The sequence below is a fragment of the Ruegeria sp. AF8 genome, from assembly GCF_056541825.1.
In genome coordinates, this window is sequence record NZ_JBQFYW010000012.1 from 1 (window position 1) to 54,886 (window position 54,886).

Here is a 54,886-nt window from a genome sequence, read left to right on the forward strand (position 1 = left end):
GCATCATGGCCGAACCGATGATGCCAAATGCATGCTCAATGCCATGCATCTGCAGCGTTTTGACGAAGGCTTCTTCCGTGGTCATTTTCATATGTAAGCGCTCCCAAACAGGATGAAGAGTCTCTGAAACGGATGTCCCAGACGATTGCATTTGGGTTTAGGCGTAAGGAGGGGGCAGGCGTTAGGGCCAGACGAAACAGCAGCCTAAGTCCAGAACTTTGTTAGGCGCCGTTGATGGCCTTGGCGATCCGTTCGATACCGGGCTCGATTCGCTCGCGGGAGATCGAGGAATAGCCGAGACGATAGTAGTTTCTGGGGCGGACCGGACCGGAAAAGAACGGCTCACCCGGTTCGATGTGAACGCTTTGACCACGCAGGACATTGGCCAGTGCCGTTGTGTTGATATGCTCGGGGGCGTTCATCCATAGCGACGATCCTCCATAGGCGCCGCGTCCGGCGATGGCCAGCCCATGCTGTGCGATTGCGGCTTCGATGGTTTTGCGCCGCTCCAGCAATGCGATGGACATGCGGCGGATTTGGGCGTCATAGTGGCCGAGAGACAGAAAATAGGCGGCGGTGCGCTGAATGTGGCCCGGCGGATGCCGCAAGACCAGCGAGCGCAGCGCGCGGGCCTCGCGAATGAAGGGCTCCGAGCCGACCATGTATCCCAGCCGCAGTCCCGGGAACAGCGATTTGGAGAAGCTGCCGACGTAAATCACGCGCCCATCCTGGTCGAGTGATTTTAGCGCGGGTGAGGGGGCACCCAGAAAGGAGAGTTCGAATTCGTAATCGTCTTCGACGATCACGGCATCGATCTCTTGCGCACGTTGCAGCAATTCCCGCCGCCGTCCGATCGGCATGGTTGCCGTCGTGGGGCACTGGTGGCTGGGGGTCGTAAAGATAACGTCGGTATCGTCCGGAATGGCGTCCGGTGGCAAGCCATCCACGTCCACCCTGAGTGCGGCCATACGGCAACTCGATTTCGTCAAAAGTTCGCGTAAGGCATAGTAACATGGGTCCTCGATTGCTACCTTGCGGTTGACGTCCAGCAGGACGCGGGACGCAAGCCAGAGGGCATTCTGGGCGCCGAGCGTGATCAGGATTTCTTCGGGTCTGGCGGTGATTCCGCGGCGCGGCAGGGTGTGGCGGGCGATGAATTCGCACAGCAGCGGGTCGTCTTCATCGACATAGTCCGCCGTGAGAGACGCGAAATCCTTATGTCCCAGAGCACGCACGGCGCAGAGCCGCCAGTTGGCGTGGTCGAAAAGCGTGGGATCGGCCTGACCGTAGATAAATGGGTATCGAAATTCACGCCAGTCCCGGGGTTTGGGCAAAACGTCGCCGCCGGAAAAGCTGCGGGCGATGGCATGATCCCAGTTCACCGTTTCCTCGCCGCGCTGCACCGGTGAATAAGTGGGTGGAACCGGAGCGTTCTCCGAGACAAAATAACCCGAGCGCCCTTTGGACACGAGATAGTCGTTGGCCAGAAGCTCGGTATAGGCCAGGGTCACAGTAATGCGGCTGACGCCGAGATGGCCGGCCAGCTTGCGCGACGAGGGCAGCTTTTCGCCAACATGAAACCGCCCGGACAGAATACCCTCGGCGATCATTTGCTGGATCTGAGCCTGCAACGTGCCCTGTGCGTCAGATTTCAGAAAGAATGTATCAACCGATATCCCCATGGGGTCACCTTAGGGTGGACTTAAAATGGGTGCAATCTGGACTTACGGGGAAGCACTGAATTTTTTCGCTTGTCGGGTTGGTTTGTTCATTATATCTATATAACTAGAAAAATAGTTTAATGAGGAAAACCAGAAATGTGGGAAACAGCCGCCGCCGGATTTTCGGCCATGGGGTCGGAGGCGCGATTGAAAGTTCTGAAAACACTGGTGCGGGCAGGTGAGCCGGGTCTGACCGTCGGTGAAATACAGGCGCGTACCGGTATCGCGCCATCGACACTGGCCCATCATCTCAGGTTTCTGGCGGCCGGCGGTGTGGTGGAGCAAGAAAAGCAGGGGCGAAGCACCATCAACAGAGCGCGGTTTGACGAACTCAGAAAGCTCGCGGATTTCATCCTGAGCGAGTGCTGTGCGGATTCTGAGCCAAGGGTGGCCAACGATGGCTGATCTGACACAAAACCCGGCCAGCTCCGCGAAAACTTTCCGTGGATACCTGAAGACCCCGTGGGCGGTGATCGTGCTGCTCCTGGCCTGTGTGGCGCTTCTCGACCCGGGCAATCTCGGGACAGTCGCGTCTTTTGCCGCCAAGGCTTTGGCACATACCGGCCAGTACATTCTTTTTGCGGTATTGCTGCTGGCCTATCTCAAGGCGACAGGGGCCGAAGCGATGGTGGCGCGCGCCTTTGAGGGGCGGGAAAGCCGGATGATCGTGCTGGCCGCCCTGTTCGGAGGGTTGGCCCCGTTCTGTTCTTGCGAGGTGATCCCGTTCATCGCGGGGTTGCTGGCACTGGGCGCGCCATTGTCGGCGGTGATGGCCTTTTGGTTGAGTTCGCCACTGATCGACCCGCCGACTCTGCTGATCACGGCCAGCGCTTTGGGGTGGCCCTTTGCCATCGGCAAGGCGGTCGCTGCTGTGGCTTTGGGGTTGTTCGGCGGGTTCGCCATCAAGGCGTTGATGGCGCGCGGCGCGTTTTCGGCTCCGCTGCGGGTATACGAGCCCGCGGGGTGCTGTGGATGTGGGCCGAAGAAGGCGGACAAGCCGCTGTGGCGTTTCTGGCAGGAACCCGAGCGCCGGACCCGCTTCCGCGCCGAGTTCGTTCACAACGGGCTGTTCCTGTTGAAATGGCTGGCGCTGGCCTATGTGCTGGAAGCGTTGCTGGTCAGCTATGTTCCCGCAGACCTGATTGCCGGTCTGGTCGGCGGTGAGGGATTGGGGCCGATCATTGTTGCCGCTCTGGTCGGTATGCCCGCATATCTGAATTCGTACGTGGCGCCGCCGCTTCTGGCGGGGCTGATGGAACAGGGGATGAGCGCGGGGGCCGCAATGGCCTTTATGGTCGCGGGTGCGGTCAGTTCCATACCGGCGATGGCGGCGGTCTGGTCGCTGGTCAAACCCAGGGTCTTTGCCATGTATTTGGGCCTTGGCATCAGCGGTGCGATCGTCGCCGGTGCCGTGTTTCAACTGCTGTGACATAATAGCCATCCGGCGTCGCTGCCGGATGGCTATTGGATAGCACGAAATCCCGAAAGTCAGCTTTCGTCGCAGTACTTCGGTAGCTTCAGTCGATAGCGCGGGGTGCCGCTGTCGACATATGTGCGTTTTTCGATGCAGGCGGTCGTGCCGACCGTATTGGCGATTTCGCCCTCGGTTGACGTGATCGAGGCCGCCGATCCATCCGGCAGACGAACCGAAGCGATCACGCCATTGTCCAGATCGCCATTGATTGCCGTGGCCGAAAGCACCGGGACGGACAGGAACGCCTCGTGTTCATGGTCTTCATCGCCACCGAACACCAGCAGCCCGGCCAGAATGGCGACAAGGCCGGTCACGCCCAACAGAGCAAGCCCCTTGCTCTGCAGAAACGCGTATACCGAAACTGCGCGGTGCGGACCGATCAGTTTTGACAGGATGTCCAGCATGAATTTCCCGGAAAGGCAAAAGGCCCCAAACCATGGTCCGGGGCCCGTCGGTTATCAAAAGCGCGGATCGTCGCTGTCGTCTTCGTCCTCGTCGTCGCCGCCCTTGGGCAGGTTGAAGAAGCTGTCGGCGTCGATCATCGGTTCGTCGTCTTCCTTGCTGTCGCCATCGTCGGACAGCGAGAAGGTTTCCAGCCCTTCGATCGCGGTCGGGATCTTGGGGGCCGCATCCATTTCCAGCGACTGTTCGGTCGACACCAGCTTGCGGCGCTCGTCATCGCTCATCACGCCGCCCTCGGCGGCTTTCTTGGCTGCGGCTTTCTGCACGATAGTGTCCAGTTCCGACTGTTTGCACAGGCCCAGCGCAACCGGATCAATGGGCTGCATGTTGGTGATGTTCCAGTGGGTGCGCTCGCGGATCGACTGGATGGTCGGCTTGGTGGTGCCGACCAGCTTGGCGATCTGGCCGTCGCTGAGTTCGGGATGGAACTTGACCAGCCACAGGATCGAGTTCGGACGGTCCTGACGTTTCGACAGCGGGGTGTAACGCGGGCCACGGCGCTTTTCCTCGCCGGCGGCGGCCGGGTTGAACTTGAGCTTGAGCTTGTGCAGCGGGTTGTCCTGTGCCTTGTCGATCTCTTCCTGGGTCAACTGATTGTTGGCGATCGGGTCAAAACCCTTGACGCCGGTGGCCACGTCGCCATCGGCGATGCCCTGAATTTCCAACTCGTGCATACCCACGAAATCCGCGATCTGCTTGAAGCTGATCGTGGTATTGTCCACCAGCCACACGGCGGTCGCCTTGGCCATCAGAGGTTTTGCCATGAGCCTCACTCCTTTGAATACATCTGTCCCGTCGCCGGAATTCGGCGGCCTCGCGATGCGGGGCAGGTTTCCGTTGTCGGGGAACTCGGGCCGTATATAGTCTGGCAAGGGCAAGAAGGGAAGGGGTGAATGCGCTGGGTTCTGTTGTGGGCTTTCTCTGCCGTTTCCGTGTTGGCCGATGGTGAGCAGCCGGGCGCGTTCGACTATTATGTTCTGTCGCTCAGCTGGTCCCCCAACTGGTGCACGCGTGAAGGGGACGCGCGCGGGGCGGATCAATGCGAGGCCCGCCACGACCATGGCTGGATTCTGCATGGGCTCTGGCCGCAGTACCATCAGGGCTGGCCTGCCTTTTGCCGCACAGCCGAAGCGCCGCCCACCCGGCGGATGACGCGGGAAATGGAAGATATTCAGGGCAGTGCCGGACTGGCCTGGCACCAATGGAAAAAGCATGGCACCTGCTCGGGTTTGAGTGCCGACGGCTATTTCGATCTGTCGCGCAGGGCTTATGCGACTGTTATCCGGCCAGAGGTGTTTCGAAAGTTGGACAAACCGGTAAGGCTGCCGGCTTCGGTCGTCGAGGACGCCTTTCTGAAGGTTAATCCCGGCCTTGAGCCGGACATGCTTACCGTGACGTGCCGGGACGGATTTATCGAAGAGGTGCGGCTGTGCCTGTCAAAATCGCTGGAACCGGTCCCATGCGGCCGTGACACGATCCGGGATTGCCGGGAAAAGAGCGCGGTGTTCGAGCCGATTCGCTGAACCTTTTCAGCCCTGCTCCTTCTGGCACTCCCGCGCGTATTCCAGCGCTTTCGAGGTGCCCTTCAGGTCGATGGCCATGACCCTTTCTCCGGCAGGGTTGTACACGGTCATGGTCTTGCGTTGGGCAATCGCCGCCACGAAATTCCGATCCTTGAAAAAGACCGTGGCGCCCGGAACCCGGTTCTGCCGGAAGCCTAGTGCGGTTGCGTCAAAGCTTTCGCCATCCAGATCGAACCGGATCGGATAGGTCTTGCCGGGTTCGATATCTCCCCACGCCTTGTTGAAGACCGTGAAATACCCGCGATTGTCCAGCGCGTCATAGCCCAGCCGAACCACGGAAAGATCCTGATAGACCGTCTGGATCAGACAGCCATTGCCCAATGCCGGGTCCATCATGATGTTCCATCCTTCGGCAAACCCCTTGTCAACCAGCTCCTGTGCCGGGGCAGAGGTAGCGGTCAGGGCGGCAAGGGCGAGGGCGAACAAGCGGGTCATGGAAACGGCTCCGGCAATGGATTTTGTCCAGCCTTACCGTATGAGATTTTGATCTTGAAGTGTTTTCTGGCTTGGCTGGTCGTGGATACTGCCCGGGCGCAGGCAACGTTCGCGTTGATCAGCCGACCGCCTCTGCGAGGTTCTGCTGTGCGTAGTGGTGCATGTTCAAAAAGGCGGCTCCGGTCTTTCGCGCGCGGTAGCCGTGGGGCAAATCGGCGGCAAAGCGCAACCCCTGTCCTGCTTGCAATGGAATCCATTCACCATCACGCAGTACATCCAGCGCGCCCTCAAGTACAAAGACCTCTTCGGTCACGCCTGCCGCATGCGCGGGCGACCGGTGGCATTGGTCAGGGCACAAGGCGACGTGAAACGTTTCCGCACCCAGTACGGGATCAAAGGGAAACACGATCTTCACCTTGATATCACCCGGAAAGGTCACCGTGCGAAAAACGCCGGCATCTGCCGGGTCGCGCAGAACGTCGGTGCCGATTAGGGCGCTTAGTGGCAATTGGAAACCTTTGGCGATCTTCCAAAGTGTAGCGATTGTCGGACTCGATTCGCCCCGCTCGATCTGGCCCAGCATAGCCTTGCTGACACCGGTCAGTTCGGCCACTTTCGACAGGCTCAATCCCATTGCCGACCGCACATCCCGAAGTTTGAGAGTGATTTCGTCCGATTCCATGCCCATATCCCGCAATATCGCTTGTACGTTATAACGCACATGAGGTAGCGTGCGCTATAACGTACAAGCACCCTATCGCAGGGGTGGGCAAAAGGGAAACAGCATCATGCCAACGTACCGATCCAGAACCTCGACCCACGGACGCAACATGGCCGGCGCGCGCGGATTGTGGCGTGCGACGGGGATGAAGGACGACGATTTCGGCAAACCGATCATCGCCATCGTCAATTCGTTCACGCAATTCGTGCCGGGTCACGTCCACCTGAAGGATCTGGGCCAGATGGTCGCGCGCGAGGTCGAGGCCGCGGGCGGCGTCGCCAAAGAGTTCAACACCATCGCCGTGGATGACGGCATCGCCATGGGCCATGACGGCATGCTCTATTCCTTGCCCTCGCGCGAGGTCATTGCGGATTCGGTCGAATACATGGTCAACGCCCATTGCGCCGATGCGATGGTCTGTATCTCGAATTGCGACAAGATTACGCCGGGTATGCTGATGGCGGCGATGCGCCTGAACATCCCCGCGATCTTCGTCTCGGGCGGGCCGATGGAGGCGGGCAAGATTGATATCGCCGATCTGGAAGCGAAAAAGATCGACCTCGTCGACGCCATGGTGGCCGCCGCCGATGACCGTTTCACCGACGAGCAGGTTCAGCATATCGAAGAGAACGCCTGCCCGACCTGCGGATCATGCTCGGGCATGTTCACCGCAAATTCGATGAACTGCCTGGCCGAGGCACTGGGACTGGCGCTGCCGGGCAACGGCTCGACCCTGGCCACGCACGCCGACCGTAAAGAGCTGTTTCTTGAGGCCGGTCGCCGGATTGTCGAGATTACCAAGCGCCATTATGAACTGAACGAAAAAGGCTTCCTGCCGCGCGAGATCGCCACATTCGAAGCGTTCGAAAACGCCATGAGTCTGGACATCGCCATGGGTGGTTCCACCAACACTGTGCTGCACCTGCTGGCCATCGCGCATGAGGGCGAAGTTCACTTCAACATGAGCGACATGGACCACCTCAGCCGCAAGGTCCCCTGTCTGTGCAAGGTCGCGCCGAACACCGAAAACGTGCATATGGAGGATGTCCACCGCGCAGGTGGCATCTTCTCGATTCTGGGTGAGCTCAGCCGGGCAGGGCTGCTGCATGACGAATGCGGCACGGTCCACTCTGCAACGATGGGCGAGGCGATTGCCAACTGGGACATCAAAGTGGCCAACAACCCCAAAGCACAGGAGCTGTTCAAGGCCGCGCCGGGTGGCGTGCGCACCACGCAGGCGTTCAGCCAGTCGAACCGCTACAAGGAACTGGATATTGACCGTAGAAACGGCGTGATCCGATCCAAGGAACACGCGTTCAGTCAGGATGGAGGTCTGGCGGTCCTGTACGGGAACATCGCGCGCGAAGGCTGTATCGTGAAAACGGCAGGGGTTGATGAGCACATTCTGACGTTCACAGGCACGGCCTATGTCTGCGAAAGCCAGGATCAGGCGGTGAATGATATTCTGACCGGCAAGGTCAAAGAAGGCGACGTTGTGGTAATCCGTTACGAAGGCCCGCGGGGTGGGCCGGGCATGCAGGAAATGCTCTACCCGACTTCGTATCTGAAGTCGAAAGGGCTGGGCAAAGCCTGCGCCCTGCTGACGGACGGTCGCTTCTCGGGTGGTACATCCGGGCTGTCGATCGGGCACGTCTCACCCGAAGCCGCCGAAGGAGGCGAGATCGGGCTGGTGAAAACTGGCGACAAAATCGAGATCGACATCCCCAACCGCACCATTCATCTGGCCGTGTCAGATGAGGAACTGGCCGAGCGGCGCGAAGATCAGGACGAAAAAGGTTGGCACCCGGCCGAACCACGCAAGCGTAAGGTTTCGACGGCGCTCAAGGCCTATGCCAAGCTGGCCACCAGCGCCGCCAAAGGCGCCGTGCGTCAGGTCTGAGATTGGACCCGATCAAAAACCAGCGGCCCGCCGGACAGGCGGGTCGTTTCGTTTTGTGAAACGTAAAGTCAAACGCGCGAGGCGATGAACTTGTGGGAGTCCACAAGAGATCTAGTGCCTGCCACATAGTTCCATATGCACGATCTCGACAGTTGCGCCGCCTATGTTGTGAGTGGAAAGGGCTCTGTACTGGGCCACGAATCCGTGTTTCTCATAAAACCGCACCGCGTTCAGGGTCGCCTCTACCTTGAGAGGTCCAGAAATATCCTCTGAAGCTTTTTCAACGCCAAGGGCCAACAAACGTGACCCCAAGCCCTGTCCAGCGACCTCGGGCAGGATAAACAAGCGGGTTACTTCGCCGGTTAAAGTATCAATGAATGCGACTATCGTTGCGTCCTCGCATTGTGCCACGAACATGCGACCGCGGGCTATGAGCGTTTCGTAGCACTCAGGGTCCCTTGATCCCATCCAACTTTCATCTGGTGTTCAGTGTGGAAATCGACCGCAAGCCCTGCGACGGAATTGCGTGTGATTTCAAACGCCGCGGCGCCATCACCCGGGTGCGCAGGCCTTATTGTCACGTTGAGCAATGCCAACGGCTGAACTCCAAAGAAAACAAGGGGTCGAAATCGGGTGAAATATGGGCTTGTCGCCGGACTCGCTCAACAGATTTTTGGTGGCCTCAGGCCCTCAATGGTCATTGCCCACTTTCACTTGTGTCAGGAAATCTGAAACCGGTGCGAGTTCGTCCAGCCGAGGAATGGCTTGCAACGCTGTCTCAGCCGGACACCAAGGGTAGGGAAGGCCTGACAACCAGCGCAGGACCGGTACAGCATGTTGGTGACCAAGCAGTTCCATCACCTCAATCGTAATCTTCAGGTCTCCGACCAGAAATTCAGGCTGCGTCAGGAATGCCCATTCGTACAGGCCGCATCCAACTCGAATTTCGCCGGTATCTTTTCGCGTCATTCCAACCAACCAATAGCAGTCATACTGCGGCGCTTCGGCCTTTGGCGCATTCGTTAGGCAAAATGTATAAACGTTTTCATTTTCACTAGAGAACCGGCGGACCAGCGTTTCAGAAATCTCGTCTAAACCTGAAGACACGGATGGAAAGGCAATTGCATTGGTCTTTACCTCCATTTCCAGTCGAGCCTTTTCGGAAAAGGCGGTCTGCATCAACCAAGGGCGGTTGGTGTCCTTTGCAAGGATGTAGGTTGAGATGACGTCTGCAATGTTGGGCATGGATCTCTCGGCTGCGTCTCGTTCACTATCCATTGTATGGCAATATTCACCGGTGAGCACTTCCGGTCAAAGACTTGTAGTCGGTTCTTGGTATTGCTGCTTCGCGCTCGACGCCAACCCTGGTCGCAATCTGCGTTTTGGAAACACTCATCCAGGTCGGATGACCATCCGACTGTGGGCCACAACCGTTGCCACCCGCTCAATCGCCCAGTTTCGCGTGTACCTCGTCCAGATCGATCTCGCTCACCGGCATCTTGCTGGCGGGGTTTTCGAAGTCGTATTTGAACAGCTCGAAATCGCGTTTGTAGATTTCATAGACCAGATGCATCGACAAATCGTCGAAATAATCCTCGATCGGATGCGCGCGCTTCGGCCCGTGGCCTTCGGATTCGTTGAAGCGCGGAATTTCCGCCAGGTTGACCGGGTGCCGGACTTCGATGGCATCCAGCACCTCCTGCATGCCGTCGTCGAATTTCTCGGTCCAGAAAATCCGGTTGTACCTCCCGCCATTGACAATGAAGGTCGAGATATGGCCGGACATGGCCGACCAGTGAATGTCCGGCTCCATCGGACGACGCCAGCGAATGGTATCGCGCGCGAACAGCAGGAAACGGCGAAAACTTTTGATCTGGTCGAATTCCTGTTTGCCGTCGTCGCCGCCAACCTCGATCCCGTAATTGTACATGAGTGACGGAACCAGATTGCCGCGATATCGTTTGCCGTTGCGCTGGATTCCGCAAATCTTGTCGAAGAATGAGCTTAGAATTCGCGTATACGGGTTGCGCACACAGGTGAAGGCATAAGAACTGTGCGATTTTACATTGCGGCTGATCGGTTCCTGGCTGTGATCCAGGGCCCATTTGTGCAGGCCGTTCTGGGCATCATGGATGTCGCCGTCAAAAAAATGGCCATGATCCGTATAGTGCATGATCTGGCCGATCGTCGAGCAGGCGCATTTGGGCACCACCCGATAGACCATGCTTTCGCTTTCCGTCATCCAGGTGCCGGGAAATCCCATCTGCCATGCCTCCAATACCTGCTTCGTTTTAAATCAATTGACAGGCGTTTAGCTCAAAAAAGCAAAAAAACCGAGTTTATTCAATTGCGCGTTCGCTCTATCAGGGTGTGTCAAGAGCAGCAACTCGTCCCATAGATCAAAGAAATGGCTAAAATCGCGTACATCCTTCTGTGCCACAAGGACCCTGAGGCGATCATCGCCCAGTCCGAGCAGCTGACGGCAACGGGCGACTATATCGCGATTCATTTCGATGCCAGGGCGGGGCGCGCGGATTTTGAGCGTATCCGCGCCGCGCTATCGCCCAACCCCAACGTGACTTTTGCGCGCAAACGGATCAGATGCGGATGGGGTGAATGGTCTTTGGTGCAGGCCTCGCTCTATGCCGTCGAGGCCGCCGTCGAGGCATTTCCGCATGCCAGCCATTTCTACATGCTGTCGGGCGATTGCATGGCGATCAAGACCGCAGAATATGCACACGATTTCCTTGATGCGAATGACAGGGATTTCATTGAAAGTTTCGATTTTTTCGAAAGCGACTGGATCAAGACAGGAATGAAGGAAGAGCGGCTGATCTATCGCCACTTCTTCAATGAGCGGGCGCAGACATGGTGGTTCTATACGTCGTATGAGCTTCAGAAATCGCTTGGGCTGTCGCGTGGCATTCCTTCTGACATTCAGGTCATGATCGGCAGCCAGTGGTGGTGCCTGCGTCGGCGCACCATCGAAAAGATCCTTGAATTCAAGCGGGCAAGGCGCGACGTGATGCGGTTCTTCAGAACCACATGGATACCTGACGAAACCTTCTTTCAGACACTCGTTCGCCATCTCATACCCGGAACTGAAATCGAATGCCGTACGCTGACGTTTCTGATGTTTTCTGACTATGGAATGCCGGTCACATTCTACAACGATCACTATGAACTGTTGCTGCGCCAGGATTTTCTCTTTGCTCGCAAGATCAGCGCCGGAGCCCATGAGTTGAAAGACCGTTTGGGGCAACTATACGCGGCGACCGGCGTCGCGTTTCAGATTTCGAACGAAGGGCGAAAGCTCTACGGCTATCTGGCAGGGCGCGGACGGATCGGACGGCGGTTCGGTCAAAGGTTCTGGGAGGTGGAGAGCACTCTGGGACGCGAACGCGAACTGATGATCCTGATCTGCAAGAAGTGGCATGTCGCCAAGCGTCTGTTGAGGCAAATTTCGGACCACACGGAAATTCCGGCCGTCGAGTATCTGTTCAACGAAGAAGACACGCCCCTGCCGGACCTCGGCGGTATCGAAACGGCCCTGTACAAACGCACCCGCCATTGCCGTGCGTTGGTGCGGATGTTGTTCGACCAGTTCGAAACCGACCGCCTTGTGATCTGCCTGGACCCTTCGAACCTGGACCTGATCGAGGATTTCTGTTCCGACCGCGCTGTGACCCGGCTGCTAGAGATCGAGTGCGATTACACGGACGAATATCTGACGGGACATGCGCATCGAGTCGGCCTCGCCGGAGAGCACACACCGCCCGGGCATCTGGAACGTCTGTTGCCCACGATCCGCAACGACATTGCGCATGAATCCGATTGCATTCGCGATGCAGGGTTCAGCCACTATGGCAGAATTGGCGAATTCCAATCGCAGGAAGAGAACGCGGAAAAGCTCGCTGAATTTCTGAGCGTGCCCAAAGCCCGCGCACGTGAAATTTTGTCGATCGACTACCTGTTTTCGGATTGAGCTCTGATGCCAGTGCCGGGGCGGGTCCGCTACTTCGACTTCCAGCTGTCCAGCCACCTGCGCAAACGGCTGCGGCGTTCGCCGATGGCATCGCCGGCGGCATAGAGGCTGTCTTCGACACTATCGATCATGGGGTCGATCCGCGCCTTGCGGAACCGGCGCCAGCGCACCCAGATCGCCCAGATCACAGCGACAAAGACGGTCAGGAAGATGATGTTGAACCACGGGATTATGCGGGCGTCCGGCCCGTCGGCCGGCCTGATGAAAATCGCATTGGGAAAGATCGACAGGAACTCGTTACGCCAGCCGTAATGTGTGACGACCACCCATTCCGGGTCATCCTTGGTCGAGATCGCATCATTTGCCTCGGTATACAGGTTGGCGGTATCGAACTTGAAATAGGGCGGCCAGCCCCAACCGGTATCCTCGTTGCGATAGACGATGGGCTTGCCGTTGGCGCGCACCGCCTGGATGAACTGCACGTCCCGGTTTGACAGGCTGGTCGACTGATCCTCGGGCTCGGACCAGAAGATGCGGGTCCAGTCTGTCAGGTCCTGCCGTTCCTCATAGGTGTTGACGATCCGCACCACGTCGTGCTGGGGCAGCGAGTATTGCAGGAACGCGCCCAGAGTGACCCAGAAGATCAGGATGATTGCCCATTTGACATAGACCATTATTCGGGTCCTCACATGTAATTCACGATATAGATCAGTGCCGCGACCGCCGCCCACGGTACGATATAGACACCAAGGATCAGTTTGCGCCGGAACGAATTGTCATAGGCCTTCAGCCCGCGTTCGACAAACGCCTCCCTGTTGCCGGTCTTGCCCTTTTCGTCCCACCACGCTTCCAGCTTGCCACGCCGGACGTTGCGGGAATAGATCGACAGGACGACATAGGCAATCGTCTGCAGTACCAGCAGAATGAAGATCAGCCGCAGCGCGCCCAGCATTTCAACTCCTCCTTACCGCGCTCCACGGGCCGACGCGGTGAATAGTGTCTTCGCTCACCCGGTCCTCGCCGCTCATATCGGGTTCATGGCCAAAGAGTGCGGCGCGCGCGCCCGCCTTGTCCACCTGATATTCCCGCGCCAGAAACTCGGCCACATAGGCGCGCTTGCCATCCGGCCAGGTGGCATAGGTGCGATAGAACAGCTCCTTGTGGCAGATGAACATCTGCCTCGGGTCGAGCGGGGCCAGTTCCGCCAGCAGCATGTTGACCAGATCGCGGTCACGCGTGTTCGCCGCGCGCAGCGAATAGAAATAGGCCGGATGATCCGAGGTGATGCGCGGCCACGGCCCGCCATCCGTTGCCCAGCGCAGCAATTGCGCCAGCCCGTGATAGGCATCCGGCAGCCGGTCGGCATGATTGCGCGCCAGCCGCCGCATGTCGGTGCGGTCCAGCCCGGTCAGATCGATCCCCGCGCCCGCGGCTGTGTCGATGGTGATGAAATCCATCTTCTGCTGCAGGATCGCGGCGGCATCGACACCCCGCGCCTTGACGATGGGTTCGACCAGATCGTTGAGGTCGAGAAACTTGGCGATACGATTCCGCTCCGTCAGCCCGAACACATGGCGCAACGGCAGGTCATCCGGCCGGTCGCCCGCGCAAACCGCCGCCGGATGGTCGGTGTCGGGAAACAGGTACAGCCCGCCGAAATGCGCCGTCCAGAAATTGTTCTGCTCGAACGCGGTGTGGCGCAGTTGCACCGGGTTGCGGGTGACATCGCCGGTCTGTTTCGCGGTCTCGATCATCTGCGCGATCAGAACATCGTCGAACCAGGCGTCCTCTTTGGTTTTGAACCGTTCGACCATGCCCGCCAGTTGCTGTGCCTTGCGCAGGGTGCCGCCTGCGGTGTCGGCCTCGATCTCGATTTTCTGCAGGTTCAACAGATCGCGGGCCGAGGTGAGTTTGATGACCGAGTTCACCAGCTCTCCAGCCACCGCATCGGTGGCGGTCAGGGCGAACAGCTGCGCCTCGTTCATCTCGATGAATTCGCGCAGGATATCGCGCGAGGTCGAGAATTTGACGTTCAGCAAGGGTGCGCGTTTCTGCTCGGTTGTCAGCAGGATGAACTGCCGGTTGACCCCGTTGGGGTTGAGGTAGAGCGGGTTGTTCAGTTCCTGTCCGATCTCCGGCGAATAACCCGAGATATCGACGTGGAAATCCGCCAACGCCGTGGTCTTGCCCGTCAGATGCTGCAGCGCGCGGTTATACCGCTCGACCAGAGCCGGGCTGGAGATGTGGACGAGGTTGCCGAACATCAGGCCTTTTTCGATGAGGCGGATCATGACCGTCGCCTTTCCGCACACCGGTAGCGATGCGCCCGGCCCGAGGGTGGGTGCGGAACGCGCCCGCCCTGGGGGGCGGGTCGGGCGCGTCGCGGCTGCGCCGCGAAAGTGTCCCACCTGTACCACAAACCTTGAAGTGTTCGTCTAACCATTACGTTGCAGTCTCTCCAACTTCTCAGCAACAGCCTCAACTTCCTGTAGTCGTTCATCGGACAAAGCTCTTGCCGGCAATTCCTCTCCGTGAACCAGCATGTTTCGCATCTTCCGATAACCAACCAATTCTGCGTAGACTTTCACGCCGTCAGGCTGACCTTCTAGCATTTCCCTCGCATGCTGCGGGAAATTCACTTGGCGAAGCGCATTTTCACCAACAACTGCCCGCTCAATCCTAATCCATGCCTGCAAGAATCTACCGAGCCGGTCAGCAGAATCAGAAATTGAAATGCCAAGCTGAACGCCAAAAAGTCCTTTGAGCAGCAGTTCGGCAATTTCGGCGTATGCTTCGACCTTTTCACGTTCGACCGTAAGTCCATTTCCTTGATGATAGAGCTCGTTCCGCAATCGGTGAAACCACTCAACCATGCCGAGATCGATACCTATTATTTTGTCAGAAGCAGTTTCTTCAATTCCATCCAATAGGCTTGGAAAGCTCAGGCAGTATTCGTCGCGTTTCTTACGAGAGATGTCGATCCCGGTGACGCGCCTAGGTAAGGTGATGTAGGTCTGCATCATTAACTCAACAGAGTTGTCAATGTTGATGAGAGCTAACCTCCTGTTGACATCCGTATCCTTCTTGAGAAGCTCAATACCATGCCTGTAAATCTCTGCCGGGCCCGTAGCCCAGTGCGGAATATCCGTCACCCCTTCCCCTCCAGATACCGCCGCTTGGCCTCTTCCATCCGGCCCATCTCACGCACCGCGTTCTCGATGGCGACCTCGTCGCTCTTGTCGGCATAGCGGAATTCGCTGTCGGCGTAGCGGTTGATCTCTTGCATCACCATTTCCACGGTGATCGGCTGGCGCAGGTCCCCGATCATCGCTTTCTTGGTGTCGTAGTCGCGGAACAGGAACAGGTCGGGGTTTTCCATCCACTCGTCGGGCAGTTCGAAATCCATCGCGCGGACCTTGACCGCGTCGGTGATGTTCTTGATGGCGCGGCCGGTGAAGCGTTCATCCGCCTGCTGGATCGCCTTGAGGTAGGTGCCCAGCTTGGCAATCGTGTCCATCTGGCCGATATCGCCGGAAACCCGATCATAGACCTGCAGCAAGGCGTCCTCATGCGGGCGGGAGTGGCTTTCGAAACTGGCGGCGACGGCCTTTTTGATCTCCTGCGCGGCATAGGCTTCGTGTTCGCCCAACGGGATGTCGTGGTTGCGGCCCATCAGCAGGTGCAGGATGTCGATGTAATCCTCGCGCGTTTGCGGCCCGTCCACCAGGAACCGCGCGCCCGCCCGCTGACGCAGGGCGTCGTCCACATTCTCGGGGTAGTTCGAGAACATGCCAAAGGTGCAGTTGCCGCGCACGACGGTATTGGCGCCAGCAAAACTCTCCATCAACACGGCGGTGATTTCCAGCTGCCCGGCTGACGACTGCCGGTCACCGCGTTTGCCTGCCAGCTGGTCGATATCGTCGATGGTGCCAAAGCCGATGACCGAGGGGTCGATGATCGTGTTGATAAACGCTTTGGCGTTCTGACCGGATTTGCCCTGATAGCTGTCGATATTGTCGGTGCTCAGGTTCTGATAGCGGAACGGATAGCCCGCGTTCTGGCAATAGTCGTTGATCAGCCCGGCCATCATCTGGATCAGGGTGGTCTTGCCGGTGCCCGGTTTGCCATCGCCCATGAAGGTGAAGATGAACCCGCCGAGTTCCGCGAACGGGTTCAGGCGGCGGTCGAAGTCATAGGCCATGACCATCTTGGCCAGCTTCATCGCCTGATATTTGGCAATATGGTTGCCGACCACCTCGTTCGGCTTCTTGAACGTCATGGTGAGCGTGGTGGATTTGGCCTTTGATGCCGGTTCGAAGCCCCGGATCGTCAGGTCGTCGGCCTCGATATGCCAGGCGGCGTTCTGGAACGGGGCCAGATGACCGGCAGACTGGGCGCGCAGGGCCGCCTTCTCCATCAGTTGCTCGGCATAGGCGCTGGTGGCGGCGATCAAATGCGCATCATCGGGCGCATGTTTGGTCAGTATCTGGTCCAGCTCCCACAGCGCACCGTGCAGAGCGAGTTGGCCGTTGTCGGTCAAAACCTCTTCAATCTCGCCGATATCGACGGTCGTTTCGCCCAGATGCGAGGACATCAGGTAGGCCAGAGCATTGCCGAACGTGTGCGAGGTGATCAAAGCCTCCGCCGTCAGCAGTTCCGAGAATTCGGTCTTGCGCGCGGCGGGCAGATCCCCTGCCAAATTCGCTCGTTTCAGATCAGCCAGTGGGGTCTGTGCCGCATAAGCCTCTGCCACGGCCAGAGCGATAGAGATCGCCCGCCGGATAGCCTGTTGCGTGGTGGCTTGCGGTGGCGAGACCAATGCATCGCCATCATCCGATGCCTCGATCCGTTCGACCAGATGCACCCCATCGGCGCGCACGGTGCGGCGTGTCACCAACCCCGGCGTCGTTGACCGAAATCGCCGCCCGGTCGAAACCCCCGGAGACCGTTCAACAGCGGCCTCAACGGGTTTGGCAATACGCGGCGCGTGCTCGAACCCGTTCAGCAAGGCGGTCGCAGCCGGATAGTGCTTGCGAATATCGTCTTCGCGCAATTCCATCTGATCTGACGTCAAACTCATCTCAAAAGCCGCCCTTGCTTCATCTTTTCAAAAACACTCTCGCCGAAGGCGAAAAACTCAGTATCTCAACACCTGCCCGGCCTTGCTGACGACGAACTTGCGCACATCGCCAAAGCCCGGCGGGTTGCGTTCGGCCAGCACCTGAAACGGGCGCTGGGGCAGGATGATCGAGCGCTGGGTGCGCGTTGCTCCGGTCTCGGCCCCCTGTCCGCCGAACGGGTCCAGCGCGAACACCTCGCGTTCGACTGTCGAGAACCACCCCGCGCGCTCTTCGATCACCTCTTCGCTCTCCAGCTCTTCGGTGGTCCAGGCCAGCGCCCAGTCCTGACCCTCGGGCGCCTGCGCGTCCTCAAGCACCTGCCGCAGGGGGCCGGACTGTTCGGTATAGGCCGAAGAATACATCGGCCCCACATGGATGCGGCGCAGGTGTTTGGGGTGCAGGTCGTTGAAATCCTGATCGAAGCCCTTGGCGATGGTCACCAGTTTCAGCCCGCCCAAGGACTGCGCCATCAGATGCGCCTGCACCTCGGGCCAGCGGCGCTGGTCCTTGGGTAGGGCGGTTTTGCCGCTGTCTTCAAGCTGCATCAGGTAGATGACCGGCAGGTTGATCTGGCTGTCATAGACCGCCCAGTGGATCATGAATTTCCGCCGCTCGCCCTCATTCCCGATCCAGTGACATTCCGGATCGTTGCGGACCCAGAACAGCTGACCGCGCAGCAATTCCTGATAGTAGAGCCTTTGGGACAGCGCGAATTGCAACTTGGTCGGGATGTCCCGGTCACCGATGATGGTGCGAACCATGTCGGTTTTCAGGTCGTCTTCCGAGGGCATATTCGCCAGATGCACCTGCGCCTGCTGCGCGTCATTGGCCATGGTCAGCAACTCGGCCGCCACCGGAAACCCGCTGTCGCGCTTGTCCATTGCGAGGCTGCCAAAGAACCGGCCCGTATCGCGCCCGACCAGCAGGTATTTCATGGAAAGCGCGCGGAAAGTGTAGAGCAGCCCCGAGAGGTAGCGCGACACGATCCGCACCTCTTGTTTCGAGATCGCGCCCTCAGCCTCCATCGTCGCGGCGACGCGCAGGAGGTGGACGGTGATCACCTCGAATTTGCGGAAATAGCGGCGCGAGGCGAAAGTGTCGGTCAGGCCGACATGGTCTTGGGTGGGGTCAGTCAACGGTTTCGTTCCACAATCGGTGAGCAGAATGAGCCAGGCTAGCGACTACAATGCAAATGGCAATCCATCCAAACGGCCCCCCTAGAACTGCGTACATCACTGAGAACACGAGCCAGAAACCGCCGAGAACGACCCACCAAAACCAGTTATCTGGAGCCACTAGAAAAGTAAGCAATTCCAGAAGTTCCAACCTCAACCCCCATACAAATTCTTATCATGCTTCTCGACGATCTCCGCGAAGCGGCGGGCAAAGCGTTCGTCCGCCTTGGCCTTCTTCTCCAGCACGTCGCGGGCAAAGACCATGTGGTCCTCATGCGCCTCTAGCATGTCGGCCATCTTCTGGTTGGTCGCGGTGCCGATAGCGGCCATGGCGGTTTGTGCCTCTTGGTCCGTCTGCACGCCGATCTCGTTGATGCGGTGGGCCACGTCCTGCTGCTGCGCGGTTTTCAGCGATTTGGTCAGGGCGTCATACAGCACCACGCGCTGTTGCGTGTCTGTCTGCAGCTTGTTGATCAGCACCATCTGCGTCGCCGCCTGGTTCTGCAGTGAATCGACCCAGGTCTTGCCCTTTTCGATATAGCGCTCCAGCGTTTGGCTTTTAGCCAGCTTGACCTGCTCTTCCTGAATCTTGGCGTTGTATTGCTTGTTCAGCTCGGCCAGTTCGGTTTCCAGCTGGGTGCGCGCGGTGGCGTCCTGTTCGACGCTGATCTTGTTTTCCAGTGTGATAATCGTCGGGTCCATGCCCTGAATCTCGGTGCGCAGCGCTTCCAGTTCGGCCACGGTCGCCTCACGGTCATCCAAGGTGCCAGTCAGGTTGTCCTCAACCTTCACGCGCTGTTCTTCCAGCACCGACAGCTGACCCTCAAGCAGCTTTACGATGACGTCGGATTTGGCGATCAGATCCTGCAGTTTGTCGTCAATATTGGCGGTTCGCATCCGCTCCTGCCGCATCGATTCGGATTTGCCTTTGGAAAAGATGCCGACAAACGTCTCCCACCCGGATTTCGAGCGCATCTCGTCGAAATCCTTGGAAAACGCATTGGTGACGTCGTCCAGCCCCATGATCAGCTCGGCGATATTGGCATTCATCACCTCGGTATGGGCGTGCACATCTTCTAGCGTGGCATTTTCGATGTCGATATCCGCCTCGGCGGTGCCGATCTTGGCACGCGCGGCCTCGATCCGGGATGTCAGCCCTTCGATCTGCGACTGCGACTCGCGCACCTTGGCTTGAGTCTCTTCAATCAACGCTTCGAATTGCTGGTTCGACATTTCGCCCTCTCATTTTTCTTTTTCAAGTAGTATAGATAGGGAATGTTAAGTGAATTTACATCCCCTCCTTTGCGATTTTCAGGCGAACTCTGGCAAACCTATGGGGAAAAGAAAAGGGATATAGAGATTTGCAACAAATAAGAGGCTTTGCGCCCTCTATTCAGACGCAAAGGGCCACCCGATGCGGGCGGCCCTTCTTCTCAAAAATTCGGTTGTCGAAGGTACGGCCCCTCTGGGCCATTCAGCCTCAGCCGACGACGTTGAACTCCGGCCCATAGGGATAGCCGGTGATATTTTCGTTGCCGTCTTCGGTGATGACCAGAATGTCATGTTCGCGATATCCGCCCGCACCTGGTTGTCCGTCGGCGATCGTCAGCATCGGCTCCATCGAGATCACCATGCCCGGTTCCAGCACCGTATCGATATCCTCACGCAGTTCCAGCCCCGCCTCGCGACCGTAGTAATGCGACAACACGCCGAAGGAATGGCCATAGCCAAAAGTACGGTATTGCAGCAGATCGCGTTCAGCAAAGAAATCGTTGATCTTATGCGTGATCTCGGCACAGTTTGCGCCGGGTTGCAGCAGGCTCATACCATATTCATGGGCGGCGACGTTGGCCTCCCAGATCTTCAGGCTGGCATCGTCCACTTCTTCCACGAACATGGTCCGTTCCAGGGCGGTGTAATAGCCCGAAATCATCGGGAAGGTGTTCAGCGACAGGATATCGCCGCGCTGCAGCACCCGGCCCGTCACCGGGTTGTGCGCGCCATCCGTGTTGATGCCGGACTGAAACCAGACCCAGGTGTCGCGATATTCGGCATCCGGGAAACGCTGGGCGATTTCCAGTTCCATCGCATCGCGGCCCGCCATCGCGACGTCGATCTCGCGCACGCCGGCCTTGACCGCGTCGCGAATGGCATAGCCGCCCACGTCCGCCACTTGTGCCCCATGCCGGATCATCACGATTTCGGCGGATGATTTCATCATCCGCTGCCGCATGGTGGTTTCAAGCATGTCCACCATCGCCGCGGGTTTCAGGAAGTTTTCCAGCTTGTCCCGTTGCAGCAGGCTCAGATGGTCGCTCTCATAGCCGACCACCTGGCCTTCGCCCGTTACCGAAAGGATTGCGCGCCAGTAGTTGTCGCGCTGCCAGTCGGTATAGGTGATGTTGTCGCCATAACACCGCCGCCAAGGCTGGCCCGCGTCGATACCGGCGCTGATCGTGACGGATTCGGTTTCAGTAACGACCAGGCCATATGGGCGGCCAAAGGCGCAATACAGAAAGCCCGAGTAGTAGGCGATGTTGTGCATCGAGGTGAAAACGGCGGCCGAAACTCCCAGGTCGGCCATACGGGCGCGCAGCCCCTTCAGACGCGCTTCATATTCGGCGTCTTCGAATTGCAGCTTGGCCTGTTGGCCGTTGTGATAGCGGTAGAATTCCGGACGTGCGGTCATAAGACCCTCCATGACAGAAGGTCCCGGCGTTCAGGACAGAAAAGTGAGCGCATGCATATCGGCATGAGGCGACGCCATCGCCCGGGGCCCGGGCGCAATCTGTACCATCATGGTGAGTCGATCAACAAAGACTTTTCAAAGTTAACATGTTAATTTAAAATTTGATCAAATCTGGATTGATTCATCAGGCCAAGTGGACGTAGACAAGAACCACGCCACCTGATTGTGTGCCCGAAACATCTTATTGCCGGAGGCTGACCCATGCTGGACGCAACAACCGATCTCAAATCGCTCCTGAACAAGCCGGAACTGCTGGCGACCAAGGCCTATATCGGCGGCCAGTGGGTCGATGGCGATCACGGAACATTTGCCGTTACGAACCCCGCGCGCGGCGATGTGGTGGCCGAGGTGGCTGATCTCAGCCGCGCCCAGGTTGCGGGCGCAATCGCGCAAGCTGAGGCAGCGCAGAAGGAGTGGGCGCAATATTCCGGCAAGGAACGTGCTGCTATTTTGCGCCGCTGGTACGAATTGATGATGGAAAATGTCGAAGACCTCGGCAAGATTCTGACCGCCGAACAGGGCAAACCGCTGGCCGAGGCCATCGGCGAGATTGGCTATGGCGCGTCTTTCATCGAGTTCTTTGGCGAAGAGGCCAAGCGAATCTATGGCGAGACCATTCCGGGGCACCAGCGCGACAAGCGGATTATGGTGCTCAAGCAGCCGATTGGTGTAGCCGCGTCGATCACCCCATGGAACTTTCCGAATGCCATGATTACCCGCAAGGCCGGTCCGGCGCTGGCCGCGGGGTGTGCCTTTGTCGCGCGTCCCGCAGCGGAAACGCCGCTTTCGGCTCTGGTTCTGGCGGTGTTGGCGGAGCAGGCAGGTATACCGGCTGGCGTGTTCAGCGTGGTTCCCTCGTCGCGCGCCAGCGATATCGGCAAGGAGTTCTGTGAAAATCCGGGCATCCGCAAGCTTACTTTTACCGGTTCGACCGAGGTGGGGCGCATCCTGTTGCGTCAGGCGTCGGAACAGGTGATGAAGTGCTCGATGGAACTGGGCGGAAACGCACCCTTCATCGTTTTCGACGATGCCGACCTTGACGCGGCCGTCGAAGGCGCAATGCTGTGCAAGTTCCGCAACAATGGCCAGACCTGCGTCTGCGCCAACCGGATTTATGTGCAGGCGGGTGTCTATGACGCCTTTGCCGCCAAGCTGAAGGTGGCGGTCGATGCCTTGAAGGTTGGTGATGGTCTGGCCGAAGGCATCACGACAGGCCCGCTGATCAATGTCGACGCGGTCGAAAAGGTGAAGGAACATATCACGGATGTCACCGCGCATGGCGGATCGATCCTGACAGGTGGTCTGCCGCATGATCTGGGTGGCACCTTTTTTCAACCCACCATCGTGACGGGCGTGACGCAGGATATGAAAGTCGCGCAGGAGGAAACTTTCGGCCCGCTGGCGCCGCTGTTCAAATTCGAGGATGTGGACGATGTGATCGCCATGGCCAATGACACGATTTTCGGGCTGGCCGCGTATTTCTATGCCAAGGACCTGAGCCGGGTCTACAAGGTGGCCGAGGCGCTGGAGTATGGGATCGTCGGGGTCAACACCGGTATCATCTCGACCGAAGTCGCACCCTTTGGGGGGATCAAGCAATCCGGGCTTGGCCGCGAGGGCAGCCATCACGGCATCGAGGACTACCTTGAAATGAAATATGTCTGCATGTCGGTGTGAACCGATCAACATTGACAACAAAGCCCGCCGGCCGGCGGGCTTTTTCATTTGGCCACATTTGTGATTGCCGCGCCCAGGGCTGTGTTTTGCAGCCGCAATTTTTGCGGTCAAACGACTTGCATGGGGGGCGCAAGACTCCTAAATCATCGCGTCATGGCCAAACCGAAAGCAGACCCGAACTATAAAACTATCGCCGAGAACCGGCGTGCGCGCTTTGACTACGCGATCGAGGACGATATCGAGTGCGGCATTGTTCTGGTGGGGTCAGAAGTCAAGGCATTGCGCGCGGGCGGATCAAACATCGCTGACAGTTACGCGGCGGTGGAGGAGGGCGAATTGTGGCTGGTCAACTCCTATATCCCGCCCTACGAGCAGGCCAAGGTTTTTAAGCACGAAGAGCGGCGGCGGCGCAAGTTGCTGGTGTCCCGCAAGCAGATGTCGGATTTATGGAACGCCACACAGCGCAAGGGCATGACTCTGGTTCCACTGGTGCTTTACTTCAACCACAAGGGGCGGGCGAAGATTAAAATCGGCATCGCCAAGGGCAAAAAGCTGCATGACAAACGCGAAACGCAGGCCAAGCGCGACTGGTCGCGGCAAAAGCAGCGGCTGATGAAGGATCACAGCTGATCGCTGTCCGGAATTGTCGATCAATCCACCATTCATGGCCGCCGAGGCATGCAGGCAACTCGACCCGGAACGGTCCAAAGCTTGCAAAATGTGTCCACAATGCGGCATAATCGCGTCAATTTAGTGGCAAAACAAAGTTGATACAGGCGACAGCAGACCCGGTTCGGGTCTGTACTGCCCGAGGTTCGGGCGCGTGTTTTGTGCCTCTTGGGGGGTGTCGGTTTGGCCTGTTTGCGTTTTGTAATAGCTTTTGCCTTGTTTGTGTTTGTTTCGCTCACAGCCAATCAGGCGATTGCCGCGATCGGCAAAGTGCTCGACGTCAAACAAGGGGCCAGAGTGACCTCGGGCGGGGCGACGCGCGCGTTGCGGGCCGGGATGGATATTGAGAACGGGGACATCATCACAACCGATGGCAGCGGGATCGTCCAAATCGTATTCACAGACGAGACCAAGATCGCCGTCGGCCCCAATACGCGCATGGCGCTGGATGTTTCGATGATGCGCGGCAACCAGACCGCCCGGGATTTTGCGGTCAAGGCGTTGGGGGGAAGCTTTCGCTTCATATCGGGCAACAGCCGGAAGTCGGTCTATTCGGTCACGACGCCGACCGCGACAATGGGCGTTCGCGGCACGATCTTCGATGTCTGGGTTCTGGGCGAGCAGCAGAGCACGATGGTGATCCTTGAGGGCACCGTTCGGATGTGCGGGCTGCGCAACCGGTGCGCGTTCGTTCGGGGGCAATGTTCGATGGTTGCCACGACGCCTGGTGGTGGCGTCGGGCGCCCGATCGACAACCAACAGGCGGTTCGCGCATTGAACGCAGGATTTCCGTTTATTCTGTCACAAACTCAACTAGATCCGGCCTTTCGGGCCGAAGTCGGCGGTTGCGGTAGTTTTGCGGTCGTGCCGGCAGGGGCAGGAACACGGCCAATTCGCGCCATACCCGTGCCGGACACGCCGATCACGGCTGATCCGCCGGGTATTGAGATCGTTACGCCTGTGACCGCTCAACCTCCATCCCCTCCGGTTCCCGAGCCGCCAATGCCGCCGCAACCCGAACCGACGACGCCGCCACAAGCCGAGCCGCCAAGGCCCCCGCAATCCGAACCGCCTGCGCCGCCGCAACCCGAGCCGCCAAGTCAGCTTGGCTTCCCGGGCCAAAGCGGGGTGGCCGGAGGTAACAGCCAGGGCCGGGGAAATGCGGTGAGCGAAGGTCAGCACGGCACCGGAACCGGGAAAGGACAGGGTGTCGTCAGCCGTGGTGGGCGCGGGCCTGGCTCCGGAAGTTCCGGTGGCAAGGGTCCGGGCCAGAGTGCAGGGCATGGGAGTGCGGCGTCGGCCTCGGGCGGCAGTAAGGGCGGAGGAGCCTCTTCGGCAAATGCCGGACATGACAAGGGTACTGGCAACAGCGGATCACCCGGCCAAAGCGCCGGGCGCGGCAATTCCGCCTCGGCTCCGGGAGCAGGCAACAGAGGCGCCTCTTCCGGTAAGGGCGTGGGTGTCGGGGGATCACCCGGAAAAAGCGCGGGCCGGGGCAAAGCCGGAAGCCGCGGCGGCGCGGGTGTGGGTTCCGGCCACGGACGCGGCGGAAACGGACATTCGGGCGAGAAAGGCGGAAAAGGCTGATGTCTCCCGATCCGAAAGCTGCGTGACATGGGCTGGCTGAGGGGAAACAAACAGCGCAGTTGGACATTTCGGGGTTTGGGGCTGCTGCTGATCATTCTGGGCTGCCTGTTGCGAGTGTCGGACCCTTATCCGTTGCAGGCCGCGCGAATGATCTATTTCGACTATCTGCAACGGTTGTCCCCTCGCGAGTTCAACCCCGATCTGCCGGTGCGCGTGGTCGATATCGACGAAGCCTCTCTGTCAGAACTCGGCCATTGGCCGTGGCCGCGCACAAAGCTGGCGGAACTTGTGCAAAAGCTTGGCGACTACGGGGCGGCGGCAATCGGGTTTGACATGCTGTTTGCCGAGTCAGACCGATATTCCCCCGCGCGGCTGTCCGAAGATCCGGTTTTTGCCGGCATGTTGCGCGATGATGTGGCGGCAGCTCACCTCGATAACGATATCCGTTTTGCGAACACCATTGCCAATTGGCCGGTGGTTTTGGGGGTGGCGGCCCGGCTGGAAAGCGACGGTGCCGATGTCGTACCCCGTACCGGCATCGTCGAGATTGGCGAACGCCCCACCTCGGGACTGGTTCGGGTACCAGGCTGGACTCCGCTTGCACCGCCGTTGGGAGAGGTCGCTTTGGGCATCGGCGGGGTCAATGTATCGCCCATCGGAGGGCTTGGCGTGGTTCGTACCGTGCCGCTCCTGTGGTCGGGACCGACCGGTGTGTTGCCCAGTCTGAATGTCGAAGTTTTGCGGGTCGCCACCGGTGCGGCCAACATATTTGCCGAGGGGGCGCAGGACGAAGCCGGTGTCATGCTGTCGCTGGATTTTGGCGGTTTTCAGGTGCCGACAACGGAAAACGGCGAAATTTGGGTGCGCTACAGGCACGATGATCCCCGGCTGTACGTTTCCGCCAGAGATGTGCTGAAAACCGGTTTCGACCCCGCATTGCTGAGCGAGATACAGGGGCGGATCGTGTTGGTGGGCACCTCGGCGGCGGGTCTGCTGGACATTCGGGAAACCGCGCTGGGAGAGTCGGTTCCCGGTGTGTCGATCCATGCCCAGATCATCGAGCAGGTTCTGCTTGGCGAGATACTGCGCCGTACCGATACAACCGCGGCGCTGGAACTGATTGCGTTTATTGCTTTGGGGCTGATCGTTACCAGTGTCATGTCCGGGGCCGGGGCCGTGTTGTCCTTTGTCGCGGGCGGGATTGCGGCCGCGTCGGTCGTCGCCATGAGCTGGGTCGCCTTTCATTCAAACTCTATCCTTCTGGATGTGACCTTTCCACTGATTGGCGGGATGGCGAATTTCGGGTTGCTGGCGGGGTATCAGTTTATCGTGACCGAGCGTGACAAGCGTACGATACGGCGGACATTCTCGCACTATGTCGCGCCGGAAATTCTGGATGAGATGGAAAGCAGGGGGCAGGGGTTGAAACTTGGCGGTGAGACGCAGGACATTACCGTCATGTTCTCGGATCTTCGCGGTTTCACGCTCCTGTCGGAAAAGCTGCCCGCATCCGATCTCGTCACGTTGCTGAATGCGTTGTTTTCCAGGCTTGGCGACCGAATTCTTGAGGAAAAAGGCACGATCGACAAATTCATCGGCGACGCCATCATGGCATTCTGGAATGCGCCCTTGCCGGTCGGCGACCATCCGGTGCGTGCCGCATGTGCCGCATTGGCAATGCGGCAGGCAATGGCCGAATTCAATGCCTCTGCAGGGATGAAGGGGCAGGAGGCGGTCGCGCTGGCGACCGGTTGTGCCACGGGCCGGGCCTGTGTTGGCAATATCGGATCGCGGGAAAGGTTCAACTACACGGTGATTGGCGACGTGGTGAACGTGGCCTCGCGGCTGGAGGTCGTCTGCCGCCATGTCAGCTATGATATCGTTGTTTCGAAGTCGGTATACGAGGCGGCGAAGGGCAAGCTTGCCATGTTGGACGCGGGCGCGGTTCAACTGAGGGGAAAGTCGGAGCCCGAGCCGATCTACATTGTTGTAGGTGAACAGCATGTCCTGAATTCGCCGGGCTTCGCAAATCTGGCCTCGGCCCATTCGAAACTGTTGGCAGTCATGCGTGAACAAGGACATGCCGGGGACATGGAGGCGGCTTTGACCCGATGCGCGGAACTGGCGGCCGGGATCGAGACCGGATTGGTGGCCTTCTACGCAGAGATACCGGAACGGGTTCAGGATTTCGTACCGAATGCAGCTGTTCGGGACATCGCTTTCAGGCATTTCGAGCGTTCGCGAATGGCCGGTGAATGAGCCCGCTACCGATATCGGGTTTTGGCTTCGGCCTGAATAGACACTCTGACGTGCGACCTGCCGACCTGTTCCAGAGGCGCGACACCGGCCGGTTGAATGGCGTATTCTGCCCCCGGGCACCGTCATCACGGGGCACTGGGCAGCCCCTGGTTAATTTAACCGCGTTCCGGTTGCTTGCGCCTGTCTTCTGGCGCAAGGTTTCGACCAATGACAGATGCGACAGCGGAGGAGACAAGGCCATGCACATGAGCGGCACCCGAGAGATACAGGCCACACCAGCGGTCGTCTATACGGCGCTTCTGGATTCCGAGGTTCTCAAGATATGTGTGTCGGGGGCGCAGGAAGTGGCAGGAAACCCGCAAGACGGGTATGAGGCGACGGTCGTTCAAAAAGTCGGACCGGTAAAGGCGACCTTCAAGGGGACCGTCACCATGTCCGATCTGGTCGAAAATGAACGCCTGACCATCACCGGCGAAGGCAAGGGCGGCGCCGCCGGATTCGCCAAGGGCGAGGCGGCGGTGACATTCGCCCCCGCCGAAGGTGGTGGAACCGTGCTGTCCTATGAAGTGGACGCGAAAGTTGGCGGAAAACTTGCCCAGCTAGGCAGCCGCCTGATCGATGGATTCGCCAAAAAGATGGCCGATCAGTTCTTCGAGAATCTTCAGGCCCATCTCGAAGGCCCAGTCGAGCCGGCGTCGGAAGACACCGAAGAGACTGCCAAAAAGAAAGGCTGGCTTGGCAGGCTGGCCAGTTCGTCCTGATTTTGCGAGATTGCGCATGCTTGTGTGCGCATATGGCCTGTTCTGCACCATCGGCTCGCGATAGGGTCGCCGTCAGAACAGGGAACAAGCATGCCGACCATTTTATCCATCAAGAATCTGCGCAAGTCTTACGCTGGCGGTTTCGAGGCGCTCAAGGGTGTCTCGCTTGATATCGAAGAGGGCGAGATTCTTGCTCTTCTCGGACCCAATGGAGCAGGCAAAACCACGCTGATCTCTACGGTCTGTGGCATCACCACGCCGACTTCGGGGACCGTGACGGTCGGGGGGTATGACATTCTGGGCGATTTCCGGGCCGCGCGCCGGATGATCGGCCTGGTCCCGCAGGAGATTGCGCTGGAACCGTTCGAAAAGGTCTGGAATACGGTCCGGTTCTCGCGCGGGTTGTTCGGGCATCGCATGGACAATGCCAAGATCGAAGAGATCCTGCGCAAGCTTTCCTTGTGGGACAAACGCAATAACGCCATCAAGGAATTGTCCGGGGGCATGAAACGGCGGGTGCTGATTGCCAAGGCGTTGGCGCATGAACCGCGCATTCTGTTTCTGGACGAACCCACGGCAGGCGTGGATGTGGAACTGCGCAAGGATATGTGGGACATTGTGGCCGAGTTGAAGGAAAGCGGCGTCACCATCATCCTGACCACGCACTATATAGAAGAGGCCGAGGCCATCGCCGATCGGGTGGGCGTCATCAACAAGGGCGAGTTGCTGCTGGTGCAGCAAAAGGACACCCTGATGGCCCAGATGGGAAAGAAGCAGATCGAGGTGATGCTGACCCAACCGATCACGGCGGTGCCCGAATGTCTTTCTCATCACAACCTGTCTCTGAGTGGGAATGGAGAGACACTGGTTTATACCTATGATGTCCATGCCGAACGGACCGGGATCACCACGCTTTTGAACGATGTTGCACAGGCGGGCCTGGTTTTGCGTGACGTACAGACCCGGCAATCCAGTCTGGAAGAGATTTTTGTCAACCTGGTGTCGGAGGGGATGCAATGAACTGGGCCGCAATCGCAGCGATCTATCGTTTCGAGATGTCCCGCTTTTTTCGTACGCTGGCGCAAAGCTTCCTGTCGCCGGTGATTTCCACATCGCTCTACTTCGTGGTGTTCGGCACGGCGATCGGAAGCCGCATTCAGGAGGTCGAGGGCGTATCCTATGGCGCGTTCATCGTGCCTGGCCTGATCATGCTTTCCGTGGTCATGCTGTCGATTTCGAACGCGTCGTTCGGGATTTACTTTCCCAAATTCCTCGGCACGATTTACGAGCTTCTGTCCGCGCCGGTGAATTTTCTGGAAATCGTTATCGGCTATGTCGGTGCGGCGGCGACCAAGGCGTTGTTCGTCGGGCTGGTGATCCTTGCGACGTCGACCTTTTTTGTCGATATCCGGATCGAGCATCCCGTCGCCATGGCCGCGTTTCTGATCCTGTCATGCCTCAGCTTCGCGCTGCTGGGGTTCATCGTGGGCATCTGGGCCAGCAATTTCGAGCAGATGTCGCTGATCCCGCAACTTGTGGTGACACCGCTGATCTTTCTCGGCGGCACCTTCTATTCGATTTCCATGCTGCCACCGGTCTGGCAAACGATCACCCTGTTCAATCCGGTAGTCTATCTGATTTCGGGCTTCAGGTGGTCTTTCTATGGGCTCGCCGATGTTCCCATCGGATTCAGCCTGCTGGCTATTGTCGCCTTTACCGGCATTTGCCTCGGGATCATCTGGTGGATCTTCAGAACAGGCTGGCGCATACGCAGCTGACCCCGCGCGGCAGGCGTTGCATTTTTGCCCGTTGGCAGTGTGAATTTTGTTCCGGCCCCGATTCTGTCATGCCGGGCGTCTTGTTTACGGCTTGGCCGCACTCTACATCGGCATCCATGAACTTTCGCCTGCCGTTTCTGAAAAAACCACCCGTCGTGGCCGTGGTCCGTTTGTCCGGTGCCATCGGAATGGCCGGTCGTACATCGTTGAATGACGCTACGTTGGCGCCCGTCCTAGAAAAAGCGTTTCGCAAGGGCCGGCCCGCCGCCGTCGCGCTTGAAATCAATTCGCCGGGCGGATCGCCGGTGCAAAGCTCGCTGATCGGTGCCCGCATCCGGCGCCTGTCCGAAGAACTGAAAGTCCCGGTCTTCGCCTTCGTCGAGGATGTCGCGGCCTCGGGCGGATATTGGCTGGCCGCTGCGGCCGATGAGATATGGGCGGATGACAGCTCGGTTCTGGGTTCCATCGGCGTTATTTCCGCTGGCTTCGGCGCGCATGTCTTTCTTGCGCATCAGGGAATCGAGCGGCGTGTTCACACCGCTGGCAAGTCCAAATCCATGCTCGACCCGTTTGCGCCGGAGAAGGAAGAGGATGTCCAACGGCTCAAAGTTCTCCTCGAAGATATCCATGCGAACTTCATTTCGCATGTTCAAACCCGCCGCGGCGCCAAACTGCGCCAGGACGAGGACTTGTTTACCGGTGAGGTCTGGCTTGCCAGGCGGGCGGCCGAGCTGGGTTTGATCGACGGGATCAGCCATCTGAAACCCAAGATGCAGGAACGCTTTGGCGAAAAGGTAAAGTTCCGCCGCTATGGTGTCCGCCGTCCGATCTGGACGCGGTTCGGGACTCAGTTGGTACAGGACGCCGTTGCAGGCATAGAGGAGCGCGCGGCCTATGCGCGTTTCGGGCTGTGACGTGATTATCAAAGCCGTTACCCTTTTCCTCGTCGGCATGGCCGTTCTGGCGATGTTCGGAAAACTTCGGTTTCCGGGCCAGAAACGCCTGAATTCCGCCAGATGTAAGCGGTGTGGGCGTTTCCGGATCGGCAGGGGGCCTTGTGCCTGTGAAAAGGGGGGGCGGACATGACCGCATGGGTATTGTCCGCACTGGGGCTGCTGATCCTGCTGCTGGCCGGGGATGCGCTGGTGCGCGGGGCGGTCAATCTCAGCCTTCGCATCGGGGTGCCGGCGCTGATCGTCAGTCTGACGATCGTGGCGTTTGGAACCTCCGCTCCGGAGCTTCTGATCGCGATCAAGGCAGTGCAGGAAAACGCGCCCGGTATCGCGTTGGGCAATGTTGTCGGCTCGAACACGGCCAATATCCTGCTGGTTCTTGGCATTCCGGCGATGCTTGCTACCCTCCACACAAGCGAATGTAACACGCGGCGGAACTATGTGTTCATGCTGATCGCATCCGTTTTGTTCATCGCCCTGGCGTTTTGCGGCACTTTCACGCTGGCCAGCGGAGCGATCCTGCTGAGCGGCCTGACCCTGGTATTGTTCAATGCCTTTCGGCAGGCGCATGCACATCGCAACAGCTGCAATGGGGGCTGCGCCGACGCCGATGATCTGGACGCGCTGGAAGAGGCCGATCCGGACATGCCGTATTGGCGGATCGCTGTTTACCTTGTTCTCGGGCTGATCGGTTTGCCGATGGGGGCGCATCTGCTGGTGGAAAATGCGGCGATCATCGCCCGAACCTATGGCGTCAGCGAGACCGTCATCGGCTTGACACTGGTGGCCGTGGGCACCTCGCTGCCGGAACTGGCCACGACGGTTATGGCGGCGCTCAGGCGTCAGGCCGACGTGGCGCTGGGCAACGTGATCGGTTCGAACATGTTCAACCTGCTTGCTATCGTCGGCATCGCCACCCTGTTCGGAAACATCGAGGTGGACCCTGAGTTTCTGGAATTCGATCTGTGGGTCATGCTGGCGGCATCCCTGTTGCTGATACCCTTCGTCTTCCTGCAGCAGAATATCACCCGTTTGTGGGGGCTTGCCTTGACCGGGCTCTACGGGATTTATGTGATTGCCGTACTGACCTGACATTTCAGCATTTGGGAGACCTGCATGACCCGAGCTCTTGTGACCGGTGCCGGATTGCGCTTGGGCCGGGCCATGGCCCTGTATCTTGCGGATCGGGGGTTTGATGTCGCGGTTCACTTCGCGCGCTCGGAAGAAGATGCACAGGGCACCGCGCGGGCGATCTTGGCAAAAGGACGCAATGCCACAAGCTTGCAGGCCGACCTGTTGGACGAGACGCAAACAATGGAACTGCTGCCCCGCGCCGTCGAGGCGCTGGGCGGGCCGATTACCTGCCTCGTCAACAACGCATCCATCTTCGAATACGACAACATTCACACGGCCACCCGGCAAAGCTGGGACCGCCACATGGAGAGCAACCTGCGCGCGCCGTTCGTCCTGACCCAAGCGATGGCCGAGCAGGGGTTGACGGCCGAAACGGATCAATTCGGAGAGCCCGTGGCCTCCGGCCTCATCGTCAACATGGTGGATATGCGGGTGCGCAAGCTGACGCCCGAATTCATGACCTACACGATTGCCAAGATGGGGCTGTGGGCCCTGACCCGCACCGCCGCGCAGGCCCTGACCCCGGCCATTCGTGTAAACGCAATCGGGCCTGGGCCGACCTTGCAGGGGCACCGGCAAAGCGAAGCGCATTTTGCCGCCCAGCGTGCCAACACCCTACTGGAGCGGGGCGCGCATCCCGCTGATATCACCGCTGCGCTCGGGTATTTTCTGGATGCACCAGCGGTCACGGGCCAGTTGCTTTGCGTGGATGGCGGGCAGCATCTGGGATGGCGTACGCCAGATGTTCTGGGGCTGGAATAACGGGTTTCTGCTGCAAGTTTTGCACTGCTCGCAATTGCGTTACCAATGCGTTACAAAAATGTCTTGTTTTTCATATACTTGTCAGATTCTAAAAAGAATAACTATAAATTTCAATGAGTTATCTATTCGCCTAATTTTTGTGCAACTCAAGGAAAACTCTTTCAGATAAGGAGAATTCGTGGCGTCCCGAAAGTTATCGGCACAGTTATCCACAGAAATCGTGGATTTGTTTTCTCTTGAAATCGGCGCTTCAAGATTGCAGCCAAGGTCAGAGAATCATAGTTGAGTGCCATGACGCACGACAGAATCCAAAGCCCTGCCGCCGGACAAACCGGGTACACCTGCATTCAAGGGTATATTAAGACGCTTGACAGCTCGCCCGGCGTCTACCGGATGCTCGATGCCGACAGCCGGGTGCTGTATGTCGGCAAAGCGCGCAACCTGCGGGCGCGGGTATCGAACTATACCCGCCCCGGCCATTCCGGACGAATTGAACGGATGATCGCCGCGACCGCCTCGATGATGTTCCTGACCACAAGGACCGAGACCGAGGCGCTGCTGCTGGAACAGAACCTGATCAAGCAGCTCAAGCCGAAATACAATGTTCTGCTGCGGGACGACAAAAGCTTTCCGAACATTTTGGTCGCCAAAGATCACGCCTTTCCGCAAATCAAGAAACATCGCGGGGCGAAAAAAGAAAAGGGTACCTATTTCGGCCCTTTCGCCAGTGCGGGCGCGGTGAACCGCACGCTGAACCAGCTGCAAAAGGCGTTTTTGTTGCGCAACTGCTCGGATTCGATGTTCGACAGCCGCACGCGGCCTTGCCTGCTTTATCAGATCAAGCGCTGTTCCGGACCCTGCGTCGGGCTGATCTCGGAGGGCGATTACAGCGAAAGCGTCAAGGATGCGGAACGCTTCCTGTCGGGCCGTTCGACCAAGGTGCAGGAGGAACTGGCCGAACAGATGATGACAGCGTCCGAGGCCATGGAGTTCGAACGCGCCGCCAGTCTGCGCGACCGCATCCGGGCGTTGACACAGGTGCAGACTAGTCAGGGTATCAACCCGCGCAGTGTAACCGAGGCGGATGTGATCGGCCTCTATATGGACAGCGGACAAGCCTGTGTGCAGGTCTTCTTCATTCGGGCCAACCAGAACTGGGGCAACCGCGATTTCTATCCTCGTGTGGGGCCGGATGTGTCGGCAGCCGAGGTGATGGAGGCATTCCTGGGTCAGTTCTACGACAACAAGGAGCCGCCTCGGCAACTGATCCTGTCGGATGCCATCGAAAACGCCGATCTGATGCAGGAGGCATTGTCAGACAAGGCCGGCCGCAAGGTGGAAATCCTGGTGCCCCAGCGGGGCGAGAAACAGGAACTGGTCGCCGGTGCCCTGCGTAACGCGCGCGAGTCGCTTGCCCGGCGCATGTCGGAAAGCGCCACCCAGGCCAAACTGTTGCGTGGCGTGGCCGAGGCGTTCGATCTGGACGGCCCGCCGGACCGAATCGAGGTCTACGACAATTCGCACATTCAAGGTACCAACGCGGTGGGCGGAATGATCGTGGCCGGCCCCGAAGGCTTCATGAAGAACGCCTATCGCAAGTTCAACATTCGCGGTGATGATCTGACCCCGGGCGACGATTTCGGCATGATGAAAGAAGTCCTGACCCGCCGCTTCACCCGGCTGCAAAAGGAAGATCCGGATCGTGACAGGGGGCTGTGGCCGGATTTGCTGCTGATTGACGGCGGTGCGGGGCAGGTCAGCGCGGTGCATGAGATCATGTCCCAGCACGGGGTCGAGGATATCCCGATGGTTGGCGTTGCCAAAGGGGTCGACCGGGATCACGGCAAGGAAGAATTCCACCGCATCGGTCAGCGGCCTTTCGCGTTGAAACGTAACGACCCGGTGTTGTATTTCATCCAGCGCCTGCGGGACGAGGCGCACCGTTTCGCCATCGGCACCCACCGGGCCAAGCGAGCCAAGGCCGTAGGTGCGACCCCGCTGGACGAAATCCCCGGTGTGGGCGCGGCGCGCAAGCGAGCCCTGCTGACTCATTTCGGTAGCGCCAAGGCTGTCAGCCGTGCCAATCTGGCTGACCTGAAGGCAGTTGACGGTATCTCGGCTGGGTTGGCGCAAAAGGTCTATGATTTCTTTCACGACAAAGGTTGATCCGCATCCATGTGCAACATTCCTTCATTCGTGCAAAGAAAGGACATCACAGATCATACAGGAATTCGAATGCGTCTGCGATCGCCTCCTGCATTTCATGCAGGCTGAGGTCCGCAAGGTCAAACTCGACAACCACTTCAGTGCCATCGACATCAAGGCGCGTGACAACGACATTCTCGAACTCCCAGTACATCAGCGGAACCGGGTCGTCGCTGCTATCTCCTTATTCAAATGCCACCCTTAGGAGGTCGTCGTCGGCCGCCGTTCTGCAGAGCAGGCAGAAGCTGGGCAATCATCATCGTTGTTTGTGTGTCCGCGACGAAGTCGCCTACCGGCTCTGGATTTTCGTCACCAACTTGGTTGAACTCAAAATCAAAACAGTCGTGTCGGGCACGTGACTCCAACCTACTAAATCAATCCATTCCCTGGGTATTTTGTCCAATTTTCTCCCCACTTCCGAAAGGAACTCTGTGCCGAGCATTTGTGAAACCTAAAATCATAGCACAAATGGCCTACTTTTTGTTTGCTGATCCGCTTTTGAGGTTGTTTCATACATGATGGCAAAAAGAGTGCAGGGTGGATTTGGCAGCGTTCTGCATGATCCGAAAGCCGCTCACACAATCAAAGCCCGGGCGTTTTTTGACGAGAAATTTGCGATCAAGTGAATTTATCCTGTTTCGGTCGCTTTCCTGTCCCGAGGTGGCGATATAATGTCCGCTTCATGAAGTGGAACCTGCCCAATATTCTGACCATCCTGCGCCTGCTTGCCGCGCCGGGTCTTGCCGTCATGTTTCTGTATTTCACCCGCCCATATGCGGATTGGTTCGCTTTGCTTCTGTTCGTATCAGCGGCGGTCACGGACTGGTTCGACGGCTATCTGGCGCGGGCGTGGAAACAGGAAACCAAAATGGGCGCGATGCTGGACCCCATTGCCGACAAGGCGATGGTGGTGATCGCGCTGATGATCATCGTGGGCTATTCGACTGAACACTGGACGCCGTGGCTGGTCTTGCCCGCCACCGTGATCCTGTTTCGCGAAGTTTTCGTGTCGGGCCTGCGCGAATATCTGGGCGACACCGCCGGCACGCTCAAGGTGACCAAGTTGGCCAAGTGGAAAACCACGGCACAGATGATCGCGATTGCGGTTCTGTTCAGCCAGGGAATCTTCGAACACTATCTGGTGATGTCGTCATTCGGAATGGATCAGGAGCTGGTCTCGCAAATTTTGACGGGTCAGGTCGAGGATATTCAGGGCCTGCGCTGGAAATTTCACGGCATGGTCTGGGCCGGGCGTGTCGGACTTTGGCTGTTGTGGATTGCGGCGGGTCTGACATTGATCACCGGCTATGATTACCTACGTAAAGCTATGCCGCATCTGAAGGATACATAAGGGATGGACATTCTCTATTTCGCCTGGGTTCGCGAACGCATCGGTTTGCCGAAAGAAAAGGTCGAAACCGCCGCTGCGACCGTTTCTGAACTGGTTGAAGAGTTGCGGTCGCGCGAGGCGCGGTACGAGGCGGCCTTTGCTGATCTTTCCGCCCTGCGGGTCGCCCTTGATCAGGAACTTTCGGATTTCGACGCTTCTTTGTCAGGTGTAAGGGAGGTTGCTTTCTTCCCCCCGATGACCGGAGGCTGAACCACATGCGCATCGCCGTGCAGGAAGAACCATTTGATTTGGGGCGCGAAGCGAATGCATTCGCGGCCAGTGGAACTGCAAATGGCGCCATTGTGACCTTTACCGGTGTGGTGCGTGATCTGGCGCAAGGCGACCTGGATGTAATGGAGATCGAACACTACCCTGGCATGACCGAAAAAGCGCTGTTGAAGATTGCGCAACAGGCACAGGAACGCTGGTCCCTGGGCGATGTCCTGGTCATCCACCGCTATGGCCGCCTTGCGGCCGGCGACCGTATCATGATGGTTGCCACAGCGGCCCGCCATCGCAAGGATGCTTTCGAGGCCGCCGAGTATCTGATGGACTATCTGAAGTCCCGCGCACCCTTCTGGAAAAAGGAGATCTCGGCCGGAGCTGCCGGTTGGGTAGCGGCCAGGGACGAAGACGAGGACGCGCTGAACCGCTGGTCGCACGAACGCGACGGCTGAACTCAGAAAACGCGGATTCAGCGAACCCGCCGGAACCCTAAACGGAACGTCAGTGGCTCAGTTGCCCGCGCAGTTCCTCGGCCTCTTGCCGCGCCGCGCGCAACCCGTCCATCGCTGCCGACAGTTCTGCTTCTGCCTGGGTCAGTTGGTTGGTCAGTTCGGCCTCGCGCTGCTGCAGATAGGTAATCGCCTGATCGCGGGTTTCTTCGGCTTCGTGCAATTCCTGACTCATCCGGTCCAGATCGGCCACGTCGCTTTGACGCACCCGGGACAGCCGATGGACCAGCCAGTTGGTGAACCAGCCCATCGAAAAAGCCACGAACAGGATGATCGCGGTGGCGATGATGAATTCGATTCTGTTCATGTCACTGATCCTCTGTCTGCCCTTGCGGCGTGGCTTCCGGCTGTTCGCCGGCTGTATCTTCGGCAGGCTGTTCTTTTGCCTGTTCCGCGGCTTCAAGGGCGGTCTGGCGCTCCTCCACCGGTTCGGGGCGAATAAGGCGGAATTCGATCCGCCGGTTTTCCTCACGGCCCTCTTCGGTTCCATTGTCCCCGATGGGCTGGCTTTCGCCATAACCCACCGCGGCAAAGCTGGACGTTGGAACCCGGCGGGCGCGCAACTCGTTCAGGATGGACTGCGCCCGTGCCTGGCTGAGCTGTTGGTTCATCTCTTCTCGGCCCTGGCTGTCGGTATGGCCCTGGATTTCCATCCGGACCGGGCCGCATTCCCGCAATATATCGGCAATTCGGTTGACCGTTTCTCGCGAATCCGCCGCCACCGTGGCGGAGCCGGGTTCAAACGCGATTTTGCGGCCTTGCTGGATTTCTGCGATATCGGCCTCGCAGACATCGGGGTCTGGCGGGGCATCGCTGGGTTCAGGTCGGGACTCATGGGTAATTTCCAGCTTGAAATCCTTGGCCTCTCCCAGTTTGTCGGACAGTAGCCGGGCAATTTCGGCATTGGCGTCTTCGTCATAACTCATGCCCCTGACCGAAACCGTCTCCGGTGTTACCGAAAGCGCGCCATTGTGCAGGTGCGACAGGGCGTCGAGTCCGGCGAGTACCCGGATGGGCCAGTCGGCGGGCAGATCGGGCGCGATCCGGGTCGCCATGTGCACGGCGTCAGATCCGAATGCCGCCCGGGCATAGCTGTCGACCAAGTCACGCAGCAATTCGTCGCTCAGCCGTCCGCGCAGTTGCACCAGCCCTTCGGGGCTGCGTGTCGCGGTGAATTCCGGCGGTCCGGCAACCGCCTTGAGCTCTGGTTCCGGCAAGACCGCATGCAGTGCGAACACATCGGGCAGGTTGTTCTCCAGCTCTCCCACGACCCGGTCGAATTCCGCCTGATCCGTGCCCTGTTGCGCAAACAGGGTGATATCGGCATCCGCGATCGTGACGCTGCCGCGCCCAAGCTCGGCCAGCGCGCTGATGCTGAGTTCCGCTGCGCTGGCCCAGCGCGGAGAGGGCACGCCCAAACCGATGACGCAGTTCGCCTTTCCGCTCAATCCCGCGCGGTGCGCGGCGGCAATGATGCGATCCTTTGCAGCTTCGTCCTGTGCGGAACAGGCGTCAAAACGCCCGCCGGTCTCATCGATCAGATACCTGAGGGTGAACGGCGTGATGACCGGGCGCGGGGCGGAAATCGAAAGCCCGATGCGTAAGCTTGGCGGCGCCGCCCTTGTAAGCTCCTGTTCCAGACGCACCTTTTCCTCGGGGCTGTCCGCAGTCGCGGTAATCTTGACCAGTCCGGCACTTGCCGAAATCTTGGTGCGCGGAAGCCGGGACAGCGCCGAAATGGCATAGGCGATCGCATCGTCCCACCCCTTTGGCTTGGGATAGTCTGCCGATTCCATCAGATCCGATACGCGCGCCTGCCGATCCAGGGCCTGAAGCGAGGCAATGAGTTGATTTCGGTCCTGGGTTGCTGGGATCAGGCCGATGATTGATATCCCGCTGTCGTTGCGCAGGATCTCGGTGGAAAACCTTGGCGGCGCCAGATCGGCGGTCGGCGCGATTTCCAGCTGGTCGATGACACGCGACGGGTCGACGACGGCACCGGCAACGGTCAGGGCATTGAACCGGGCGGCTTCGTCGTCGGCGGTTCCGCTCAGAACGACCCGCAACCCGTCGGCCTGAACTTCGGCCCAGTCATGGCCTTCGAGGTCCAGCGCGCGCCGAATCGACGCCTCGGAATTTTGTTCGATAGCGGTCACGGCAAAACTGGCCCCTATCAGGCACAGCCCGGCCGCCACCACGAAGGTCAGTACGACAATGATGGAAAAGGGAACTCGCATTTGCAGATCGGGGGTCTCGTCATGCTTTTAGCCCGGAGTCTTACAGCCGCCCGGCCAAAGGTGCAATCACACCAGCAAGGCCACGCCGAAGAAGATCAGCGGAATAAGGCCGGTGTCGCGGTTGGCGCGGAACAGTTGCAGCAATTTGGCGTTGTTCTCGATGTCCAGGCCGCGCAACTGCCAGGCCATGTGCCAGCCCATCGCCCACGGCCCGGCAATCGCCACGACCAGCGCCATGATAGACGCGTCGGGCAGTGCCGCTTCGATCACCGCCAATCCCATCAGGCCGACTGTGGCAATCAGGAAATACTTGAGCCACCTTGCCGTATCGGCGCCAAACAGGCGCGCTGTGGACTTGACGCCAATCAACGCGTCATCCTCGGTGTCCTGATGTGCATAGATGGTGTCATAAAACAGGGTCCAGGCGATGCCGGCCGCGTAGAGCAGGATGGCGGGCCAGCCCACCGTGCCGCTATGGGCCGCCCAGGCTAGCAGCGCGCCCCAGTTGAAGGCCAGGCCAAGAAACACCTGTGGCCACCATGTAAAGCGTTTGGCAAAGGGATAGATGGTAACGGGCAACAACGACAGCACGCCCATTGCGATGGCCGCGATGTTGAACGTCAGAAGAATCATCAGGGCCAGCAGGCACTGAACAACCATCCACATCACGGCCTGTTTGACCGTGACCTGACCCGACGGTATGGGGCGTGACCTTGTGCGTTCCACTTTGCCGTCGAAATCCCGGTCGGTGATGTCGTTCCACGTGCATCCCGCCCCGCGCATCAGGAACGCGCCAAGGGCGCAGCCGATGGCGATCCACAGGTCCGACCATCTCGGGTCTCCGCCATCGAGGACGGCGAGGGCCAGGCCCCACCAGCAGGGGATCAGTAACAGCCATGTTCCGATGGGCCGATCCGCCCGCGACAGGCGCAGATAGGGGCGGGCAAAGGCCGGGGCGCGGGTGTCGACCCAGTTGTCGGTGACCGCGTCGGCGACCTGACCGTCTGGTGTTGAGGGATTGCCTTGCATATGTAGGGTCTCATGAGTGCGAAGATCAGGCTGTATGTAGAGCACCCGTTGGGTGTGGGGCAATCGGTTCCTTTGACGCGCGAGCAGGCACATTACCTGTTCGGCGTAATGCGGCTTGCCGCAGGTGCGCCCGTGGCCCTGTTCAACGGGCAGGATGGCGAGTGGCTGGCCGAGGTCGCCGAGGCCGGCAAGAAGGGCGGCGTGTTGCAATGCGTTCGGCAGACACGCCCGTTGCGGATGCCGCCGGATCTGTGGCTGCTGTTTGCGCCCATCAAAAAGGCCCGCACCGATTTCATTGTGGAAAAGGCCGCCGAGATGGGCGCGGCGCGGATTATCCCGGTTCAGACCGACTTTACCAATTCCGAGCGCATCCGGCAGGACCGGCTGCAGGCCCATGCGGTCGAGGCCGCCGAACAGTGTGGCGGCACTTTTGTGCCCGAAGTCAGCGACCTGCAAAAACTGGACCGGCTGCTGGATCAATGGCCGCAGATCCGCCAGTTGATGTTCTGCGATGAGGCTGAGGTCGGTTCGGCCCTGCGCCTGGCCGAAAGCGAGAAAGGACAGCCCTGGGCGATTCTCATCGGCCCCGAAGGCGGCTTTTCCGACCGCGAACGCGCCCGCCTGACCGGATTGCCGATTGCCCATGTGGTCAGCCTTGGTCCTCGCATCCTGCGCGCAGACACGGCGGCGGTGGCAGCGATGACGCTGTGGCAGCAGGCGCTGGGAGACTGGGCGTGACCGCGCCCCGCCTGCATGTACTGACGGCGCTTCAATCGGATCGGGCTGTGGTCTTGCGCCGGGGGCCAAGCGATCAGGTTGCGGCCATTCTCTGGGACCGGACACGGGACAGTTTCGAACCCGGCCAATGGCTGAACGGCCGCATCCACGAATACCGCTCGGACATCTCGCCGGACGGGCGGCATCTGGTCTATTTCGCCGGTCGCGGAGGCCGGTGCTGGACCGCCGTGTCGCGTACGCCGTGGTTGCGTGCGGTGTCGTTTTGGCCTCAGTCGCACAGCTGGCATGGCGGAGGGGCGTTTACGGAAACCGGCGCGCTGTGGCTGAACGGGGCGGAGGCCCCAGGCGACTTGCCGGACGGTCTTAGGCCCGCCGCGACAGATGCGTTTCCGCATTCCACCGACGGGTTCCACATGGGTGATCTGGTGGCCGAGCGGATGCGACAGCGCGGATGGGTGCATGCCGGTGGTGATCGGTATGAAAAGCTTTTGCACAAACCGCTGGCGAACGGTTGGACATTGCAGTGCGGGTTTAACATTGGACAGAAAAACCGGGCGCTGATTTCCAGTTGCTATGCGTTGGTTGGACCTGACGGCGGGCCGGTCATCGATTTGCCGGAATGGGAATGGGCCGATCTGTGGATGGGCCGAATTCAATGGGCTGCAAACGGCGCGCTGTACCAGGCGCGGCCGGTCGATGGTGGTGGCCTTGAAGAACGGGTTCAGAAACACGATTTCTCTGACATGACCTATGAAGCGATCGACGCGCCCTACAGCGGTGTCCAGGAGAGGCCAGAGGCATGAGTTTTATCCGACCCCAAGCCAAGGCCGCCTTGTGGCGGTGGCGCGAAATTCTGGTTGCCGTTGCGGTGTTGCTGGTCGGCCTGAGCTGGATCGGCGGACCGGGCGGGTTGTTGGGGTGGCTTGGCTGGGTGCTGATCGTCGTGTCTGCCGCTCTGGCGGTGATCGGCGTGCAACGGGGGCGGTTTCGTACCGGTGCGGGCGGGCCGGGCGTTGTTTCGGTCGACGAGGGCCAGATCACCTATCTGGGGCCGCTGACCGGCGGCGTCGTCGCCGCGCGCGAGATGGAGCGTCTGGCGCTCGATCCCACTGCCAGACCGGCGCATTGGGTGCTGGAACAGCCGGGGCAGCCCAGTTTGCATATCCCTGTCAATGCCGAAGGGGCCGAAGCGCTTTTCGACGTCTTCTCGTCCCTTCCTGGTCTGAGGACCGAACAGATGCTGTCGGAGCTTTCCGGCGGTGCCGTTCACCCGGTCGTGATCTGGGAGCGACACCCTTCACGGCCTCGGGGGCTGCGGCTGCATTGACACCGCAGCCATTTACCCTCAGGACTGCCGCCTACGAATTCTAGAGACCCAGCTTCGGAGCACGGCCCATGTCTATCCCTCAGTCCGGCGGCGGACCGATCGAACGCCATGAACAACTGGCCGAATATCTGGCGGACGGATGCAAGCCCAAAGAGGATTGGCGTATCGGAACCGAACATGAAAAGTTCGGGTTTTGCAAAGATACGTTCAAGCCGCTGCCTTATGAGGGCGAACGCTCGATTGTCGCCGTGCTTGAGGGGTTGCGCGACCTGCATGGCTGGGCGCCACTGGAGGAGGGCGGCAAGCTGATCGGGTTGCAAAAGGACGGCGCCAATGTTTCGCTGGAACCGGGCGGGCAACTGGAGCTGAGCGGTGCGCCGCTCGAGACGATTCACGAAACCTGCGACGAGGTGAACGCGCATCTGCGTGACGTCAAGGATATCGCCGACAAGATCGGAGTGGGCTTCATCGGTCTTGGCGCCGCCCCGATCTGGCGGCACGAGGATATGCCGCTGATGCCCAAGGGCCGTTACAAGCTGATGGACGGCTATATGCAAAAAGTCGGCACCATGGGCCGGACGATGATGCGGCGGACCTGCACGGTTCAGGTCAATCTCGATTTCGCTTCCGAGGCGGATATGGTTCAGAAACTGCGCGTGGCCATTGCGTTGCAGCCGGTGGCCAACGCGCTGTTTGCCAATTCGCCGTTTCTGGATGGTAAGCCCAACGGCGTGAAATCGACCCGCGGTCTGGTCTGGCGCCACCTTGATGACGACCGGACCGGCATGGTGCCTTTCGTATTCGAAGACGGGTTCGGGTTCGAACGGTGGGTCGAATACGCGCTCGATGTGCCCATGTATTTCGTCTATCGAGATGGCAAATATATCAACGCGCTGGGCCAGTCCTTCCGTGATTTCCTGAAAGGCGAGTTGCCTGCGCTGCCGGGCGAGACGCCGACATTGTCCGACTGGGCGGATCATCTCACCACCCTGTTCCCCGAGGCGCGGATCAAGAAATTCATCGAAATGCGCGGCGCCGATGGTGGGCCGTGGCGGCGTCTGTGCGCGCTGCCGGCGTTCTGGGTCGGTCTGACCTATGACCAGTCGTCGCTGGACGCGGCCTGGGATCTGGTCAGGGGCTGGGACGCCGAGACCCGCGAAGCGCTGCGGATCGGCGCAAGCAAAGACGGCCTGCAAGCGCAGGTGGGCAGCATCAATATGCACGATCTGGCCCGTGAAGTCGTGGCGATTTCCGAAGCTGGCCTCAAAGCCCGCGCCTGCCCCGGCGCCGGGGGATTGGTGCCGGATGAAACCCATTTTCTCAATGCGCTGAAAGACAGTATAGAAACCGGACAAGTTCCCGCTGACGAGTTGCTCGCTCATTACCACGGCGACTGGGACGGAGATCTGACACGTATTTACGGCTCGTTCAGCTATTGACGCACCGGGCGAAGCGCCCGGACCGGCCATTGGATCATTCCGCCGACACCGGTGTTCCACCCCTCCGACCGGCTCGTCAGGGGGCGCACCTATCTTGCGCCCCTGAAAAGGCAAGAAATTGCCCTGACGAAATCTGCCCTTGGTTGATAATCCCGGTTGGCGCCACAATTTGGCCTTCATCCCAAGCCACTCAATTGCTTGAAAGTTATTGGGTGACGTGATGATTGGATTTCCGACTGCATTGGAAAACTTCTTTTTCAAGTTTGCCGATTTCTCCGGGCGTGCGACACGGGCCGAGTTCTGGTGGATCATGCCGGTAATCTGGGCGGCTTTGCTTGGCTCGTTTTATCTGGATGTGACCGGCATATGGGATGATCTGCTCTCACGTCAAAGACCGTCACTCAACCCGCTGTCCTACACGTCTTTGCTGTTGTTTGTGCTGACGCTGGTGCCACGTTTTTCGGTTACGGTAAGGCGGCTTCATGACAGCGGTCGCAGCGCCCGCTGGGCGATGCTCCCCTATACGGCGTTGTTTCTCAGTACGATGGCGGCGTTTGGGATTGCCTCGGCGGCGCTGACGGAGTCCGGTGACAGCACAGCGAGTGTATTGGCACTTGCCGCAATCGTCGGCGTGGCGTCCATCGGATATTCCAACCTGTCGCCGGATACGATCTGGGAGGGGGTTTTCAGCACCGCGCAAGCCTTGAACGTCGTCGATTGGGGGCAACTTTGGGCGCAGAGCACCGCCGGTTTGCAGAAACCGGATTTGGCCGCCGGCGCCGCCAATTTGCAGCAGAGCATCGCAACCGAGCCGCAGACCGCGTTTGCCGCACTGGCGATTTCGTCAATCCTGATTCTCGGTCCGTTCGTGGCGATGGCGCTTTATCTGATCTTCCTGTTGTTGCCGTCATCACGGGGCGAAAACAGCTATGGCTTCGCCACCGGCCCCGGCGTGTCGAAGCTCAAGACCGCCGATGGGGACAATCCGCTGGCTGCGTATGCGGTGCTCTTTGAAAAATCCGATGAGGAGAAAAAGGCGATGGAGGTTGCGCGCAAGATTGAAATCCAGGAACTGTACCAGCGTCGCGTGCTTGGCCGCGAGCCTGAATGAGGCAACGGCCGCACCGCCGGGATCATGGGGTGCGGCCCTGGCGCGGTCAGAACCGGTAGGCCAGGCGAATCTGGATCGTGGTTGCGTCAACGTCGACGCCGGTCGAGTTGAAATCGTCGAACTCGTGATACAGCAACTCGCCGGCCAGACTGATATTCGGCACGATGATCTGTTCATAGCCGGCTCCGATGAACCAGCCGTCATCGCTTCCAAAGTTGTCAGTCCCCGCTTCGGCATAGCCTGCGACACCGTACAAAAGGCCGTCAGGGCTGACCTTGTAGCCCGCGCGCGCCTTCAGACGCCAGATATCCTCGACCGTGGCGGCGCCGGGCAAATTGACATCCGTCCAGTCGTAATCAAACCCGGCACCCGCAACCCAGGTGCCGAAATCGTGGTCATATCCAAGGATGATGCCGCCAATGACTCCGTCGCCGTCGACGCCGGAAGCACTGGTGTCAATGTCGGCATACCCGATCTGTGCCCCCGCATAAAATCCGCTCCAATCGCCGGAGGACTGCGCCATTGCGGGCCCTGTACTCAAAATTGCGAAAGCGGATACAAGTGCCAATATTCTTGTCATCTCATTGTCCTTTCGTTCAAATCCATTGCGTTGGGCGCACATAAGGCGATGCATGTGCAACCCGGTACATAACGATCCGCAAAACGGATCATCGGTTCCCACTTATTCCGAACGAGCAATGTGCAATGCGGGTCGTACCGACCCTTCAGGTCCATTGATGCTGAACTCTTGCGCAACCCATAGACTAGCGATCTCAATCATAGGGTGCAAACAGCAAAACGGCGGCGGAAAGATCCGCCGCCGAATATCCGGTGGGTTCGGCGAATTATTGCTGCTGCAATGCCGCCGGGTCTTTGTCGGCGATATCTTCCCAGTTGGCGCTGGCTTTTTCGACAAAGCCGGGGATATCGCCTTCCCAGCGTTCCTGAATGTCCTGCGACAGGTTCAGGTAAAGCTTGTTGTCGACGATTTTCCAGTAATTCGGGTCGCCGTCGAACTTGAAGCCCATCGCGGTACCGAAGGCGCAATAGCCGCCATAAGCGGGCAGGTACGCTTCCGGATTGGCCTCGAATGCGGCTTTGTTCTCTTCCGACGCAAAGCGGTACAGCGCCTCGTTGTGCAACGTGGTGATCTTGTAGCTACCCTTGGTCGCTTCGCCTTCGGTGAAATAGGCCACCGGGTCATAACCCTGCATTGCCAGACCGGTAGAGGATGCGTTGATTTCCACGCCCGCCGCCAGCGTCGAACTTGCCAGTGCGACGGACAGAGCTACACCGCTCAGGATTGTTTTGATCTTGTTCATGGTTCTACCTTTTCACAGCACCAACCGATCCGCCGAAATTGCGCCCAGCCAGCAGTTTTAGATAAATGATGCCGCGAAATCTGCGGCACAACTCCCGAGTTGGGGCATGCGCCGCTCACGTTCAAAACAATCAATTGTGTATGTGCGGCAGCGAAAGGTGACTGTGCGCAAACCGCGGACAAAGTTGCGTGGTCACCGCTTGGGGCGCAGACCCGTCACGAAATCCACAACCTTGGCGGGCGGCATTTCGCAGGGACGCAGCAAGGCGGTGCCATCTGACAACAGATACAGGTTCAGGCTGATATAATCGGTGCCTCCAAGCTCGTGTGCCACCAGCTTGTGGGATCGTTTTCCGGCCATTTCGGTCCGGCTCGCCACATAGCTGCGGTCCCGAAAATGCCCGTGAAAGGTACCTGACGGCAAGGCAAAGAAGGCGTGCAGAAAAGTTTCCGGTGCTTTCAAGAGCGCCCGATCTTCGGCTCGGTTCCGGCCTTGATACGGGCGATATTCGCGGAGTGACGCCAAAAGACCAGAAGAGTAAGAAGAACACCCAGCAAAAAGGCCGCGCCATGATCTAGGATCAGCACCCACACCGTTGACGAAGCCGCCGCCGCAAGGGCACCCATCGACGAAATCCGTGTTATGACCGCAGCCGCAAGCCAGGTCAGACAGCAGGCAATTCCCACGGGCCATGCGAGCGCAAGCCATATTCCCAGAAAGGTCGCCACCCCCTTGCCGCCTCTGAAGCCAAGCCAGACCGGGAAGCAATGCCCGACAAGCGCGCCCAGGGCGGCCAGTTGCACCGCGTCCTCGCCCGCAAGGGCCCGGGCAAGCAGAACCGCCACCGCACCTTTTCCGGCATCGAACAGCAACGTCAGGGCCGCCGCCGCCTTGTTGCCGGTGCGCAGAACATTGGTTGCGCCGATATTACCCGATCCGATCTGGCGCAGGTTTCCCAAACCCATGAGCCGGGCCACGATCATGCCGAACGGAATGGACCCCAAACCATATCCGATCAGGCCCCAGATCAGAATTTGGAGCATCGAGCTTTCGATGGGCGGCATCACATTCTCCGGAATATTTCTTTGCCTGCGATATACGTCGCTGTCACCCTACCTTGCAAACGCTGGCCGTCAAACGGCGTGTTCTGCGATTTCGACTTCAGGGTGAACCGGTCCAGCACGAAAGGCACATCAGGGTCGAACAGTACCAGATCGGCGGGTGCCCCCGCGGACAGCCGCCCGCAGTCCAGCCCCAACCGCTTTGCCGGATTCAGCGCCATGGCGCGGAACAGGGTCGGCAGGTTCAGCTGTTCGGAATGATAAAGGCGCAAGGCCGCGGGCAACAGGGTTTCCAGCGCCACCGCGCCCGAGGCGGCCTCTTCTAAGGGAAGGCGCTTGCTTTCCTCGTCCTGCGGTGTGTGCATCGAACTGATGATGTCTATCAGGCCGGTCCGCACCGCCTCGATCACCGCCTGCCTGTCGTCTTCCGAGCGCAGCGGCGGCTTGACCTTGAAGAAGGTGCGATAGTCGGCCACGTCCAGCTCGTTCAGGGTCAGATGATGGATCGAGGTTCCGGCGGTGATGTCCAGCCCGTTGCGCTTGGCCCGTTCCAGCGCGGGCAGGGCGCGGGCGGTGGTGATCTGGTCGGCATGATAGGCCGCCCCGGTCATCTCCAGCAGGGCAATGTCGCGGTCCAGTCCCATGCGTTCCGCCATCGGCGAGACCGAGGGCAGGCCATAAAGCGTGGCGAACTTGCCGCTGGTCGCGGCGGCGCCATTGCTCAGGCCCGGTTCCTGCGGATGGGCGATAACCAGGGCGCCACAGGAACGGGCATAGGTCAGGGCGCGTGAAAAGACCTTGGTATTGACGATCACATGGTCGCAATCGGTAAAGGCCACGGCACCCGCGTCGAGCAAAAACCCGATCTCGGTCATCTCACGGCCCTCGCGCCCCTTGGTCAGCGCCGCCATGGGCAGGACATTCACCGGCGTGTCAGCCTGCGCCCGGCGGGTGACGAATTCCAGCGTCTCCGGCGTGTCGATGGCGGGCGTCGTGTCCGGGCGTGTGACGATCGTGGTCACACCGCCCGCCGCCGCCGCCTGGCCGGCGGACCTGTAGCTTTCCTTGTGCCGCTCCCCCGGTTCGCAGACCTTGACGCCGATATCGACGATACCGGGGGCGAGGCATTTGCCGCCGCAGTCGATGCGCTCACCGTGCGGCTCATCCAGCCTGGGCGGGCTGCCTTCGCCATGCCCAGCGATGCGTCCTTCGGCGACGCGCAGCCAACCGATCGTGTCGGTTCCCGCCTCGGGGTCGATCAGCCGGGCATTGGTAAAGAGTATCTCGCTCATAGCATCGCCCTTTCGATGACGGCCTTGGTGGCTATTGGGTCTGATTGATATTTGATCAGATGCTTGTCGCCGTTTCGGGTGATGATCTGAACGAAGCTTCCCATGGTGCGCACGGTTTCGATCTGGTTGAGCGGCACCCTGCGCTGGCCGGGTCCGACGAGGGCACCGTCCCGGATTTCCCAGATGGCGGCCAGTTCCTCGGAGGCCAGATACCAGGCGCGCACGACGATTGCGGCAAGTCCGGCCGGCGCGCCGGTCCAGACATAGGGGTTTCCGATCAACCAAAGCACCGCCATCGCCACAGCCATTGCAAAGGCGGCCAGCCACGCATTGGTGCGGATATAGGCTTGTTTGTCGGCGGGAAAGCGGATCACATCACCAGCCACAGAACACCTCCGATAATGAGCGCCATGATCACGGCGAACAGCGCAAATCCGATCCGCCGGGCCTGGGAACGGGCCTGACGGGGTGCGACGCGGGGGGCCGAATATGGTCTGGCGCTTTCCGTTTCGATGCGAGGCCCGGTCCAGCTTGTCGTCTCTTCAGTGTAGAGACCCGCAAGTCTGACGCGAGGATCGGGCTGCAATGTCACGGCGCGCCCGCCGAACGCCTTGCTGCGCACGACCATGACCCAGCCCGTGATGGCATCGAGCATTTCCGGGTCAAGCTGATCCTGGGCGATGCCGCAACCTTCGGTCAGATAGCCGGAGAGGCCCAGATCCTCCAGATCCGAGACCGGAAACACCTCGACCTGCGTATGATCCATTTCGCCGATCCCCAGAACCTGCGCCGCAGCGCCCGGCTCACGCAGGAACTTTGCCTCTTCCGGGCGCATGTCCAGCGTGAACAGGCGCAGAACACCGCGTTCGCCGGGGATGACGGACAATCCGGTCATGCGGCCTCGTCCAGATTGCGGGCCAGCAGTTCCATTGCGGCCATGCGCACGGCGACGCCCATCTCCACCTGTTCCTGAATGACCGATCGGTTGATGTCGTCGGCCAGAGTGCCGTCGATCTCGACTCCCCGATTCATCGGGCCTGGATGCATCACGATGGCGTCCGGTTTCGCGAGCGAGAGTTTTTCGACATCAAGGCCGTAGCGGTGATAGTACTCTCTCTCTGATGGGATGAACCCGCCATCCATCCGCTCTTTCTGAAGCCGCAGCATCATCACGACGTCCACATCCTGAAGGCCTTCACGCATGTCGTCATACACTTCGGCCCCGAATTCGGCGAAATGGGCGGGAACCAGTGTCGGCGGGCCGATCAGGCGGATGCGGTTTTCCATCTTGCCCAGCAGGATCAGGTTCGACCGGGCCACGCGGGAATGGGCAATGTCGCCGCAGATCGCCACGTTCAGCCGGTGCAGCCGCCCCTTGGCGCGGCGGATGGTCAAAGCATCGAGCAGCGCCTGCGTCGGATGCTCGTGCCGTCCGTCGCCTGCGTTCAGAACAGCGCAGTTGACCTTCTGCGACAGCAGGTCCACCGCGCCGGAATGCGGATGGCGCACCACCAGCAGATCGGGATGCATGGCGTTCAGCGTCATTGCCGTGTCGATCAGCGTTTCGCCCTTTTTGATCGAGCTGGCCTGCATCGCCATGTTCATCACATCCGCGCCCAGCCGCTTTCCCGCCAGTTCGAAGCTGGCCTGCGTGCGGGTGGAGTTTTCAAAGAACATGTTGATCTGGGTGAGACCTGCAAGCACATCGGCGCGTTTGGCCGGTTGTCGGTTCAGCTCGACGTATTTCTCGGCCAGATCGAGGATGGCGGTGATGTCAGCGGGCGAAAGCTGTTCGATGCCAAGAAGGTGACGATGGGCGAAACGCATGGGCCGAACTCCGGTCTGACAGTCGGGCCGCTTATAGAAAGGACACGGCGGGCGGGCAACATGATCTAGGGTTCCTTCGTGTTTTCCTTTTGCGGCAGTTTCTCGCAGCCGCCGTCCGGGGTGCAGGCAAACCCCGGGTTACACCATTTCCCATAGCCGCAATCGACCGCAAGGACGGGCACGCAACCCTGGTGGGCCGAACACTTGAAACCGGGCCGGCATTGCGAACCGGTTTCGGCGCATAGAAACCAGCCCGGCCGTGAACAGCCGCCATTCGGAAGGCAGGTCGAACCGCCGGGGCAAACCCGGCCATCCTTGCAGGCGGATTTGGGCGCGACCTCAAGTTCCGGTTCGTCGTGGCGCACGCATTTTCCGCTCGCCGTGCAGATCATGCCCGGTCCGCAGGTCAGGCCCGACGTGCACTTGCCGGGTCCTTTGGGCGCGCAGCGTGTTCCGCCCGCGACACAGTCTTCGAACGGGCCACAGGACCGGCCGCCGCCGCAATAGGTGCCACCCAGGGGAATGCAGTGGCCGTCCCAGCTGCATCGCTGGGCCGGGCCACAGCAACTTGTTCGGCCGCATTGCAGCTTTCCCGGTGCGCATTGGTTGAGGGCGTCCGAAGATGCCGGAATGCCGCTTGAAAGAACAAAAGCGGCAACAAGTACAAGGAATCGCGGCCAGAACAGCATGATAGAGGAATAGTTTGGCCGAAGGCGGGGCGCTGACAAGGGCAATTTGCTTTCCCTCTCCGTTCAGGCGGTTAGATTGATGGGTATGGAATCGGCCCTGGATCATCACACCGCCCGCGCTCTGCTGGAATGGCAGATCGAATTGGGTGCGACCGAAGCCATCGGAGATCATCCAGTGGACCGGTACGCCTTGCCGGACAATGCGCCAAAGCCGAAAAAACCAGAGCCCGCTCCGGTTTCACCGGCAAAAGCTAAGAAAACCGACCCTTCCGAAGCAGCCGGAAGATCCGCGAAGGCGGCGAATTCCCTGCCCGAATTGCGTGCCGCGATGGATGGGTTCGATCTGTGCGAGCTCAAACGCGGTGCCCGGCAACTGGTGTTCGCCGACGGGACACCCGGTGCCCGCGTGATGATCATTGGCGAAGCGCCGGGGCGAGACGAGGATCGCGAAGGGCGACCCTTTGTCGGGCGCGCCGGGCAGTTGCTGGACCGGATGCTGGCAGCGATTGATCTGGATCGTTCTCAAAACGTCTATATCACCAATGTCCTGCCGTGGCGGCCGCCGCAGAACCGTGACCCCAGGCCGGAAGAGATTGGCATGATGAAGCCTTTCCTTGAACGACACGTTGCCCTTGCCAAGCCCGAGGTTCTGGTTCTCATGGGCAATATCAGCTGTCAGGCGGTGCTGGGAAAACGTGGTATCACCCGGCTGAGGGGGCAGTGGGAACAGGCATTGAACCTGCCGGTCATTCCGATGTTTCATCCGGCATACCTACTGCGGCAGCCTTCCATGAAACGGCAGGCCTGGGCAGACCTGCTGGAACTCAAGGCCCGGCTTGAGGGGGCGTCATGAAAATCCTTGCATTCTCTGACCTTCATATGGCGCGGGCGCGCGCCGCCGATCTGGTGGCTGCAAGCGGCGATGCCGATCTGGTGATAGGCGCCGGGGATTATTGCAACATGCGTCATGGGCTGGACGAGGCGATGGAAATGCTGTCGAGGATTTCCGCGCCGCTCGTTCTGGTGCCGGGAAACGCAGAAAGTGCGGAAGAGTTGAAAGAGGCGGCGCGGGAAGGCGCGCATGTCCTGCACGGGAACGGGATGACCGTGGATGGCGTGCGCCTCTTCGGTCTTGGCTGCGGCGTGCCGGTTACGCCTTTCGGCGACTGGTCCTGTGATCTGACTGAGGCCGAGGCGACAGAGTTGCTGGACCGGTGCAACGATGCCGATATCCTGATCACCCACTCGCCGCCCAAGGGACTCGGGGACAAAACCTCGCAAGGGGTATCCGTCGGATCGGTCGCGGTCCGCGACGCGATCGAACGCATCCAGCCCGCATTGGCCTTTTGCGGGCATATCCACGACAGTTGGGGGGTCAGGGGAAAAATGGGGCGCACCGAAATTGCCAATCTGGGCCCCACCATCAACTGGTTCTCCCTGAAATGATTGATCCTTATGTTCTATGGGCCTTTGTGCCCGCGGCGCTGGCCCTCAATCTGACGCCCGGGGCAGACATGATGTTCTGCCTTGGGCAGGGCCTGCGGTCAGGTCCACGCGCCGCGGCGGCTGCAAGTGCCGGTATCTCGACCGGTTCGATGGTACATGTGACGCTTGCGGGGCTTGGTCTGGGGGCTGTTGTTTCAGCGGCACCGGTCCTGTTTGATATCATTCGCTGGGTCGGCGTCGCCTATTTGCTGTTTCTGGCCTGGGGAGCCATTCGATCAGGCGCCGTTCCACCGGAAGTCGCTGCGCCCTGCGCCAAGCACTCGTTTCGCGAGGGTTTGCTGATCAATCTCACAAACCCCAAGGTCATCCTGTTCGTTCTTGCATTCATCCCTCAGTTCGTGACCCCGCAAGCCGGGCCGATCCTGCCCCAGTTTCTGGTCTTCGGCGCGATCCTTGCGATCGGCGGCTTTTTCATAAATGCCGGGGTTGGCCTTTTTGCCGGTGCCGCGCGCCGCAAACTGATCGGCAACCCGGCGATATCCCGCGGTTTGGGCTGGGTTACAGGATGTCTGTTCACTGCGCTTGCCATGCGTTTGGCTTTTCTGGAAAGGTCCTGATCCGATGTCCCGCATCGACGAAAGCAAAGAGTTCATTCCCGTCCGCATCGCCGTACTCACGGTTTCGGACACCCGTTCCGCCGATGAGGACCGGTCGGGCCAGACATTGGTCGACCGCATCGAAAAGGCCGGGCACCGTGTTGCCGACCGCAGGATACTGAAGGACGAACGCGCCGAGATCGCAGATCAACTGCGCGCCTGGGTCGCCGATCCCGGCGTTGATGTGGTGATTTCGACCGGCGGCACCGGGTTGACCGGACGAGACGTGACGGTCGAGGCGCACAGGGACGTATACGAAAAAGAGATCGAGGCCTTTGGCACCGTCTTCACGATGATTTCGATGGAAAAGATTGGCACCTCTGCCGTACAGTCCCGCGCCACCGGCGGCGTCGCAGGCGGAACCTATCTGTTTGCTCTGCCAGGAAGCCCAGGTGCCTGCAAGGATGCCTGGGACGGGATACTGGAAAAACAGCTCGACTATCGCCAAATGCCCTGCAATTTCGTCGAGATCATGCCACGATTGGACGAACACCAGCGACGGAAGTAGACTGGTCGGACGTATCATTGCCTGTAACCGCTTTGTGGCTTGGCATTTTTCATAGTCCGGCTACTTACTTGTGAGGGCATTTGGAAATGACCGGAGCACAGTGACCAATGCGATTCCTGCGGCAGAGCCTTGTTGGGGTATTTCTGGCCTCGCTGACGCTGGCCCTGCTGATCTATGCCGCGCAACTGGTGACCGGGGCGGTGCAGGATTTCGTCAACAAGGAAAAACAGGCGCCCCCGTCCCGGGAACGGATCTTTGCCGTCAACGTCCGGACGGCGGAAATGGAAACCGTGACCCCTTACCTGGACGTTTTCGGCGAAGTGCAGAGCCGGCGCAGGCTTGAATTGCGGGCTGCTGCCGGTGGCCGGGTGGTCTGGCTTTCGGACAATTTCGAAGAAGGCGGCGCCGTCATCGCAGGGCAGGTACTGGTCGAACTGGACCCGGCAGATGCGCAATCGGCGCTGGACCGGGCCGAATCCGATCTTTTGGATGCACAGGTCGAAGAGCGGGACGCCGAACGGTCCCTGTTGCTGGCCCAGGACGAGTTGAAAGCCACGGCGGATCAATCCGTTTTGCGCGAACGCGCGCTCCAGCGCCAGCGCGATCTGGAAGAGCGCGGCGTCGGCACTGCCTCGGCGGTGGAAACTGCCGAACTGGCAGCGGCGTCGGCGCGTCAGGCAACGCTGGCCCGCCGGATTGCCGTCGCGCAGGCTGAGGCCCGCGTCGATCAGACGGCAACGCGACTGGCCCGCGCCCGCATCGCGTTGGATGCCGCAAAGCGCGATTTGGCAGATCTGACCGTCCGTGCCCGCTATGACGGTACGCTCAACGGTGTGACACTGGTCGAGGGGCGGCTGGTGGCGGCCAACGAAAAGCTGGCTGAACTGGTCGATCCATACGCGCTGGAAGTCGCCTTTCGGGTGTCGACCGCGCAATATGTGCGGTTGCTTGACGAAAACGGCGCTCTGAT

The 54,886-nt window shown here is 59.6% G+C and carries 58 protein-coding genes (1 of these 58 cut by a window edge); 30 read left to right on the forward strand and 28 right to left on the reverse strand.

Annotated elements, in window-relative coordinates:
- Positions 1–221 precede the first annotated feature (221 nt).
- On the reverse strand, positions 222–1,682 hold the full coding sequence (gene pdxR / locus ACR0AO_RS17170; RefSeq protein WP_480606028.1) for a MocR-like pyridoxine biosynthesis transcription factor PdxR: 1,461 nt from the start codon (positions 1,680–1,682) through the stop codon (positions 222–224).
- Positions 1,683–1,817: 135 nt separating this feature from the next.
- Between pdxR and ACR0AO_RS17175 the strand changes: the two genes are divergently transcribed.
- Positions 1,818–2,126 (forward strand): ArsR/SmtB family transcription factor, encoded by a 309-nt coding sequence (locus tag ACR0AO_RS17175; RefSeq protein WP_480606031.1) that lies wholly within the window; start codon positions 1,818–1,820, stop codon positions 2,124–2,126.
- Complete coding sequence (locus ACR0AO_RS17180; protein ID WP_480606034.1) at positions 2,119–3,150, forward strand: permease; 1,032 nt, start codon at positions 2,119–2,121, stop codon at positions 3,148–3,150. The genes ACR0AO_RS17175 and ACR0AO_RS17180 overlap by 8 nt, the downstream gene beginning before the upstream one ends.
- Positions 3,151–3,209: 59 nt before the next feature.
- Here the strand turns inward: ACR0AO_RS17180 and ACR0AO_RS17185 are convergent, their stop codons facing one another.
- Together ACR0AO_RS17185 and ACR0AO_RS17190 are read right to left on the reverse strand one after the other, a co-directional pair.
- Positions 3,210–3,599: a hypothetical protein gene (locus ACR0AO_RS17185; protein WP_480606037.1), complete on the reverse strand. Its 390-nt coding sequence runs from the start codon at positions 3,597–3,599 to the stop codon at positions 3,210–3,212.
- A 54-nt stretch (positions 3,600–3,653) separates the two neighbouring features.
- Positions 3,654–4,421, reverse strand: a complete 768-nt coding sequence (locus tag ACR0AO_RS17190; protein WP_480606039.1) for a DUF1013 domain-containing protein — start codon at positions 4,419–4,421, stop codon at positions 3,654–3,656.
- A gap of 129 nt (positions 4,422–4,550) precedes the next feature.
- Between ACR0AO_RS17190 and ACR0AO_RS17195 the strand changes: the two genes are divergently transcribed.
- A complete protein-coding gene (locus ACR0AO_RS17195; protein ID WP_480606042.1) occupies positions 4,551–5,180 on the forward strand; it encodes a ribonuclease T2 family protein in 630 nt (209 codons plus the stop codon).
- Between the two features lie 6 nt (positions 5,181–5,186).
- On the opposite strand, the gene ACR0AO_RS17200 is transcribed toward ACR0AO_RS17195, so the two are convergent.
- Together ACR0AO_RS17200 and ACR0AO_RS17205 are read right to left on the reverse strand one after the other, a co-directional pair.
- On the reverse strand, positions 5,187–5,675 hold the full coding sequence (locus ACR0AO_RS17200; protein WP_480606045.1) for a hypothetical protein: 489 nt from the start codon (positions 5,673–5,675) through the stop codon (positions 5,187–5,189).
- Positions 5,676–5,793: 118 nt separating this feature from the next.
- The gene (locus tag ACR0AO_RS17205; RefSeq protein ID WP_480606048.1) at positions 5,794–6,357 is read right to left on the reverse strand and encodes a helix-turn-helix domain-containing protein; all 564 of its coding nucleotides are present in this window, start codon (positions 6,355–6,357) and stop codon (positions 5,794–5,796) included.
- Between the two features lie 106 nt (positions 6,358–6,463).
- Between ACR0AO_RS17205 and ilvD the strand changes: the two genes are divergently transcribed.
- On the forward strand, positions 6,464–8,296 hold the full coding sequence (gene ilvD / locus ACR0AO_RS17210) for a dihydroxy-acid dehydratase (protein ID WP_480606051.1): 1,833 nt from the start codon (positions 6,464–6,466) through the stop codon (positions 8,294–8,296).
- 111 nt (positions 8,297–8,407) lie between these two features.
- Here ilvD and ACR0AO_RS17215 read toward each other — a convergent pair whose 3' ends face one another.
- The 3 genes from ACR0AO_RS17215 to ACR0AO_RS17225 form a co-directional block, all read right to left on the reverse strand.
- The gene (locus ACR0AO_RS17215; RefSeq protein WP_480606054.1) at positions 8,408–8,764 is read right to left on the reverse strand and encodes a GNAT family N-acetyltransferase; all 357 of its coding nucleotides are present in this window, start codon (positions 8,762–8,764) and stop codon (positions 8,408–8,410) included.
- Positions 8,765–8,986: 222 nt separating this feature from the next.
- Complete coding sequence (locus ACR0AO_RS17220; protein WP_480606057.1) at positions 8,987–9,541, reverse strand: hypothetical protein; 555 nt, start codon at positions 9,539–9,541, stop codon at positions 8,987–8,989.
- Positions 9,542–9,740: 199 nt separating this feature from the next.
- Positions 9,741–10,559 (reverse strand): sulfotransferase family protein, encoded by an 819-nt coding sequence (locus ACR0AO_RS17225; RefSeq protein ID WP_480606062.1) that lies wholly within the window; start codon positions 10,557–10,559, stop codon positions 9,741–9,743.
- A gap of 144 nt (positions 10,560–10,703) precedes the next feature.
- Here ACR0AO_RS17225 and ACR0AO_RS17230 point away from each other — a divergent pair, with 144 nt between their 5' ends.
- Positions 10,704–12,281: a DUF5928 domain-containing protein gene (locus tag ACR0AO_RS17230; RefSeq protein WP_480606065.1), complete on the forward strand. Its 1,578-nt coding sequence runs from the start codon at positions 10,704–10,706 to the stop codon at positions 12,279–12,281.
- A 29-nt stretch (positions 12,282–12,310) separates the two neighbouring features.
- Here ACR0AO_RS17230 and ACR0AO_RS17235 read toward each other — a convergent pair whose 3' ends face one another.
- From ACR0AO_RS17235 to ACR0AO_RS17270, 8 genes are all read right to left on the reverse strand, one after another.
- The gene (locus ACR0AO_RS17235) at positions 12,311–12,955 is read right to left on the reverse strand and encodes a DUF1523 family protein (RefSeq protein ID WP_480606069.1); all 645 of its coding nucleotides are present in this window, start codon (positions 12,953–12,955) and stop codon (positions 12,311–12,313) included.
- A gap of 11 nt (positions 12,956–12,966) precedes the next feature.
- A complete protein-coding gene (locus tag ACR0AO_RS17240; protein ID WP_480606072.1) occupies positions 12,967–13,233 on the reverse strand; it encodes a hypothetical protein in 267 nt (88 codons plus the stop codon).
- A gap of 1 nt (position 13,234) precedes the next feature.
- The gene (locus ACR0AO_RS17245) at positions 13,235–14,572 is read right to left on the reverse strand and encodes a DUF6638 family protein (protein WP_480606074.1); all 1,338 of its coding nucleotides are present in this window, start codon (positions 14,570–14,572) and stop codon (positions 13,235–13,237) included.
- A gap of 144 nt (positions 14,573–14,716) precedes the next feature.
- Complete coding sequence (locus ACR0AO_RS17250) at positions 14,717–15,433, reverse strand: hypothetical protein (protein WP_480606077.1); 717 nt, start codon at positions 15,431–15,433, stop codon at positions 14,717–14,719.
- A complete protein-coding gene (locus tag ACR0AO_RS17255; RefSeq protein ID WP_480606080.1) occupies positions 15,430–17,361 on the reverse strand; it encodes an AAA family ATPase in 1,932 nt (643 codons plus the stop codon). The genes ACR0AO_RS17250 and ACR0AO_RS17255 overlap by 4 nt, the downstream gene beginning before the upstream one ends.
- 57 nt (positions 17,362–17,418) lie before the next feature.
- Positions 17,419–18,537: a hypothetical protein gene (locus ACR0AO_RS17260; protein WP_480606082.1), complete on the reverse strand. Its 1,119-nt coding sequence runs from the start codon at positions 18,535–18,537 to the stop codon at positions 17,419–17,421.
- Between the two features lie 192 nt (positions 18,538–18,729).
- Positions 18,730–19,809, reverse strand: a complete 1,080-nt coding sequence (locus ACR0AO_RS17265) for a hypothetical protein (protein WP_480606084.1) — start codon at positions 19,807–19,809, stop codon at positions 18,730–18,732.
- 247 nt (positions 19,810–20,056) lie between these two features.
- Complete coding sequence (locus ACR0AO_RS17270; RefSeq protein WP_480606085.1) at positions 20,057–21,265, reverse strand: M24 family metallopeptidase; 1,209 nt, start codon at positions 21,263–21,265, stop codon at positions 20,057–20,059.
- 261 nt (positions 21,266–21,526) lie between these two features.
- On the opposite strand from ACR0AO_RS17270, the gene ACR0AO_RS17275 reads away from it, so the two are divergent.
- The 12 genes from ACR0AO_RS17275 to uvrC all read left to right on the forward strand — a co-directional run bounded on the left by ACR0AO_RS17275 (position 21,527) and on the right by uvrC (position 35,071).
- Positions 21,527–23,002 carry an NAD-dependent succinate-semialdehyde dehydrogenase gene (locus ACR0AO_RS17275; RefSeq protein WP_480606088.1) on the forward strand — a complete coding sequence of 492 codons (1,476 nt, stop codon included), beginning with the start codon at positions 21,527–21,529 and terminating at the stop codon, positions 23,000–23,002.
- Between the two features lie 153 nt (positions 23,003–23,155).
- Positions 23,156–23,632 (forward strand): SsrA-binding protein SmpB, encoded by a 477-nt coding sequence (smpB, locus tag ACR0AO_RS17280; RefSeq protein ID WP_480606091.1) that lies wholly within the window; start codon positions 23,156–23,158, stop codon positions 23,630–23,632.
- 261 nt (positions 23,633–23,893) lie between these two features.
- Complete coding sequence (locus ACR0AO_RS17285) at positions 23,894–25,258, forward strand: FecR family protein (RefSeq protein WP_480606454.1); 1,365 nt, start codon at positions 23,894–23,896, stop codon at positions 25,256–25,258.
- A 27-nt stretch (positions 25,259–25,285) separates the two neighbouring features.
- The gene (locus ACR0AO_RS17290; RefSeq protein WP_480606093.1) at positions 25,286–27,517 is read left to right on the forward strand and encodes a CHASE2 domain-containing protein; all 2,232 of its coding nucleotides are present in this window, start codon (positions 25,286–25,288) and stop codon (positions 27,515–27,517) included.
- A gap of 239 nt (positions 27,518–27,756) precedes the next feature.
- On the forward strand, positions 27,757–28,278 hold the full coding sequence (locus tag ACR0AO_RS17295; protein WP_480606096.1) for an SRPBCC family protein: 522 nt from the start codon (positions 27,757–27,759) through the stop codon (positions 28,276–28,278).
- A gap of 90 nt (positions 28,279–28,368) precedes the next feature.
- On the forward strand, positions 28,369–29,298 hold the full coding sequence (locus ACR0AO_RS17300; RefSeq protein WP_480606099.1) for an ABC transporter ATP-binding protein: 930 nt from the start codon (positions 28,369–28,371) through the stop codon (positions 29,296–29,298).
- Positions 29,295–30,056, forward strand: coding sequence for an ABC transporter permease (locus ACR0AO_RS17305; RefSeq protein WP_480606101.1), 762 nt, complete (start codon positions 29,295–29,297; stop codon positions 30,054–30,056). Before ACR0AO_RS17300 ends, ACR0AO_RS17305 begins: the two co-directional genes overlap by 4 nt.
- A 116-nt stretch (positions 30,057–30,172) precedes the next feature.
- A complete protein-coding gene (locus ACR0AO_RS17310) occupies positions 30,173–30,970 on the forward strand; it encodes a S49 family peptidase (RefSeq protein WP_480606104.1) in 798 nt (265 codons plus the stop codon).
- Positions 30,951–31,142, forward strand: a complete 192-nt coding sequence (locus ACR0AO_RS17315; RefSeq protein WP_480606106.1) for a hypothetical protein — start codon at positions 30,951–30,953, stop codon at positions 31,140–31,142. The genes ACR0AO_RS17310 and ACR0AO_RS17315 overlap by 20 nt, the downstream gene beginning before the upstream one ends.
- Positions 31,139–32,101: a calcium/sodium antiporter gene (locus ACR0AO_RS17320; RefSeq protein ID WP_480606109.1), complete on the forward strand. Its 963-nt coding sequence runs from the start codon at positions 31,139–31,141 to the stop codon at positions 32,099–32,101. Before ACR0AO_RS17315 ends, ACR0AO_RS17320 begins: the two co-directional genes overlap by 4 nt.
- A 24-nt stretch (positions 32,102–32,125) precedes the next feature.
- Positions 32,126–32,905, forward strand: a complete 780-nt coding sequence (locus tag ACR0AO_RS17325) for an SDR family oxidoreductase (protein WP_480606112.1) — start codon at positions 32,126–32,128, stop codon at positions 32,903–32,905.
- A 291-nt stretch (positions 32,906–33,196) separates the two neighbouring features.
- Entirely contained in the window at positions 33,197–35,071 is a 1,875-nt protein-coding gene (gene uvrC, locus ACR0AO_RS17330; protein WP_480606115.1) for an excinuclease ABC subunit UvrC, read from the forward strand.
- Positions 35,072–35,117: 46 nt separating this feature from the next.
- Here uvrC and ACR0AO_RS17335 read toward each other — a convergent pair whose 3' ends face one another.
- Positions 35,118–35,264, reverse strand: a complete 147-nt coding sequence (locus tag ACR0AO_RS17335) for a hypothetical protein (RefSeq protein ID WP_480606118.1) — start codon at positions 35,262–35,264, stop codon at positions 35,118–35,120.
- Between the two features lie 528 nt (positions 35,265–35,792).
- Between ACR0AO_RS17335 and pgsA the strand changes: the two genes are divergently transcribed.
- Genes pgsA through ACR0AO_RS17350 form a run of 3 tightly spaced genes read left to right on the forward strand, consistent with a single transcriptional unit; the run spans position 35,793 to position 37,177 of the window.
- The gene (gene pgsA / locus ACR0AO_RS17340; RefSeq protein ID WP_480606121.1) at positions 35,793–36,461 is read left to right on the forward strand and encodes a CDP-diacylglycerol--glycerol-3-phosphate 3-phosphatidyltransferase; all 669 of its coding nucleotides are present in this window, start codon (positions 35,793–35,795) and stop codon (positions 36,459–36,461) included.
- A gap of 3 nt (positions 36,462–36,464) precedes the next feature.
- Entirely contained in the window at positions 36,465–36,710 is a 246-nt protein-coding gene (gene moaD, locus ACR0AO_RS17345) for a molybdopterin converting factor subunit 1 (RefSeq protein WP_480606123.1), read from the forward strand.
- A 5-nt stretch (positions 36,711–36,715) separates the two neighbouring features.
- Entirely contained in the window at positions 36,716–37,177 is a 462-nt protein-coding gene (locus tag ACR0AO_RS17350) for a molybdenum cofactor biosynthesis protein MoaE (RefSeq protein WP_480606126.1), read from the forward strand.
- Between the two features lie 49 nt (positions 37,178–37,226).
- Here the strand turns inward: ACR0AO_RS17350 and ACR0AO_RS17355 are convergent, their stop codons facing one another.
- The 3 genes from ACR0AO_RS17355 to ubiA all read right to left on the reverse strand — a co-directional run bounded on the left by ACR0AO_RS17355 (position 37,227) and on the right by ubiA (position 40,500).
- Positions 37,227–37,541, reverse strand: coding sequence for a hypothetical protein (locus ACR0AO_RS17355; RefSeq protein ID WP_480606128.1), 315 nt, complete (start codon positions 37,539–37,541; stop codon positions 37,227–37,229).
- 1 nt (position 37,542) lies between these two features.
- Entirely contained in the window at positions 37,543–39,471 is a 1,929-nt protein-coding gene (locus ACR0AO_RS17360) for an OmpA family protein (RefSeq protein WP_480606131.1), read from the reverse strand.
- Positions 39,472–39,537: 66 nt separating this feature from the next.
- Positions 39,538–40,500 (reverse strand): 4-hydroxybenzoate octaprenyltransferase, encoded by a 963-nt coding sequence (ubiA, locus tag ACR0AO_RS17365; RefSeq protein ID WP_480606134.1) that lies wholly within the window; start codon positions 40,498–40,500, stop codon positions 39,538–39,540.
- 12 nt (positions 40,501–40,512) lie between these two features.
- On the opposite strand from ubiA, the gene ACR0AO_RS17370 reads away from it, so the two are divergent.
- The 5 genes from ACR0AO_RS17370 to ACR0AO_RS17390 all read left to right on the forward strand — a co-directional run bounded on the left by ACR0AO_RS17370 (position 40,513) and on the right by ACR0AO_RS17390 (position 45,115).
- Complete coding sequence (locus tag ACR0AO_RS17370) at positions 40,513–41,238, forward strand: 16S rRNA (uracil(1498)-N(3))-methyltransferase (protein ID WP_480606137.1); 726 nt, start codon at positions 40,513–40,515, stop codon at positions 41,236–41,238.
- Positions 41,235–42,041, forward strand: coding sequence for a hypothetical protein (locus tag ACR0AO_RS17375; RefSeq protein ID WP_480606140.1), 807 nt, complete (start codon positions 41,235–41,237; stop codon positions 42,039–42,041). The genes ACR0AO_RS17370 and ACR0AO_RS17375 overlap by 4 nt, the downstream gene beginning before the upstream one ends.
- Positions 42,038–42,565, forward strand: a complete 528-nt coding sequence (locus ACR0AO_RS17380; protein ID WP_480606143.1) for a hypothetical protein — start codon at positions 42,038–42,040, stop codon at positions 42,563–42,565. Before ACR0AO_RS17375 ends, ACR0AO_RS17380 begins: the two co-directional genes overlap by 4 nt.
- 68 nt (positions 42,566–42,633) lie before the next feature.
- A complete protein-coding gene (locus ACR0AO_RS17385) occupies positions 42,634–44,004 on the forward strand; it encodes a glutamate--cysteine ligase (RefSeq protein ID WP_480606146.1) in 1,371 nt (456 codons plus the stop codon).
- 220 nt (positions 44,005–44,224) lie between these two features.
- On the forward strand, positions 44,225–45,115 hold the full coding sequence (locus ACR0AO_RS17390) for a DUF805 domain-containing protein (protein ID WP_480606149.1): 891 nt from the start codon (positions 44,225–44,227) through the stop codon (positions 45,113–45,115).
- 46 nt (positions 45,116–45,161) lie between these two features.
- On the opposite strand, the gene ACR0AO_RS17395 is transcribed toward ACR0AO_RS17390, so the two are convergent.
- From ACR0AO_RS17395 to ACR0AO_RS17430, 8 genes are all read right to left on the reverse strand, one after another.
- Positions 45,162–45,749, reverse strand: a complete 588-nt coding sequence (locus ACR0AO_RS17395) for an outer membrane protein (RefSeq protein ID WP_480606152.1) — start codon at positions 45,747–45,749, stop codon at positions 45,162–45,164.
- A gap of 211 nt (positions 45,750–45,960) precedes the next feature.
- Positions 45,961–46,437, reverse strand: a complete 477-nt coding sequence (locus ACR0AO_RS17400; protein WP_480606155.1) for a YHS domain-containing (seleno)protein — start codon at positions 46,435–46,437, stop codon at positions 45,961–45,963.
- Between the two features lie 192 nt (positions 46,438–46,629).
- The gene (locus ACR0AO_RS17405) at positions 46,630–46,899 is read right to left on the reverse strand and encodes a hypothetical protein (RefSeq protein WP_480606157.1); all 270 of its coding nucleotides are present in this window, start codon (positions 46,897–46,899) and stop codon (positions 46,630–46,632) included.
- A complete protein-coding gene (plsY, locus tag ACR0AO_RS17410) occupies positions 46,896–47,501 on the reverse strand; it encodes a glycerol-3-phosphate 1-O-acyltransferase PlsY (protein ID WP_480606160.1) in 606 nt (201 codons plus the stop codon). Before plsY ends, ACR0AO_RS17405 begins: the two co-directional genes overlap by 4 nt.
- Positions 47,501–48,790 carry a dihydroorotase gene (gene pyrC, locus ACR0AO_RS17415; protein ID WP_480606163.1) on the reverse strand — a complete coding sequence of 430 codons (1,290 nt, stop codon included), beginning with the start codon at positions 48,788–48,790 and terminating at the stop codon, positions 47,501–47,503. The genes plsY and pyrC overlap by 1 nt, the downstream gene beginning before the upstream one ends.
- Positions 48,787–49,176 carry a hypothetical protein gene (locus tag ACR0AO_RS17420; RefSeq protein ID WP_480606166.1) on the reverse strand — a complete coding sequence of 130 codons (390 nt, stop codon included), beginning with the start codon at positions 49,174–49,176 and terminating at the stop codon, positions 48,787–48,789. The genes pyrC and ACR0AO_RS17420 overlap by 4 nt, the downstream gene beginning before the upstream one ends.
- Positions 49,161–49,685 (reverse strand): hypothetical protein, encoded by a 525-nt coding sequence (locus ACR0AO_RS17425; RefSeq protein ID WP_480606169.1) that lies wholly within the window; start codon positions 49,683–49,685, stop codon positions 49,161–49,163. Before ACR0AO_RS17425 ends, ACR0AO_RS17420 begins: the two co-directional genes overlap by 16 nt.
- Complete coding sequence (locus ACR0AO_RS17430; protein WP_480606172.1) at positions 49,682–50,617, reverse strand: aspartate carbamoyltransferase catalytic subunit; 936 nt, start codon at positions 50,615–50,617, stop codon at positions 49,682–49,684. The genes ACR0AO_RS17425 and ACR0AO_RS17430 overlap by 4 nt, the downstream gene beginning before the upstream one ends.
- Before the next feature lie 774 nt (positions 50,618–51,391).
- Here ACR0AO_RS17430 and ACR0AO_RS17435 point away from each other — a divergent pair.
- The 5 genes from ACR0AO_RS17435 to ACR0AO_RS17455 form a co-directional block, all read left to right on the forward strand.
- The gene (locus ACR0AO_RS17435; RefSeq protein WP_480606457.1) at positions 51,392–52,159 is read left to right on the forward strand and encodes a uracil-DNA glycosylase; all 768 of its coding nucleotides are present in this window, start codon (positions 51,392–51,394) and stop codon (positions 52,157–52,159) included.
- Positions 52,156–52,752, forward strand: coding sequence for a metallophosphoesterase family protein (locus ACR0AO_RS17440; RefSeq protein WP_480606174.1), 597 nt, complete (start codon positions 52,156–52,158; stop codon positions 52,750–52,752). The genes ACR0AO_RS17435 and ACR0AO_RS17440 overlap by 4 nt, the downstream gene beginning before the upstream one ends.
- Positions 52,749–53,369 carry a LysE family translocator gene (locus ACR0AO_RS17445; protein WP_480606176.1) on the forward strand — a complete coding sequence of 207 codons (621 nt, stop codon included), beginning with the start codon at positions 52,749–52,751 and terminating at the stop codon, positions 53,367–53,369. Before ACR0AO_RS17440 ends, ACR0AO_RS17445 begins: the two co-directional genes overlap by 4 nt.
- A gap of 4 nt (positions 53,370–53,373) precedes the next feature.
- Positions 53,374–53,916, forward strand: a complete 543-nt coding sequence (gene moaB / locus ACR0AO_RS17450; protein WP_480606179.1) for a molybdenum cofactor biosynthesis protein B — start codon at positions 53,374–53,376, stop codon at positions 53,914–53,916.
- A gap of 107 nt (positions 53,917–54,023) precedes the next feature.
- Positions 54,024–54,886, forward strand: the 5' portion of a protein-coding gene (locus tag ACR0AO_RS17455; RefSeq protein ID WP_480606181.1) for an efflux RND transporter periplasmic adaptor subunit. The gene runs 592 nt beyond the window's last position; only the first 863 of its 1,455 coding nucleotides appear in the window; it begins with the start codon at positions 54,024–54,026; its stop codon lies beyond the right edge, outside the window.

Excerpts from the sequence above, each read along its gene's own strand:
- ACR0AO_RS17295 (WP_480606096.1), top strand. The coding sequence starts at position 27,757 with ATGCACATGAGCGGCACCCGAGAGATACAGGCCACACCAGCGGTCGTC.
- ACR0AO_RS17395 (WP_480606152.1), bottom strand. The coding sequence starts at position 45,749 with ATGCATCGCCTTATGTGCGCCCAACGCAATGGATTTGAACGAAAGGAC.
- ACR0AO_RS17235 (WP_480606069.1), bottom strand. The coding sequence starts at position 12,955 with ATGGTCTATGTCAAATGGGCAATCATCCTGATCTTCTGGGTCACTCTG.
- ACR0AO_RS17230 (WP_480606065.1), top strand. The coding sequence starts at position 10,704 with ATGGCTAAAATCGCGTACATCCTTCTGTGCCACAAGGACCCTGAGGCG.
- smpB (WP_480606091.1), top strand. The coding sequence starts at position 23,156 with ATGGCCAAACCGAAAGCAGACCCGAACTATAAAACTATCGCCGAGAAC.
- ACR0AO_RS17445 (WP_480606176.1), top strand. The coding sequence starts at position 52,749 with ATGATTGATCCTTATGTTCTATGGGCCTTTGTGCCCGCGGCGCTGGCC.
- moaD (WP_480606123.1), top strand. The coding sequence starts at position 36,465 with ATGGACATTCTCTATTTCGCCTGGGTTCGCGAACGCATCGGTTTGCCG.
- plsY (WP_480606160.1), bottom strand. The coding sequence starts at position 47,501 with ATGCCGCCCATCGAAAGCTCGATGCTCCAAATTCTGATCTGGGGCCTG.
- ACR0AO_RS17315 (WP_480606106.1), top strand. The coding sequence starts at position 30,951 with ATGCGCGTTTCGGGCTGTGACGTGATTATCAAAGCCGTTACCCTTTTC.
- ubiA (WP_480606134.1), bottom strand. The coding sequence starts at position 40,500 with ATGCAAGGCAATCCCTCAACACCAGACGGTCAGGTCGCCGACGCGGTC.
- ACR0AO_RS17355 (WP_480606128.1), bottom strand. The coding sequence starts at position 37,541 with ATGAACAGAATCGAATTCATCATCGCCACCGCGATCATCCTGTTCGTG.
- ACR0AO_RS17290 (WP_480606093.1), top strand. The coding sequence starts at position 25,286 with ATGGGCTGGCTGAGGGGAAACAAACAGCGCAGTTGGACATTTCGGGGT.
- ACR0AO_RS17275 (WP_480606088.1), top strand. The coding sequence starts at position 21,527 with ATGCTGGACGCAACAACCGATCTCAAATCGCTCCTGAACAAGCCGGAA.
- ACR0AO_RS17215 (WP_480606054.1), bottom strand. The coding sequence starts at position 8,764 with ATGGGATCAAGGGACCCTGAGTGCTACGAAACGCTCATAGCCCGCGGT.
- ACR0AO_RS17425 (WP_480606169.1), bottom strand. The coding sequence starts at position 49,685 with ATGACCGGATTGTCCGTCATCCCCGGCGAACGCGGTGTTCTGCGCCTG.
- ACR0AO_RS17305 (WP_480606101.1), top strand. The coding sequence starts at position 29,295 with ATGAACTGGGCCGCAATCGCAGCGATCTATCGTTTCGAGATGTCCCGC.
- ACR0AO_RS17205 (WP_480606048.1), bottom strand. The coding sequence starts at position 6,357 with ATGGAATCGGACGAAATCACTCTCAAACTTCGGGATGTGCGGTCGGCA.
- pyrC (WP_480606163.1), bottom strand. The coding sequence starts at position 48,790 with ATGAGCGAGATACTCTTTACCAATGCCCGGCTGATCGACCCCGAGGCG.
- ACR0AO_RS17320 (WP_480606109.1), top strand. The coding sequence starts at position 31,139 with ATGACCGCATGGGTATTGTCCGCACTGGGGCTGCTGATCCTGCTGCTG.
- ilvD (WP_480606051.1), top strand. The coding sequence starts at position 6,464 with ATGCCAACGTACCGATCCAGAACCTCGACCCACGGACGCAACATGGCC.
- ACR0AO_RS17430 (WP_480606172.1), bottom strand. The coding sequence starts at position 50,617 with ATGCGTTTCGCCCATCGTCACCTTCTTGGCATCGAACAGCTTTCGCCC.
- ACR0AO_RS17350 (WP_480606126.1), top strand. The coding sequence starts at position 36,716 with ATGCGCATCGCCGTGCAGGAAGAACCATTTGATTTGGGGCGCGAAGCG.
- ACR0AO_RS17220 (WP_480606057.1), bottom strand. The coding sequence starts at position 9,541 with ATGCCCAACATTGCAGACGTCATCTCAACCTACATCCTTGCAAAGGAC.
- ACR0AO_RS17200 (WP_480606045.1), bottom strand. The coding sequence starts at position 5,675 with ATGACCCGCTTGTTCGCCCTCGCCCTTGCCGCCCTGACCGCTACCTCT.
- ACR0AO_RS17380 (WP_480606143.1), top strand. The coding sequence starts at position 42,038 with ATGAGTTTTATCCGACCCCAAGCCAAGGCCGCCTTGTGGCGGTGGCGC.
- ACR0AO_RS17390 (WP_480606149.1), top strand. The coding sequence starts at position 44,225 with ATGATTGGATTTCCGACTGCATTGGAAAACTTCTTTTTCAAGTTTGCC.
- ACR0AO_RS17175 (WP_480606031.1), top strand. The coding sequence starts at position 1,818 with ATGTGGGAAACAGCCGCCGCCGGATTTTCGGCCATGGGGTCGGAGGCG.
- ACR0AO_RS17190 (WP_480606039.1), bottom strand. The coding sequence starts at position 4,421 with ATGGCAAAACCTCTGATGGCCAAGGCGACCGCCGTGTGGCTGGTGGAC.
- ACR0AO_RS17335 (WP_480606118.1), bottom strand. The coding sequence starts at position 35,264 with ATGTACTGGGAGTTCGAGAATGTCGTTGTCACGCGCCTTGATGTCGAT.
- ACR0AO_RS17270 (WP_480606085.1), bottom strand. The coding sequence starts at position 21,265 with ATGACCGCACGTCCGGAATTCTACCGCTATCACAACGGCCAACAGGCC.
- ACR0AO_RS17225 (WP_480606062.1), bottom strand. The coding sequence starts at position 10,559 with ATGGGATTTCCCGGCACCTGGATGACGGAAAGCGAAAGCATGGTCTAT.
- ACR0AO_RS17245 (WP_480606074.1), bottom strand. The coding sequence starts at position 14,572 with ATGATCCGCCTCATCGAAAAAGGCCTGATGTTCGGCAACCTCGTCCAC.
- moaB (WP_480606179.1), top strand. The coding sequence starts at position 53,374 with ATGTCCCGCATCGACGAAAGCAAAGAGTTCATTCCCGTCCGCATCGCC.
- ACR0AO_RS17195 (WP_480606042.1), top strand. The coding sequence starts at position 4,551 with ATGCGCTGGGTTCTGTTGTGGGCTTTCTCTGCCGTTTCCGTGTTGGCC.
- ACR0AO_RS17310 (WP_480606104.1), top strand. The coding sequence starts at position 30,173 with ATGAACTTTCGCCTGCCGTTTCTGAAAAAACCACCCGTCGTGGCCGTG.
- pdxR (WP_480606028.1), bottom strand. The coding sequence starts at position 1,682 with ATGGGGATATCGGTTGATACATTCTTTCTGAAATCTGACGCACAGGGC.
- ACR0AO_RS17240 (WP_480606072.1), bottom strand. The coding sequence starts at position 13,233 with ATGCTGGGCGCGCTGCGGCTGATCTTCATTCTGCTGGTACTGCAGACG.
- ACR0AO_RS17440 (WP_480606174.1), top strand. The coding sequence starts at position 52,156 with ATGAAAATCCTTGCATTCTCTGACCTTCATATGGCGCGGGCGCGCGCC.
- ACR0AO_RS17255 (WP_480606080.1), bottom strand. The coding sequence starts at position 17,361 with ATGAGTTTGACGTCAGATCAGATGGAATTGCGCGAAGACGATATTCGC.
- ACR0AO_RS17385 (WP_480606146.1), top strand. The coding sequence starts at position 42,634 with ATGTCTATCCCTCAGTCCGGCGGCGGACCGATCGAACGCCATGAACAA.
- ACR0AO_RS17325 (WP_480606112.1), top strand. The coding sequence starts at position 32,126 with ATGACCCGAGCTCTTGTGACCGGTGCCGGATTGCGCTTGGGCCGGGCC.
- ACR0AO_RS17185 (WP_480606037.1), bottom strand. The coding sequence starts at position 3,599 with ATGCTGGACATCCTGTCAAAACTGATCGGTCCGCACCGCGCAGTTTCG.
- ACR0AO_RS17435 (WP_480606457.1), top strand. The coding sequence starts at position 51,392 with ATGGAATCGGCCCTGGATCATCACACCGCCCGCGCTCTGCTGGAATGG.
- ACR0AO_RS17180 (WP_480606034.1), top strand. The coding sequence starts at position 2,119 with ATGGCTGATCTGACACAAAACCCGGCCAGCTCCGCGAAAACTTTCCGT.
- ACR0AO_RS17400 (WP_480606155.1), bottom strand. The coding sequence starts at position 46,437 with ATGAACAAGATCAAAACAATCCTGAGCGGTGTAGCTCTGTCCGTCGCA.
- ACR0AO_RS17370 (WP_480606137.1), top strand. The coding sequence starts at position 40,513 with ATGAGTGCGAAGATCAGGCTGTATGTAGAGCACCCGTTGGGTGTGGGG.
- ACR0AO_RS17300 (WP_480606099.1), top strand. The coding sequence starts at position 28,369 with ATGCCGACCATTTTATCCATCAAGAATCTGCGCAAGTCTTACGCTGGC.
- pgsA (WP_480606121.1), top strand. The coding sequence starts at position 35,793 with ATGAAGTGGAACCTGCCCAATATTCTGACCATCCTGCGCCTGCTTGCC.
- uvrC (WP_480606115.1), top strand. The coding sequence starts at position 33,197 with ATGACGCACGACAGAATCCAAAGCCCTGCCGCCGGACAAACCGGGTAC.
- ACR0AO_RS17265 (WP_480606084.1), bottom strand. The coding sequence starts at position 19,809 with ATGTCGAACCAGCAATTCGAAGCGTTGATTGAAGAGACTCAAGCCAAG.
- ACR0AO_RS17360 (WP_480606131.1), bottom strand. The coding sequence starts at position 39,471 with ATGCGAGTTCCCTTTTCCATCATTGTCGTACTGACCTTCGTGGTGGCG.